The organism is Paraburkholderia sp., assembly GCF_047605525.1.
GTDB lineage: Bacteria > Pseudomonadota > Gammaproteobacteria > Burkholderiales > Burkholderiaceae > Paraburkholderia.
Window position 1 is genome coordinate 114,770 of record NZ_JASGFN010000003.1, and the last position, 57,671, is coordinate 172,440.

At 60.9% G+C, this 57,671-nt stretch carries 45 protein-coding genes, 2 tRNA genes and 1 pseudogene (2 of these 48 running past the window's edge); 13 read left to right on the top strand and 35 right to left on the bottom strand.

The genetic code is table 11. The features are described from left to right. The 4 genes in view from QM685_RS04930 to QM685_RS04945 are tightly spaced (at most 57 nt apart) and all read right to left on the bottom strand, a layout consistent with a single transcriptional unit that may run on beyond the window. Nucleotides 1-912 carry the 5' portion of an ABC transporter ATP-binding protein gene (locus QM685_RS04930; RefSeq protein WP_415113319.1) on the bottom strand. Its footprint begins 150 nt before the window's first position, so 912 of the gene's 1,062 nt are visible here — the first part of the coding sequence; it begins with the start codon at nt 910-912; its stop codon lies beyond the left edge, outside the window. A 57-nt stretch (nt 913-969) separates the two neighbouring features. Next, complete coding sequence (locus QM685_RS04935) at nt 970-1,863, bottom strand: carbohydrate ABC transporter permease (RefSeq protein ID WP_415113321.1); 894 nt, start codon at nt 1,861-1,863, stop codon at nt 970-972. Between the two features lie 10 nt (nt 1,864-1,873). Further along, nucleotides 1,874-2,770: a carbohydrate ABC transporter permease gene (locus tag QM685_RS04940; RefSeq protein WP_415113323.1), complete on the bottom strand. Its 897-nt coding sequence runs from the start codon at nt 2,768-2,770 to the stop codon at nt 1,874-1,876. A gap of 23 nt (nt 2,771-2,793) precedes the next feature. Beyond that, nucleotides 2,794-4,098: an ABC transporter substrate-binding protein gene (locus QM685_RS04945; RefSeq protein WP_415113325.1), complete on the bottom strand. Its 1,305-nt coding sequence runs from the start codon at nt 4,096-4,098 to the stop codon at nt 2,794-2,796. 255 nt (nt 4,099-4,353) lie between these two features. On the opposite strand from QM685_RS04945, the gene QM685_RS04950 reads away from it, so the two are divergent. From QM685_RS04950 to QM685_RS04970, 5 genes are all read left to right on the top strand, one after another. Further along, nucleotides 4,354-5,268, top strand: a complete 915-nt coding sequence (locus tag QM685_RS04950; RefSeq protein ID WP_415113327.1) for a LysR substrate-binding domain-containing protein — start codon at nt 4,354-4,356, stop codon at nt 5,266-5,268. Between the two features lie 147 nt (nt 5,269-5,415). After that, complete coding sequence (locus QM685_RS04955; RefSeq protein WP_415113329.1) at nt 5,416-6,612, top strand: hypothetical protein; 1,197 nt, start codon at nt 5,416-5,418, stop codon at nt 6,610-6,612. An 81-nt stretch (nt 6,613-6,693) separates the two neighbouring features. Beyond that, a complete protein-coding gene (locus QM685_RS04960; protein ID WP_415113331.1) occupies nt 6,694-7,770 on the top strand; it encodes a LacI family DNA-binding transcriptional regulator in 1,077 nt (358 codons plus the stop codon). 415 nt (nt 7,771-8,185) lie between these two features. Then, on the top strand, nt 8,186-9,280 hold the full coding sequence (locus tag QM685_RS04965) for a PAS domain S-box protein (protein WP_415113333.1): 1,095 nt from the start codon (nt 8,186-8,188) through the stop codon (nt 9,278-9,280). A gap of 168 nt (nt 9,281-9,448) precedes the next feature. After that, nucleotides 9,449-10,756 carry an NRAMP family divalent metal transporter gene (locus QM685_RS04970; protein WP_415113335.1) on the top strand — a complete coding sequence of 436 codons (1,308 nt, stop codon included), beginning with the start codon at nt 9,449-9,451 and terminating at the stop codon, nt 10,754-10,756. 71 nt (nt 10,757-10,827) lie between these two features. On the opposite strand, the gene QM685_RS04975 is transcribed toward QM685_RS04970, so the two are convergent. The 6 genes from QM685_RS04975 to QM685_RS05000 are packed head-to-tail and all read right to left on the bottom strand — an operon-like array spanning nt 10,828 to nt 18,744. Further along, nucleotides 10,828-11,556: a Crp/Fnr family transcriptional regulator gene (locus tag QM685_RS04975; protein ID WP_415113337.1), complete on the bottom strand. Its 729-nt coding sequence runs from the start codon at nt 11,554-11,556 to the stop codon at nt 10,828-10,830. Beyond that, the gene (gene arcC / locus QM685_RS04980; protein WP_415113339.1) at nt 11,553-12,569 is read right to left on the bottom strand and encodes a carbamate kinase; all 1,017 of its coding nucleotides are present in this window, start codon (nt 12,567-12,569) and stop codon (nt 11,553-11,555) included. Before arcC ends, QM685_RS04975 begins: the two co-directional genes overlap by 4 nt. An 11-nt stretch (nt 12,570-12,580) precedes the next feature. Beyond that, nucleotides 12,581-13,585, bottom strand: a complete 1,005-nt coding sequence (locus tag QM685_RS04985) for an ornithine carbamoyltransferase (protein WP_415113982.1) — start codon at nt 13,583-13,585, stop codon at nt 12,581-12,583. A 32-nt stretch (nt 13,586-13,617) separates the two neighbouring features. Beyond that, nucleotides 13,618-14,841, bottom strand: coding sequence for an arginine deiminase (locus QM685_RS04990; RefSeq protein WP_415113341.1), 1,224 nt, complete (start codon nt 14,839-14,841; stop codon nt 13,618-13,620). Nucleotides 14,842-14,861: 20 nt separating this feature from the next. Beyond that, the gene (gene speC / locus QM685_RS04995) at nt 14,862-17,198 is read right to left on the bottom strand and encodes an ornithine decarboxylase (RefSeq protein WP_415113343.1); all 2,337 of its coding nucleotides are present in this window, start codon (nt 17,196-17,198) and stop codon (nt 14,862-14,864) included. A gap of 58 nt (nt 17,199-17,256) precedes the next feature. Continuing rightward, nucleotides 17,257-18,744: a basic amino acid/polyamine antiporter gene (locus QM685_RS05000; protein WP_415113346.1), complete on the bottom strand. Its 1,488-nt coding sequence runs from the start codon at nt 18,742-18,744 to the stop codon at nt 17,257-17,259. Nucleotides 18,745-19,316: 572 nt separating this feature from the next. On the opposite strand from QM685_RS05000, the gene QM685_RS05005 reads away from it, so the two are divergent. After that, nucleotides 19,317-22,469, top strand: coding sequence for an autotransporter domain-containing protein (locus tag QM685_RS05005; RefSeq protein ID WP_415113348.1), 3,153 nt, complete (start codon nt 19,317-19,319; stop codon nt 22,467-22,469). A gap of 316 nt (nt 22,470-22,785) precedes the next feature. Here QM685_RS05005 and ggt read toward each other — a convergent pair whose 3' ends face one another. After that, a complete protein-coding gene (gene ggt / locus QM685_RS05010) occupies nt 22,786-24,366 on the bottom strand; it encodes a gamma-glutamyltransferase (RefSeq protein ID WP_415113350.1) in 1,581 nt (526 codons plus the stop codon). Nucleotides 24,367-24,494: 128 nt separating this feature from the next. Then, nucleotides 24,495-26,096 (bottom strand): gamma-glutamyltransferase, encoded by a 1,602-nt coding sequence (locus tag QM685_RS05015; RefSeq protein WP_415113352.1) that lies wholly within the window; start codon nt 26,094-26,096, stop codon nt 24,495-24,497. A gap of 283 nt (nt 26,097-26,379) precedes the next feature. Between QM685_RS05015 and QM685_RS05020 the strand changes: the two genes are divergently transcribed. Further along, complete coding sequence (locus tag QM685_RS05020; protein WP_415113354.1) at nt 26,380-27,711, top strand: DUF3100 domain-containing protein; 1,332 nt, start codon at nt 26,380-26,382, stop codon at nt 27,709-27,711. A 182-nt stretch (nt 27,712-27,893) separates the two neighbouring features. Here the strand turns inward: QM685_RS05020 and QM685_RS05025 are convergent, their stop codons facing one another. Further along, a complete protein-coding gene (locus tag QM685_RS05025) occupies nt 27,894-29,210 on the bottom strand; it encodes an MFS transporter (RefSeq protein WP_415113356.1) in 1,317 nt (438 codons plus the stop codon). A 120-nt stretch (nt 29,211-29,330) separates the two neighbouring features. Here QM685_RS05025 and QM685_RS05030 point away from each other — a divergent pair, with 120 nt between their 5' ends. Then, nucleotides 29,331-30,563: an acetylornithine/succinyldiaminopimelate transaminase gene (locus QM685_RS05030; protein WP_415113358.1), complete on the top strand. Its 1,233-nt coding sequence runs from the start codon at nt 29,331-29,333 to the stop codon at nt 30,561-30,563. A gap of 6 nt (nt 30,564-30,569) precedes the next feature. On the opposite strand, the gene QM685_RS05035 is transcribed toward QM685_RS05030, so the two are convergent. From QM685_RS05035 to QM685_RS05050, 4 genes are all read right to left on the bottom strand, one after another. Continuing rightward, the gene (locus tag QM685_RS05035) at nt 30,570-31,763 is read right to left on the bottom strand and encodes a M20 aminoacylase family protein (protein ID WP_415113360.1); all 1,194 of its coding nucleotides are present in this window, start codon (nt 31,761-31,763) and stop codon (nt 30,570-30,572) included. 77 nt (nt 31,764-31,840) lie between these two features. After that, complete coding sequence (locus QM685_RS05040; protein WP_415113362.1) at nt 31,841-33,214, bottom strand: L-serine ammonia-lyase; 1,374 nt, start codon at nt 33,212-33,214, stop codon at nt 31,841-31,843. Between the two features lie 251 nt (nt 33,215-33,465). Then, a complete protein-coding gene (locus QM685_RS05045; protein WP_415113364.1) occupies nt 33,466-34,977 on the bottom strand; it encodes an aldehyde dehydrogenase family protein in 1,512 nt (503 codons plus the stop codon). Nucleotides 34,978-35,001: 24 nt separating this feature from the next. Further along, entirely contained in the window at nt 35,002-35,871 is an 870-nt protein-coding gene (locus QM685_RS05050) for an NAD(P)-dependent oxidoreductase (protein WP_415113366.1), read from the bottom strand. 151 nt (nt 35,872-36,022) lie between these two features. On the opposite strand from QM685_RS05050, the gene QM685_RS05055 reads away from it, so the two are divergent. The 3 genes from QM685_RS05055 (at nt 36,023) to QM685_RS05065 (ending at nt 38,713) form a co-directional block, all read left to right on the top strand. Then, nucleotides 36,023-36,934 carry a LysR family transcriptional regulator gene (locus QM685_RS05055; protein WP_415113368.1) on the top strand — a complete coding sequence of 304 codons (912 nt, stop codon included), beginning with the start codon at nt 36,023-36,025 and terminating at the stop codon, nt 36,932-36,934. Nucleotides 36,935-37,029: 95 nt separating this feature from the next. Next, entirely contained in the window at nt 37,030-37,809 is a 780-nt protein-coding gene (gene epsC, locus QM685_RS05060) for a serine O-acetyltransferase EpsC (protein ID WP_415113370.1), read from the top strand. Between the two features lie 10 nt (nt 37,810-37,819). Further along, nucleotides 37,820-38,713: a VOC family protein gene (locus QM685_RS05065; RefSeq protein ID WP_415113372.1), complete on the top strand. Its 894-nt coding sequence runs from the start codon at nt 37,820-37,822 to the stop codon at nt 38,711-38,713. A 220-nt stretch (nt 38,714-38,933) separates the two neighbouring features. On the opposite strand, the gene QM685_RS05070 is transcribed toward QM685_RS05065, so the two are convergent. From QM685_RS05070 to QM685_RS05145, 16 genes are all read right to left on the bottom strand, one after another. Next, complete coding sequence (locus tag QM685_RS05070; protein ID WP_415113374.1) at nt 38,934-40,079, bottom strand: branched-chain amino acid ABC transporter substrate-binding protein; 1,146 nt, start codon at nt 40,077-40,079, stop codon at nt 38,934-38,936. Between the two features lie 1,085 nt (nt 40,080-41,164). Continuing rightward, a tRNA-Pro gene (locus QM685_RS05075) sits at nt 41,165-41,241 on the bottom strand. 65 nt (nt 41,242-41,306) lie between these two features. Further along, on the bottom strand, nt 41,307-41,735 hold the full coding sequence (locus QM685_RS05080; RefSeq protein WP_415113376.1) for a MerR family transcriptional regulator: 429 nt from the start codon (nt 41,733-41,735) through the stop codon (nt 41,307-41,309). Nucleotides 41,736-41,778: 43 nt separating this feature from the next. Beyond that, nucleotides 41,779-42,189 (bottom strand): integration host factor subunit alpha, encoded by a 411-nt coding sequence (locus QM685_RS05085; RefSeq protein WP_415113378.1) that lies wholly within the window; start codon nt 42,187-42,189, stop codon nt 41,779-41,781. A gap of 69 nt (nt 42,190-42,258) precedes the next feature. Next, a complete protein-coding gene (gene pheT / locus QM685_RS05090) occupies nt 42,259-44,694 on the bottom strand; it encodes a phenylalanine--tRNA ligase subunit beta (RefSeq protein WP_415113381.1) in 2,436 nt (811 codons plus the stop codon). Nucleotides 44,695-44,850: 156 nt separating this feature from the next. Next, a complete protein-coding gene (gene pheS / locus QM685_RS05095) occupies nt 44,851-45,864 on the bottom strand; it encodes a phenylalanine--tRNA ligase subunit alpha (protein WP_415113383.1) in 1,014 nt (337 codons plus the stop codon). Between the two features lie 157 nt (nt 45,865-46,021). Continuing rightward, nucleotides 46,022-46,381 carry a 50S ribosomal protein L20 gene (gene rplT, locus QM685_RS05100; protein ID WP_006052502.1) on the bottom strand — a complete coding sequence of 120 codons (360 nt, stop codon included), beginning with the start codon at nt 46,379-46,381 and terminating at the stop codon, nt 46,022-46,024. A gap of 29 nt (nt 46,382-46,410) precedes the next feature. Next, the gene (gene rpmI, locus QM685_RS05105; RefSeq protein ID WP_085480755.1) at nt 46,411-46,608 is read right to left on the bottom strand and encodes a 50S ribosomal protein L35; all 198 of its coding nucleotides are present in this window, start codon (nt 46,606-46,608) and stop codon (nt 46,411-46,413) included. A 258-nt stretch (nt 46,609-46,866) separates the two neighbouring features. After that, the gene (infC, locus tag QM685_RS05110) at nt 46,867-47,391 is read right to left on the bottom strand and encodes a translation initiation factor IF-3 (RefSeq protein ID WP_073430551.1); all 525 of its coding nucleotides are present in this window, start codon (nt 47,389-47,391) and stop codon (nt 46,867-46,869) included. Between the two features lie 50 nt (nt 47,392-47,441). Further along, nucleotides 47,442-49,349, bottom strand: coding sequence for a threonine--tRNA ligase (gene thrS / locus QM685_RS05115; protein WP_415113387.1), 1,908 nt, complete (start codon nt 49,347-49,349; stop codon nt 47,442-47,444). 253 nt (nt 49,350-49,602) lie between these two features. After that, nucleotides 49,603-49,679: transfer RNA gene (locus QM685_RS05120), tRNA-Val, on the bottom strand. A gap of 154 nt (nt 49,680-49,833) precedes the next feature. Continuing rightward, complete coding sequence (locus tag QM685_RS05125; protein WP_415113389.1) at nt 49,834-52,077, bottom strand: RelA/SpoT family protein; 2,244 nt, start codon at nt 52,075-52,077, stop codon at nt 49,834-49,836. Between the two features lie 69 nt (nt 52,078-52,146). After that, nucleotides 52,147-52,500 (bottom strand): RidA family protein, encoded by a 354-nt coding sequence (locus tag QM685_RS05130; RefSeq protein ID WP_415113391.1) that lies wholly within the window; start codon nt 52,498-52,500, stop codon nt 52,147-52,149. An 88-nt stretch (nt 52,501-52,588) separates the two neighbouring features. Further along, complete coding sequence (locus QM685_RS05135; protein WP_415113393.1) at nt 52,589-53,503, bottom strand: alpha/beta fold hydrolase; 915 nt, start codon at nt 53,501-53,503, stop codon at nt 52,589-52,591. 297 nt (nt 53,504-53,800) lie between these two features. Beyond that, a complete protein-coding gene (locus QM685_RS05140; protein ID WP_415113395.1) occupies nt 53,801-54,442 on the bottom strand; it encodes a CoA transferase subunit B in 642 nt (213 codons plus the stop codon). Nucleotides 54,443-54,444: 2 nt separating this feature from the next. Continuing rightward, nucleotides 54,445-55,149 carry a CoA transferase subunit A gene (locus QM685_RS05145; protein ID WP_415113397.1) on the bottom strand — a complete coding sequence of 235 codons (705 nt, stop codon included), beginning with the start codon at nt 55,147-55,149 and terminating at the stop codon, nt 54,445-54,447. A 258-nt stretch (nt 55,150-55,407) separates the two neighbouring features. Here QM685_RS05145 and QM685_RS05150 point away from each other — a divergent pair, with 258 nt between their 5' ends. After that, the gene (locus QM685_RS05150) at nt 55,408-55,953 is read left to right on the top strand and encodes a LuxR C-terminal-related transcriptional regulator (protein ID WP_415113399.1); all 546 of its coding nucleotides are present in this window, start codon (nt 55,408-55,410) and stop codon (nt 55,951-55,953) included. 79 nt (nt 55,954-56,032) lie between these two features. Here the strand turns inward: QM685_RS05150 and QM685_RS05155 are convergent. Both QM685_RS05155 and QM685_RS05160 read right to left on the bottom strand, forming a co-directional pair. Continuing rightward, nucleotides 56,033-56,362, bottom strand: a pseudogene (locus tag QM685_RS05155) (acyl-CoA thioesterase); the annotation flags it as partial. A gap of 73 nt (nt 56,363-56,435) precedes the next feature. Continuing rightward, nucleotides 56,436-57,212 carry an SDR family oxidoreductase gene (locus QM685_RS05160; protein ID WP_415113401.1) on the bottom strand — a complete coding sequence of 259 codons (777 nt, stop codon included), beginning with the start codon at nt 57,210-57,212 and terminating at the stop codon, nt 56,436-56,438. A gap of 188 nt (nt 57,213-57,400) precedes the next feature. On the opposite strand from QM685_RS05160, the gene QM685_RS05165 reads away from it, so the two are divergent. Beyond that, nucleotides 57,401-57,671, top strand: the 5' end (the start) of a protein-coding gene (locus QM685_RS05165; protein ID WP_415113403.1) for an electron transfer flavoprotein-ubiquinone oxidoreductase. Its footprint extends 1,403 nt past the window's final position; the window shows 271 of its 1,674 coding nt (coding positions 1-271); its start codon is at nt 57,401-57,403; the stop codon falls past the right edge of the window.

Consider the following 57,671-nt stretch of genomic DNA (forward strand, 5'->3'; position numbering starts at 1 on the left):
CAACGTGTTGTCGCCCAGCAGCTCGAACGCGAAGATGTCCGCCGCGAAGGCGCCCGGCGCCGTATCCGGGCCGATCGCGATGTCTTCCGGGCGCACGCCGAGGGTGAGCGGTCCGTTGCGCGGCGGCACGACCGGCAGGACGAAGCCGTCGGGCAGAACGAACTGCTGGCCCCGGCCTTCGCCGTGCAGCAGGTTCATCGCCGGCGCGCCGATAAAGGCCGCCACGAAGGCATTCGCGGGTTCGTTGTAGATGTGATCGGGGGTATCGATCTGCTGCAACACCCCTTCTTTCATGATCGCGACGCGCGACGCCAGCGTCATCGCTTCAACCTGGTCGTGCGTCACATACACCGTGGTCACCGCAAGCTCGCGCGCCAGGTGCTTCAGCTCGGCACGCATCGTGCCGCGCAGCTTCGCGTCGAGGTTCGACAGCGGCTCGTCCATCAGGAATACACGCGGGCGCCGCACGATCGAGCGCGCCAGCGCCACGCGCTGACGCTGTCCACCCGAGAGCGCGGCGGGGCGGCGGGCGAGCAGATGCCCGAGTTCGACCCGGTCCGCGGCACGTTTGACTTCACGATCGCGTTGCTCGCGCGGAACGCCGCGCAGCTTCAGCGGATACGCGATGTTGTCGTACACGCTCATATGCGGATAGAGGCCGTAGTTCTGGAACACCATCGACACGTCGCGCTGGCGAGGCGGCACGCCGTTCATCCGTTCGGCGTCGAACATCAGGTCGCCGCCGGTCGGATCCTCCAGTCCGGCAATCATCCGCATCGTGGTCGTCTTGCCGCATCCCGACGGCCCGAGCAACACCAGAAACTCACCCTCGCCGACCGTCAGGTCGAGATTTTTCACGGCCTGGAAGCCACCCCAGGTCTTGCTGATTCGGTTCAATGTGACGGTAGTCATGAACGTCGCCTTGATAAAAGTTGAGCGTCGGAAGTCGGAGGCAGTGTCGGGCGCGCGTCATCTCACTGCGCCTGCCGTCGTACCGCGGATCAGATAGCGCTGCATGTACGATGCAAACAGGAACATTGGCGCCATGATCAGGATCCCGGTCGCGGAGAGCAGTTGCCACAGATCGCCCTCTTCGCGGTTGAACATGCCCATTGATACCGGCAGCGTCACGGCGTCTTCGGACGTGAGGATCACCGCGATGATGAAGTCGTTCCAGGACAGGATGAAACAGAAGATGCCGGCGGTGACGATGCCCGGAAAGGCGATCGGCATGATCATCTGATACAGCACCTGCAGACGCGTCGCGCCGTCGATGCGCGCCGATTCCTCGATATCGACCGGAATCTGGTCGATGAAGCCCTTGATCATCCAGATCGCGAAGGGCATCACCATCGCGGTCTGCACGACGATCAGCGCGGTGCGAGTATCGTAGAGCCCGAGATTGCGAAACATCAGAAAGAACGGCAGCACGATGACGATGGGCGGCAGGAACTGCGTAGCCAGCACCGCCACCATCAGCGACTTGTGCGCAAATAGCCGGAAGCGCGAGAACGAATAGGCCGCGGCAACGGCGATCGGCAGGGTAATGGCCACGGTCGACAGCGACACGATCAGCGAATTGACGAGCTTGGCCTGCACGCGAAACGGCTCGCGCATGATCTCGACGAAGTTGCCGAGCGTCGGTTTGAACGACACGCGCAACTGGTAGATATCAACGTAATGCTTGAACGCGGCCGACAGGATCCACGCCAGCGGCAGCAGGATGATGAGCGCGACGAGCGCAAGCGCCACACCGCGAGCCAGCATCGCGAGCCGGGCGTGGATCGCGGCGGGTGCCCGATAGGCCGACGCCGGGCGCGAGTGAGTGGACGAGAGCCCGTCCTGCAGGGGTTTGGCGGTCATGGACGGCTCCTTATTTGCCACGCTGGGTAAGTCGTACGTACAGCACTGTCAGCAGCATCATCGGGATCACGAGCAACCAGCCGAGCGCGGACGCGTACCCCATGTTCAGGTACTTGAAGCCCTGAAAATAGATGAAGTGGGTCAGCGTTTGCGTGGCCTGTCCCGGACCGCCGTTGGTGATCATCACGATCTGGTCGAATACCTTGAGTGCGAAAATCGCTTTGAGCACCATCGCGACCGCCAGTACCGGCACCAGTTGCGGCAGGGTAATCGTGAAGAACACCCGCAGCGGGCCCGCACCGTCGATCTCCGCGGCCTCCTGGGTTTCCTTTGGCACGGACGCGAGCGCACCGATGAAGATCAGCGCGAAGTACGGCGTCCAATGCCACACGTCGCTCGACAGCACCAGCCAGAACGCCGCGGTCGGACTGCCGAGCATGTCGAAGTCGTGCAGATGGAGCGCGCGGCTGATCGCTCCGGCGAGTCCGAAATCGGCATTGGCCATGAACCGCCACAATGCGCCGATCAGCGCTGGGCTCATCGCGAACGGCAGGATCAGTATCGAGCGCAGCGCGGCCCGTACGATACCGCCGCGAAACAGCAACACCGCAATCGCGAGCGCAAAGCCGATCGTCAGCAGCGTGGAGGCGACCGTGAACCTGAGCGTCACCCACGCCGAATTCCACATCGACGGATCGGTCAGCGCGCGTGTGTAGTTTTCGAACAGATAGCCGATCTGGGACCAGCCGTCCGAGGGCGCCCAAAGCGATCTGGATTCGTTCGCGCGTCCCAGATTCCAGTTGCGGAAGCTCAGATAAAAAGTGGTGACGAGTGGGTAAAGGGCTGTGCCCAGGACAATCACGATCCCCGGCGCCACCATTCCATACTTGGCAAGTCGTTCAGACATGAACCATTCTCCCGAAAAGATGCCTAGCGCAATTCACGCTGGACCACGCGGTGCGCACGTTCACTAGCGTCTTTCATCAGCGTGTCGACGTCGCCGCCCGACACGGCCAGGTTGATCGCCACCGAAGCCAGATCAGCCACCTCGGGCCAATAGACGACCTCCGGCATGGGCGCCGCCTTGCCTCGCAATGCGTCGAACTCGGCGAGCTGAACCTGCGAATTGGCTGCATTGACTTGCGGGTCCTTCAGACTCGACCAGCGGTTCACCACGTTGTTGCGCACCGCATAGCCGTTCACGTTGCGCTCGATCGCATTGCGTTTGTCGAGGTCGGGATTAGCCAGCCACTTCAGGTATTCCCACGACGCTTCCTTATGCTTCGAGTACATCGAGATCGACATCGGCATCGTGTTGACCACGGTGGTCGGCGGGTCGCCCGCCCGGTAGGCGGGCATCGGCGCGAAATTCACCTGTTCGGGCTTGAGCGTCGAATCTTTCGGATTGGTCACCGCGGCGTACGCCCACTGCCAGATCGGCAGCATGGCGGCACGGCCCTGCTGGAATGCAATACGTGCGTCCTGCTCCACGTTCGACGTGGCCCCCGGGCCGCACAGGTTGTGCTTCGAGTAGAGCTCGATATATTCGCGCGTCGCCTTCATCGCCTCGGGCGACGTCCAGGCCGGATAGCCCTTGTCGTCGAGAATGTGGCCGCCGGCGCCGCGCACGAAGTCAGCCCACATGAAAAGATTCTGGCGATTGCCGTCCGCACCGTAGTAGCAGGCAAGCGGTGCAACGCCCGGATAGGCGGCGCGGATCTTCGGACCCGCATCGATCACGTCCTGCCAGGTGCGCGGCGTCTTCAGATGCAGGGCATCGAAAATATCCTTGCGATACAGGAACATCTGCACGTTGCTGCGTACCGGCATGCCGTAGAGCTTGCCGTTCGCGCTCACGGAGCGCAGAAACGCGGGCGGATAGTCGTCCAGATCGAAGCGGTCGCGCCTGATGAGAGGATCCAGTGGCTCCAGCCAGTGCGCGTAGGATGCGCCCCACTGATCGAGATAGTTGACGATGTCGACGTTGCCGTTCGCCGCGACGCCCACGCTCGTGACCTTTTCCTGCAACGCCTTGAATGGCACGAACAGCCATTTGACGGTGATGCCCGTCTCGTCGGTGAATTGCTGGGTGCGCATTTGCAGCGCGACGAACTGCGGTGTGTTGACGGCCATCACCTTGATCGTCTGACCGTCGTACGGCTTGCCGGCTTTCAGTCCATAAGGCAGTGTCGCGCCCGCAGCGACGCTTGCTGAAGCAGGGGGTTCTGCGGCCATCGTCAGATGGCATGCGGGAATGAGAAACGCGCAAACCGCAGCGCGTGCGATACGGCCATACATGGTTGTCTACCTCCGGTGATCGCAGCGGAAAAAACGCTTCGATGGACCTGTCTATGCGCCTGCGGCGTCGTTTGTTCTATGACATCGCGCTCTCGCCGGATGCCGCGTTTGATATGGGGCAAATTTGCCGCAAACAATTTGTTCTGTCTAATATATTATTTGTTTCAGTTTCATATGTTTAAGGAATGAAACATGATCGACTTGCGCCAGATGCGCTACTTCGTCGCCCTCGCCGAGGAACTGAATTTCGGACGTGCCGCGACGCGCCTGCATATCACCCAGCCACCGCTCAGCCAGCAGATCATGCAACTCGAAGCGGACCTCGATACGCCGCTCTTCATCCGTGGCAAGCGGCCGCTGCAGCTCACCCGCGCCGGCGTCGAACTGCTGGCGGGCGCGCGGCGGCTGCTCGCCCAAGCCGACGTAGTAGTCGAGCATGCGAAGCTCGCCGGCCGGGGCGAGCGCGGGCGCCTCGGAATTGCATTCATCTCGGGCTCCCTGCCGAAAGTCCTGCCTGAATGCATCGGTGCATTCCGCCAGCGCCATCCCGACGTGCGGCTCGATCTGCGCGAAGGCGTAAGCGCGATGCAGCGCGAAGCCATTCTTGCCGGCGAAATGGACGTGGGTTTCGTGCGGCCCATCGGCAACGACACGGACGAATTGACGAGCCGCATGCTGCTCAGCGAGCCCATGATGCTTGCCGTGCCGGAACATCACGCGCTCGCTCGCGTCGAGCGCGTGCCAGTCGGCGCGCTTGCAGCCGAGCCGATGATCCTGTTCAGCCGGCAGCACGCGTATTATTTCCATCAGATCGTCTCCGACATCCTGCAACGAGCCGGCGTGACGCCGAAGATTGCCCAGGATGCGACTCAGCTCTATACGGTGGTCGCGCTGGTGTCGAGCCGGATCGGCGTGGCGATCGTGCCGGCGTCCGCGCGGCACATGCGTTTTCCCGGCGTGGTGTTCCGTCACCTCGAACTCCGCAAACCCGTAAGCGCCGTGCTCGACCTCACATGGCGAACCGGCGACACCAATCCCGCGCTGATGAATTTCATCGACATCGCTGTCGCGAAAGCCCGCGACTACGCACATTCGAGCGCACTCTAGCCGGCTAGCTAATCCGATTTTTTTAATTCGCGCTGTCTTTTGACGACGGGATCCACTATCCTATGCATTCGAATGCATAAACTGGGCGAAAGTGACGATCACAGCACGCTGCCCGGCGACTGCACGCTTTTTTTCATGGAGATGAAAGTGACGACCCGCACCGCCCCCACGAGCCAGCATTCCGAGACCATCCTGACGAGCGAAGAGGCACATCGCCGGCTGATCAGGAGATCGGAGATGATTCCGTGCAAGATTGCGTTCATCGACTGCAAGATGAAGGGCTCCGACCTCAAAGAGAACTATTCGCTAATCGGGCCGGGCGTCACGCAAAGCGCCGATCAGGTGGTGAATCTGCGTGAGCCGCACGGCTTCAGTCTCGGCGTGGCGGCCATGCCGCCGGGCGTCGTGAACAATCTGCATGTTCATTACACGGCTGAGGTCTTCATGATCTTCAAGGGCAAGTGGCTTTTTCGCTGGGGCGCAAACGGTGACGAAGGCACCGTGATCGGAGAACCGGGTGACGTACTGAGCGTGCCAACATGGATCTTCCGGGGTTTCAGCAACGTCGGCGACGACGACGGCTGGATCTTTTCGGCGCTCGGCGGCGACGAAACCGGCGGCCTGATCTGGCATCCATCGATCCTCGAACAGGCGGCGCAACACGGTCTGTATCTGACGAAGGAGTCCGTTCTGGTGGACACCGCCGCCGGCGCGCCGAAGCCGGACGCCGACGCACTGCTGGAGCCCATCGATACCGCGACTGCCGAAAGCCTGCGTCACTACTCGCCCGACGAAATGCGCAAGCGGCTGGTGAAGGTCGACGATCGCAGATGGTCATCGCGCGCGCTGCTGGACAGCGTGCTGCCGGGCCATCACAGCGAGATGGCGCCGGTGATCGGTTTTGGCATGACGCAGGATCGCGACCAGGAACCCGCGGTCGCCAATCCTCATGGATTTTCGATCGAGTGGTTGCGCATAGCAGCTGGCGAACAGGTAGGCCGGTACATGCTCGACGTCAAGCAGGTGCTGATCGTGTTCGAAGGGACTGCCGAGATCGCCTTGAACGACGAAGACAAGGAAGTCACGATCAAGGTCGAACGGCAGGAGCTCTTTTCGGCGCCCGCGAATACGTGGCGTTCGATCCGCGCGACTGGCGAAGCGTCATTGCTGATTGCCGTCATGAGTGCAGGCGACCAGAAGAAAGCCATCACCTGGGCACCGGAAATCGTCGCAGCGGCTGCGAAGGCCGGCTTCGGCATCGACCACAACGGCTATGTCGCGCCGCTGCGGCTGCTGCCGTTCGAGACACGCCAGGCCGCCGCGGCGCTCATCGATGCGCGGTAGAGAGCCGCCGGTCCGCCGCCGGCAACGGCGGATCGTTTAGAATTACGGCTCTCCCGCTGATTCTCCACCCCCCTGCCCCGCATGGCTGTGCCGACCTCCACGGCGAAACGCCGCCCCAATCGATCGAGCGAACCGTCAGAGTCAAAACCGGTTGCACAGCGCGCGACTTCCTATGATGTCGCGATTGCGGCCGGCGTCTCGCAGTCGACGGTTTCGCGGTGTTTCCAACCGGACAGTCCGATTTCGCCCGATACGCGCGCGCACGTGCTGGCCATTGCCGCGAAGCTCGGCTATCGGCCAAATGCGCTGGCGCGCTCGCTCATTCTCGGGCGCTCGAATGTGGTCGGCGTCATCGTCACGCGCTATACGCTGCGTTACAACCCGGAACTCGTCTATGCACTCGGCGAGGCGCTCTCGATGCAGGGCGTGAAGCTGCTGCTGATTGCCGTCGACGGCGACGACGCGGTCCATGCGGCGTTGCATGATGCGCTGGAGTTTCCGCTCGATGGCCTGATCGCTTGCGCGACGATGAGTCAGGAGGACATCGCGAATTTCCGGCAGCATGGCGTCCCCGTCGTGTTCATGAACCGGTGTATGACGCTGGACGGCGTGGATTGCGTCGCCACCGACAATCTCGCCGCAACGCGACAGATCGCGGATGCGCTCCATCGCGCGAGACACCGGCGCTTCGTCTGCATCGGCGGGCCTCACGGCGCGCCGGTGAGTGAGGAACGGGTGAGCGGCTTCGTCGGTCGGTTGCGCGAACTGGGCGTAACGGACATCGTCACGATCGTCTCCGACTTTTCTTATAACGGAGGGCGCGCGGCCATCCTCGACCATGTCGCGAAGTCGAAAGATGAAATCGAGGCGGTCTTTTGCGCGAATGACCAGCTCGCGCTCGGCGCTCTCGACGCATGCCGGTTCGATCTCGAACTCGCGGTGCCCGACGACATTTCAATTGTCGGCTTTGACGACGTTGCAGAAGCATCGCGACCGGCCTATCAGTTGACTACCGTCCACCAGCAGGTTGAAGAACTCGCGGCTCAGGCCGTTCGTCTACTGAGCGAGCGGCTCGCCCGGCCCAACATCAAGTCCCGCACGATTCTCGTGCCGGGCGTGTTGATCAGGCGAACGTCGGCACGTTTGAAGGCGGCCTGATAAAAGTCCCTGCCGGCGATGGTCGCCTTGCCGAGCGCTCTTCAGCGGCAAGCCCCGCCTGACGCACCAGGCGAGCGACCGCAAACTGCCGTCGGCCGTTGACGCAGACGGTCCGACACACGGGATTGACTCGTTTTCCAACACCGATGCGTTGCGTGCGGGAACACCCGTCCCTCTTCCAGACTCATCAATAGCCCTCGTTTTCAAAGGGTTGATTTTGATTCGGATCAGTGTTGCTTCAGGTTGCATCCAACGATAATCGGCCCGAAGAAACCGCCGGTTTGCAGCTGTGCGCCTTTCGCCATCGCCACCCGCGCGCAAGTCTCGACGAAACTGGCATTCACTCCCACGCCAATCCCGCTTCTCATCATCCCGAGAAGAAGATGAAGGACAAGGCCACTGTTGTGCACGCTCTATGACGCCGCCCGCATCCTTGCCGACAGATGAAAGCTTCCGGCTGCTCGTCGATGCGGTCGACGACTATGCGATCTTCATGCTCGACCCATCGGGCCGCGTCGTGACCTGGAATGCCGGTGCACAGAAGATGAAAGGTTACGATGCTGACGAAATCATCGGTCAGCCTGTTTCTATCTTTCACACGCAGGCGGACCTCGCTGTGAGCGAGCCCGAAACCATGCTCATGCATGCAGCGGCCAACGGCCGGGCCGAAAGTGAAGGCTGGCGCCGCCGCAAGGACGGTTCGACGTTCTGGGCCAACGTCGTCATCACCGCGATCCGCGACGAATCCGGCACCCTGCGCGGCTTCGCCAAGGTCACCCAGGATCTGACCGAGCGCAAGCGCCTCGCTGAACTCGAGAACATCAGCCGGTTGACCGCGAATATCCAGGTCGCGCGCGAAGAGGAGCAGGCCCGTATCGCGCGTGAACTTCATGACGATCTCGGGCAGCAGCTCACCGCGCTCAAGATGGCCCTCGCCGAACTGGAAAACGACCTCCACGGCGGCCAGAAGATCACGCGCATTCCGTCACACATCGAAGACATGAACCGCCTGATCGACGGCACCGTGGCGTCATTGCGGCGGATCGCAACGGGACTGCGGCCGATCGCACTGGAGACGCTGGGTTTTGCCTCCGCACTCGAATGGCTCATCGACGATTTCGCACGGCGCTATGCGATCGTCGTTGACGCCAGCATCCGGACGGCACACGTGACATTGGACGAGGCAGCCGAAGCGGCCGTCTTCCATATGATCCAGGAAGCGCTGACCAACGTGGCCCGCCACGCACACGCGGACAAGGTGACCATCGAGCTCGGCAGGCAAGGCGAAGCCTGTGTATTGCACATCACCGATAACGGCCGGGGCGCGGCGCAAGGCGCCTTGTCGGAACACATGTCGTTCGGCTTGCTGGGAATGGCCGAGCGCGTGCATCGCCTGAACGGCACGCTGTCAATCGACACGACGCCCGGCAGCGGCTTTCGTATTGCGATCAGCATTCCACTCGACGCCGCCGGCCCTCACGACGCTCAGAAGTCCATTCGCCACGATTGATTCAGATCAGTCGTAGACCGTTATCCGACAGCTACAGTCGTTCGGTGCAATGTGTGCTGCCCAGCACCATGGGACCCCGGAAACCGGCCCACGCGGTGCGATTCGCATGTGGCGGACAGCTTCTCGTGATGACACCACCGGCCCGTTTGCGCACCCGCCGAGAGCCACATGAACAACCTGCCGCAAGCGCCTGATCCCATTGGACCTGATCCCGTCGTCGGCCCATCCAAGCCGCGACTGCTCGGCGTGCTCGGCCCAGGGCTCATCACCGGCGCCTCGGACGACGACCCGAGCGGCATCGCCACCTACAGCCAGGTCGGCGCGGCATTCGGCTACGGCCTGTCGTGGACTCTCCTGTTCAGCTATCCGCTGATGGTCGCGATCCAGATGATCAGCGCCCGGGTCGGCCGCACCACCGGCCACGGGATTGCCGGCGTGTTGCGGCGGTACTATCCGAACTGGCTGCTGCAATGGGTCGTCGTGCTGCTGCTGATCGCCAACATCATCAATCTGGGAGCCGACCTCGGCGCAATGGCCGATGCGATGGCGCTTTTGCTGCCCGGTCCGAAATGGCTGTATGTGCTGTTCTTTTCGACGGTGTGCATCTGCATGCAGCTGTTGTTGCAGTACACGCGCTATGTCGCCGTGCTGAAGTGGTTCACGCTGTCGCTGTTCGCGTATTTCGCCGTACTGGCCGTGACGCATGTGAACTGGGCCCAGCTCGCCGGTTGCCTCTTTTTTCCACGGATCAACTGGACGTCGAACTATCTGACCGCCGTGGTCGCCGTGTTCGGCACCACAATCAGCCCTTATCTGTTCTTCTGGCAGTCCGAGGAAGAGGTCGAAGACATGCGGGCGCATCCGCGCCGTGTGGATCTGCTCGATGCACCCGAGCAAGGGGGCGCTGCATTGCACCGTATCGAGATCGATACGGTGATCGGCATGGGACTCTCGAACCTCGTCGCATTGGCCATCCTGGCGACGACCGCCGCCACCCTCAACGCCCATGGCACACTCGACATTCAGACCTCGTCGCAAGCCGCTCAGGCGTTGCGGCCCATCGCCGGCTCATTTGCCGCGCTTTTCTTCACAACCGGGATCGTCGGCACCGGACTGCTGTCTGTCCCGGTGCTCGCGGGGTCTGCCGCGTATGCGATCGGCGAAGCGCGCGACTGGCCTGTCGGCTTTACCCGCAAGGTGCAGGAAGCCAAAGCCTTTTATGCAACGATTGCTATCGCCACGCTGATCGGCATGATCGTCAATTTCACCTCGATCAATCCGATCAAGGCCCTGTACTGGAGCGCCGTACTCAACGGCATCGTCGCCGTACCGGTGATGTTCGTGATGATGCTGATCGTTTCCAGAGCCGACATCATGGGGCGGTTCATCGTCCGGGGATGGCTGCGCGGGCTGGGCTGGCTCGCGACGATTGTCATGCTGGTGATTGCACTGGCCATGCTGGCCATGTCGTTCTGAGCGTTCTGAGCGGATAACTCGCCTGCGCCTGCCGCCGAGCGGTGGCCGCGCGACGGGAGCCCCCCATATCACTACGCGTGGCCCGCCAGCCTGCGCAGCTTCGCGGCATCGAGCACGGCGATGAAGCGTGGTCCCTTGCGGCGAATCATGCCTTGCGCTTCGAGCACCTGCAGCGCGCGGCTGACGGATTCGACCGACAGTCCCACGTAGTCGGCAATATCATGCCGGGCCATCGGTAACGTCAGTTCTCCGACGATTCGCCCAGGCGGCGCGTAGGCGTGTTCGATCCATAGCAGGAAACTGGCGAGACGCGCCGGTGCATCATTCTTGCTGACTGTGATCGCGTGATGCTGCGAGCGCCGCAGTTCATGACACAGCTTGCAGAGCAGACCGATATCAAGGCTGGGATCGCGCTCGAGAATAGCCTCGAGGGCATCGACTGGAATCCGGAACGCCGTCACCGGCGTCAACGACTGCGCGGTGGCGACGTAAGCACCATTTTCGCTGAGCCCCATCAGGTCGCGCGGAAACAGGAATGCGGTGATCCGCTTCTCGCCGTTCGCCAGCAATTGATAGGTTTCCGCCACGCCGCTCACAACGTTGTACACGAAACGCGCCTCTCCGCCTTCCGGATAGAGCACGGTGTGCCGCCGGACACTCACGAGCTGCGACACGGCGATCAGCGCATCCTGTTCGGATTTCGACAACAGTTCCACCTCGGTGCCGTCGCCGTCCTTGCGAAATGGCGCGGCATAAATCGACGGCCGGAAGCGCGGCGTCTCGGATAGCTCTTCTTTCATAGCGAATTTTTTGCAGACAACCGTGTACCCGACTCATCATGTTGGCCTTGTTGGCCTTGTTGGCGCGCTCCCACGCCGGCAGGCTCACCCGCCTCGATCGCCGCCTGGTCACGCGTGATCGACGTGCCCGCCGTCCCGGCAACCAGTTGCCCGATATCGGCTAACGCGCCGATCACGGCACGGCGTCCGGTGCGCCTCGCAAACTCGCAGGCGGCTTCCACCTTCGGCCCCATCGACCCGGCGGCAAAACCCATCGATTCGAGTGCCTCGGGACTGGCGCGGCGTATCGGCCTCGCAGCCGGCGTGCCCCAGTCGAGATAAACGCCGCTCACGTCGGTTGCGATCACGAACAGATCGGCCTCGATTTCGCGCGCCAGCAAGGCGGCGCTGCGGTCCTTGTCGACTACCGTTTCGACGCCGCGATAACCGCCGCCCGGCTCGACGACGACGGGAATGCCGCCGCCGCCCGCGCAAATCACGATCACGTTTTCCGCGAGCAACGTACGCACCGGCTGGATCTCGAGAAAACGCAACGGCTTCGGACTGGGCACGACGCGCCGCCACCCGGCGCCATCCGGTGCGACCGTCCAGCCGGTCTCGCGGGCAGCCGTCGCCGCGGCGCTTTGCGTGAGTATCGAGCCGATCGGCTTGTCCGGGTGGTCGAAGGCCGGATCGGTCGCGTCCACTTCCACCATGGTCAGCAATGTCGCACAAGCGCGCTCCGCGGGCAGCCGGTTACGCAACTCCAGTTCGATCATATAGCCGATCATCCCTTCGGTTTCCGCGTCCAGGACATCGAGCGGAAAGCGCGCGGCACGCGGCGTATTCTCGCTTTGCACTGCCAGCAGGCCCACCTGCGGGCCGTTGCCATGCACGATCACGAGGTCGTTCGAGCCGGCCAGCGCCGCCAGTTGTGCCGCCGCGGTTTGTACGTTGCGCTGCTGCGCGTCGGCACTGACCGCTTCACCGCGTTTGAGCAATGCGTTCCCGCCGAGAGCAACGACGATGCGCATGAGTCTCCCCTTTATCCGGTCAACGTGGCGACCAGGATCGCCTTGATGGTATGCAGCCGGTTTTCGGCCTGATCGAAGACGATCGACGCCTCGGATTCGAACACTTCGTCCGTTACCTCGACGCCGTTGGTCAGTCCGTACTGCTCCGCGATCTGCTTGCCGACCTCGGTATGCGCATCATGAAACGCCGGCAGGCAGTGCATGAATTTCACACGAGGATTGCCAGTCGCGGCCAGCAGCGCCGCATTGACCTGGTACGGCAACAGCTCGTTGATCCGCTCGCCCCATTTCTCGAACGGCTCGCCCATCGACACCCATACATCCGTATAGATGAAATCCGCGCCCTTCACCGCTTCGCCGGGTTTTTCGGTGAGCGTGAGACGTGCGCCGGTGGTGGCCGCGATGGCGCGGCACTGTTCGATCAGTTCGTCGCGCGGCCACAGACGGCGCGGCGCGCACAAGCGCACATCCATGCCGAGCTTCGTGCCCACGACCATCAGCGAATTGCCGGTGTTGTTGTGTGCGTCGCCGATATAGCAATAACTGATCTGATGCAAAGGCTTGTCGCTGTGTTCGTGCATCGTCAGCACGTCGGCCAGCATCTGCGTCGGATGGAATTCGTCGGTCAGACCGTTGTAGACCGGCACGCCTGCATACTTCGCGAGTTCCCCGACGATCTCCTGCCCGTATCCCCGGTATTCGATCGCGTCGTACATGCGGCCCAGCACGCGGGCCGTATCCTTCATGGATTCCTTATGTCCGATCTGCGAACCTGTCGGATCGATATAGGTGACGTGGGCGCCCTGATCGTGCGCGGCGACTTCAAATGCGCAACGGGTGCGCGTCGACGTCTTTTCGAAAATCAGCGCGATATTCTTGCCGTTCAGGCGAGGCGTTTCCGTGCCGGCATATTTCGCCCGTTTCAGATCTCTCGACAGATCGAGCAGGTAGCGGATCTGGCGCGGTGTGTATTCGATCAGCGTGAGGTAGCTGCGGTTATGTACGTTGAACATGATGATTTCCGTTGGTCGGTCTTTTCGGGGGCGCGTCAGACAGGTATGGCATCCCGCTCGATCGGGCAGCTCAGACAGTGGGTGCCACCCCTGCCTCGTCCAAGTTCGCCACCGGGAATCTCGATGACTTCGACCCCGGCCTGGCGCATCTTCCGGTTGGTGTAGGTATTGCGGTCATAGGCGAGCACCACCCGGCGATCGAGCACCAGCACGTTGTTGCCGTCGTCCCATTGCTCGCGTTCGGTTTCATAGGTATCGCCCCCGGTGGTCAATACCCGCAGCGAACCCACACCCAATGCCTTCGCCACGACGGCAAGGAATTTCTCTTCGTGACGTTCGTAGCGGATTTCGCCGAGCTCGTCTCCCGGATAGAGGCTGGTGCACCGGATGGCATCGGCGACGTCCGGATAAATGCTGACAAAGTCGACGTCGATAAACGAGAACACGGTGTCGAGATGCATGGACGAGCGCGCTTTCGGCAACTGGCAGGCGATCACTCTTTTGGCGCCGTTACCGGCAAACAGGGCGCGCGCAACCTGCGTGACCGCCTGCGGACTCGAACGCTCCCCCATCCCGATCAGCACGACGCCGCCACCAATCGGCATCACGTCGCCGCCTTCGAGCGTCTCGACGCCATAGCTCTGGTCGGCGCCGCCCCACCATGTCTTGACCTTGCCGGCAAAGCGCGGGTGAAAGGCATACACGGCGGCGAGGAGCAAGGTTTCTTTCCGGCGCGCGGGCCAGAACATTGGATGCAGCGTGACGCCGCCATACACCCACGCGCTCGGATCACGCTGGAATATCAGATTGACGAGCGGCTGGATCACAAAGTCCGAGCGCTCGAGATAGCCACCGAACAGCCCGCGGGCGTCGAATGGCAGTTCGGCCTTCGCCACGCCGCCGATCAGCACGTCAGCCAGTTGCTGCGCGGGCATTTCTTCGAGCCACAGCCGCAATTCGCGCAGCATCCCCGTCCCGACTTCTTCCTCGACGATGCGCCGGTCCAGAATCCAGTCGCGTGCGGCCGGGTTCAGACACGTCTCAGCTAGCAGATGATGGAATTCCAGCACCTCGACGTCCCGTTCGCGCAGCACACTGGTGAATACCTTGTGATCCTCGATTGCCCTGTCGACCCAGATCACATCGTCGAACAGCAACGCTTCGCGGTTCGCGGGCGTCAAGCGCCGGTGCGCGAGGCCGGGACTGCAAACCATGACCGTGCGCAACCGGCCGGCCTCCGAATGAACGCCTGAAATCATCACTACCTCTTGAAAGTGGATTACTCGATTACGACGTAGGTATAAAGCCGCGTGCTTCCATCGCTTTCCGTGTTGCGATAGATGCCCTGAATCTCGTTTTCGAAGCCGGGAAAGCGGTTGCCGCCGTCCTCGAACATCCGGAAGTAGTCGAGCATCGGCGACGCCTTTTCGTCGTACCGTTCGCCCGGCACGATCACACCGATGCCGGGCGGATAGACCAGTGCGAGCGTAGCCGCGATCCGGCCGCCGATCTGCCCGATCGGTAATAGCTCGACGTTATTGCGCACGAGTTCGTGCATGGCGTCCCGCGGCAGCATGGCAGCCCGCGGGAAATGCGCCACGCGAAACTGCTCCCGCTGCAAACGGCTGACGTCATGCTCGCGATAGAAGCCGTGCATCTGCGCGCAGAGGTCACGCAGCCGGACACCCGCGTAACGCCTGCGATGTGCTGCGACAAAGGATGGGATGACGTCGTCGAGCAGCGCGTTGTCATCGTGCAGTTGCTTGAAACGCACCAGCGCGGAAAGCAGCGTGCCCGCTTTCGACGATTCCAGCCCGGGCGTCAATAGAAACAGAATGCTGTTCAGATCGTTCTTCTCGGGCACGATCCGCACTTCCCGCAGAAATTCGGCGAGCACCGCCGCCGGAATGCCGTGCTCCGCGTATTCGCCTGTGCTGCGATCAAAACCGGGCGTGAGCAGCGTCAGCTTGTTCGGGTCGGTCATCGCATAACCCGCCGCAAGCGAGCCGAAACCGTGCCATTTCTGCCCTGGGAGCAGTTCCCAGCAATCCGCGCTCGCGGCCAGCCGGTCGGTCGGCACATCTTCCCAGCGCTCGGTCCGGTTCTCGACCTGGATCACGTCCGGCACGAACGGATCGAAGAACCATTGCCGCGCCGGATCGGTTTCCGTGGTTTCGTACTCGCGGCGCAGCGCGCGAATCTTCTTGCGCATCTCGATGCCGAGCCGAATGGTGTCGTCCCACAGCACTTCACCGGAACGGCCCCGCATCATCTGCGCACCAACGTCGAGCGATGCGAACAGCGGGTAGAACGGCGAAGTCGACGCGTGCTGCATGAACATTTCATTGAAGCGCCGGTGGCTCACCTGTCTGCGCTGCCCATCCAGATGCGCATCCTTGACGTGAATCTGCGATGCCTGCGAAAAACCCGCCAGCTGCTTGTGCGTCGATTGCGTGGCGATAATGCCGGGTGCGGACGCATCCAGTCCTTCGAGACCCATCGCGAAGTGACCTTTGAATAGCGGGTGGAACTTCATGAATCCGGCCCACGCTTCGTCGAACAGGATGTATTCGCACAACGGTCCGATCTTCTCGATAAGCATTTGCGCGTCGTAGATCGTGCCGTCGTAGGTGCATTGTTCGATAACCGCGACACGGAACGGCCGTTCGCGCTGCCAGGCGTGCGAATCCTCGATCAACGGGTTATGCCGGATGCTGTCGCGAATGCTCCCTTCGTCGAGCGCGTCGAAATCGATCGGCCCGATCATCCCGTATGCGTTGCGCGTGGTGGGGAGGTAGATGGGAATACCGCCGCCCAGCAGCAGCGCGCCGTGATGGGCGGCCTTGTGGTTATTGCGGTCGAACAGCACGAGGTCGCCCGGCGCCACCAGGGCGGTCAACGCGATCTTGTTTGACGTCGACGTGCCGTTGAGTACGAAATAGGTCCGCTCCGCGCCGAAGATGCGCGCGGCGGCCTTTTGCGCCGCCAGTGCCGGGCCTTCATGCACGAGCAGATCGCCGAGCTCGACAACCGAGTTATCCAGGTCGTTGCGGAATACCGCTTCGCCCAGATGCTTGACGAACGCGCGGCCAATCGGGCTCTTCTGATAAAACACACCGCCGTTGTGGCCCGGACAGGTCCACATCTGGTTGGCCTGCTCCGCGTAGTCCACCATCGCGCCGAAGAAAGGCGTCTTGAGCGAATCGGCATAGCTGTGCAAATGACTCACCAGATTGCGCGCAACGAATTCCGGCGTGTCTTCTTCGATGAAGATGTAGCCCGTCACCTGACCGAGCACCGCCACCGGAATTTCCTCCAGCAGATGGCGCTCCACCAGAATGAAGACCGGCACATCCAGGCCGCGCTCGCGCACGAACCGGACAAACGACTCGACGTCGCTTTCCGGTTCGGTCAGCGACCATTCGACAACGATGCATCCCACCGACGCGTCGCTGCGGATCGCGGAAGAGGCCTCGGCGGGTTCGGTGGTGATCGTCGTGCCGTAGCCGAGGCGGCCGAGTTCGTCGACGACGCGCTGCAGCCGCGAAGACGGCAGTGTCGGCGGCAGCGGCATTGCACAACAAAACAGGAAACCAAACATCTGGTCGTATAGCATAGTGATTCCTGACGAAAATACCGGAATGGAACAGGGTTCGGCGCTCGCGCCGAACGGTTCAGCTCAGCTTGACCGTGCCGCGGACGAACAGCACCAGCGCGGCAATCGCGACCGCGGCCAGAATCACGGCGACGACGGTTTCCCGGCGAGTAAAAACCGGCTCGGTGGGTGCGTGCTCGCGCCGGGCCCACCAGAACACGGGGAATCCGATCGCAAAGAGAATGGTCGACATCAGAATGAACTGCGGGCCGGCCGCGTAAAGCAGCCAGACCGCATAGACCGTCCCCAGCACGCCAGTCCAGATCGACTCGCGAACGGTTTCGCCCGAGCTCGCCTCGTACTTTGATTGCGACGCATAGCGCCACAGGAACGCCGTACTGGCGAGGTAAGGCGGCAGGATCATGACGCCGGTGATCGAGATCAGCCAGTTCCATGCGTCATGAGCAAAGAGCACGACGAACACCGCGAGCTGCATCGTTGCGCTGGAGATCCACAGCGACGGCGCGGCGGCGTGGTGGCGGTTTTCGCGCGCCAGAAACCTGGGAAATACGCCATCCTTCGCGCCTTCGTACGGCAACTCGGCGACCAGAATCGTCCATGCAAGCCAGCAGCTCAGCAGCGACAACATCAGCGCCACCGAAATGAAGACCGCGCCCCAATCGCCGACCGCCGCTTTCAGCACATAAGCGGCCGACGGCGAAGCGAGCCCCGCGAGCTGCGCCTGGTGCATCACGCCGAAAGGCAACGCGGACAACAGGAAGTACAGCACCGTGCAGACGAGCAGACCGAGAAAGGTTGCGACACCCACTTGCGATGTCCTGCTCGCGCGGTCCGAAACGACGACCGCACCCTCGATACCGATGAAAACCCATAGCGTGACGAGCATCGTGCTCTTGACCTGGCCGAGCAGGCTGCCCAGATGTTGCTGCTGCCCCCAGAAGTCGTACGAGAACATGCCGCCTTTGATCGCCACCGCCATCGCGCAGAGGGCAACCGCAATGGTGCCGATATTCAGCACGCTCGAAATCACGTTCAGGATCGCGGCCCGCTTCACGCCGGACAGCACGACGAAATTCATCACCCAGATCAGCAGCGACGCACCGACGATCGACGGCCAGTTATTGCCGCTCTTGAAGATCGGGAAAAAATAGCCAACGGTCTGCATGAACAGCACTGCGAACGCGACGTTGCCGAACGCGGCCGACAGCCAGTATCCCCATGCCATTTCGAAACCGGCCAGCGAACCGAAGCCTTCCTTCGCATACGAGTAGATGCCGGCCTTCAGGTCCGGCCGTTTGTCGGCCAGCGTGCGAAACGTATTCGACAGAAAGAACATGCCGATCAGCGTGATGACCCACGCGATGACGACTGCGGCAAGCCCCGCGCCTTGCGCCATGTTCTGCGGCAGGTTGAATGCGCCCCCGCCGATCATCGAAGCAATGACGACCCCCGTGAGCAGCGGCAGGCCCAACTTCCGGCTGCTGGCCTGCGAAGCGCCAGAAGGCTGCGCTTGAGCACCGCTCATAACGCCGTGCGGCTGATCCATTGTTTCTCTCCTGTTGCCGGGCGGGTGCGCGACCGCGCGACACGGTGAATTTCTGATTGGAATGGTGACTGCCGGCCTTGAAGCCCCGCACCTGACCGGTTATCGCAATTGAGAATAGAAGACTTCGACTCGACCCGATTGATCTGCATCAAGCCGCGTGCGGACCGCCCGCAATCCGATGCGTCTCCACCGACACCGACCAATTGACGTCGATAGCGTTTGTGGAAAGCGTCATGAATCCCGGCGAGCTGTAATGGGATGGTCACCCCCACCTCACGTTTTCATCAGGCTGCCCGTGTCGCGGAGGCTGACACCGTAGCGACTACAACACGAAAACGTTTGCGCGGTTGAGGGTTCAGAGCGTGCCGGACCTCCAAGGCGAATCTGGTATAGCTCAGATCGCTTGAAAGTGGCCAGTTAGCCTTAAGAATTCCTTGAATCTGGTCGATATTGCCTGTGATGAGCGGCGCGACAAAGCGCGCTACGGATGAAAACAGGCACTATCAGAAGATAAAATGATCGGTCAGGATTGCAAGGTATGCGCAGCGAATAAACGCGCGCGGCACGTGGGTATGCGGTGGCGTCTGCAAGTTCTTTTCGCAACCGTGCTGCTCGCCTTGCAGGGCATTCTGGGCAGCACGGTCGCATTCGCGCTTTCGACGGGTTGTACCCAGGTGAACGCATTGAGTACGACGTCCACCCATTCGACATTTCCCGCAGCGGATTTTGACGCCGGCGATACGCTGACCGTGAGTTTCTACAACGACGGCCTGGATACCAGTGGCTTCGAACCGACTTCAGACCACGTACTTGTCGAGACCGCGGCGTACTCCCCGTACCTCGTGTTTTACGCTTCGGATCACACGACGGCCGGCAGCCAGTCGGTCACGGTTCCCGCGGGCAACCTTTCGTCGAGCGGTTTGAACCTGTTCGTTTCGACTACGAACGGCAATATCGGCAACGTTGTTTACTCGTGTACGAATACCGCGGCGGCGGCACCTGTCGCCGGCAATGCGACCGCGACGGTGGCCGCAAACAGTTCGTCTAACGCGATCACCCTGAATATCACCGGCGGCACAGCGACCTCGGTTGCCGTCGCTTCGGCCGCGTCGCACGGCACGGCGACGGCAAGCGGTACGTCGATCACTTACACCCCCGCCTCGGGATATTCGGGCACCGACAGCTTCACCTACACCGCAACGAACTCCACTGGTACTTCATCGGCCGCGACCGTGACGATTACGGTCACAGCGCCCACACTGGCGTTCTCGCCCGCGGCAGGCGCGTTGCCCGCCGGCACCGTTGGCACCGCGTACAGCCGGACCATCACGGTATCGAACGGTCTGGCGCCCTATACCATGTCGCTCAGCACGACGGGCAACGCAGCCGGTTCGGTAACGACCAACTCGGCGACGGTCGCCTGGACGCCGACATCGGCGGGCACCTACAACATCACGGTGAATGCGACGGACGCAGACGGCGTGACGGGTACAGCCGCGTACACGATCACCGTCACCGAACCGGCACCGGTGGCGGGCGCGGTATCGGCGACAGTCGCGGCGAACAGCAGCGCGAACGCGATCACGCTCAACCTGTCGGGCGGCACGGCCACGTCGGTGGCGGTGGCTTCGGCGGCGTCGCACGGGACCGCGACGGCGTCCGGCACGTCGATCACCTATACGCCGATTTCCGGCTACTCGGGCAGCGACTCGTTCACGTACACGGCAACCAACGGTACGGGCACCTCCGCGGCCGCGACCGTGACGATCACGGTAAGCTCGCCGACTCTCGTGTTCACGCCTTCGGCCGGCGCGCTGGCGAGCGGCGCTGTCAATGCCGCGTACAGTCAGTCCGTGGCGGTCACGGGCGGAACCTCGCCCTATACGTATGCGGCGACAGGCCTGCCGGCAGGCCTGTCGATCTCCTCGTCCAGCGGGACGATTTCCGGCACGCCGACGGCTTCGGGGAATTTCACCGTCGCCGTGACCGCGACGGATGCGAACCACGTCACCGGAGCCGTGAACTACACGCTTTACGTTGCGCCGCTGACACCGGTTGCTTCGAACGTGAGCGCGACCGTCGCCGAAAACAGCACGAACAACGCGATCACGCTGAACGTCGCGGGCGGCGCGGCGACGTCGGTTGCGATCGTTTCGGCCGCCCGGCATGGCGTCGCGGCGGTGTCGGGCACGTCGATTACCTATACGCCGAGTACCGGCTACACCGGCGCGGACAGTTTTACGTACAGCGCGACAAACGCGTCGGGGAGTTCGAGCGCGACGGTCAACATCACGGTATCCGGCAGCGTACCGGTCGCCGAGGATCACACCGCCGCGCTCTATGCGGGTCAGACGGTTTCGGTGAACCTGAGCGAGGGCGCGACCGGCGGCCCGTTTTCCGGCTCCTCGCTCGTGAGCGAGCCGGCTGCGTCCCAGGGGACCGCGAAAATCAGTACCAACGGCAGCGGCTATACGCTGACTTTCACCGCTGCCACGCAGGCGAGCGGCGCAGTGCTGATCCGCTATACGCTGACCAATAGCTGGGGCACGTCCACGCCCGCCACGGTGACGCTGCAGGTCACGACGCGCCCGGATCCGAGCAAGGACGCCGAGGTGATTGGCCTGCTCAACGCGCAGGCGCAGAGCGCCGAGCAATTCGCCAATGCACAGATCGGCAATTTCAATGAGCGCCTCGAGCAGTTGCACAGCGAGCGCACCCGTCACGACAGCCTTTTCGACGTCCATGTCGGATTGCCGCAGACACGTGCCGCCCAGTCTGGCACGCAGGCATCCGCGATGCCGTCCGGCATCTCGACAGGCGATTCGACCGCCGCGCACGAGGCCACCCAGCAGGCCAGAACAGCCAATGACGGACCAACGCAGCCGCAGTGGCTCGCAAGCGGTGATCTCGCCGTCTGGACCGGCGGCTTCGTGAATTTCGGCACTTCGGATCAGGATGCCATTCACCTTAGCCACACGCTCGTCGGACTGAGCGCGGGCGCCGACTACCGTTTCCTGCCGTCGTTCGTTGCGGGTTTTGGGGTTGGCTATGGGCGCGACGTCAGCGACGTTGGAAGCTCCGGGACGCAAAGCAAGGGCGAGGCTTTCAGCGCGGCTTTCTACGGAAGCTTCCATCCGGGCCCTGTCTATGTGGACGGCCTGCTGGGCTACAGCCACCTCAACTTCGACAGCCGGCGTTACGTGACCGAAACCGGCGCGTTCGCCAACGGCAGCCGTGCGGGGGATCAGGTCTTTGGCGCGCTGACTTCGGGCTATGAACTGCGCTCGGGCGCCGCGCTGGTCGCACCGTATGCGCGCGTGCAATTCTCGTCGACGCTGCTCCGGCATTACGCGGAAACTGATGCGGGGGCGTTCAACCTCGCGTATGCCGATCAGCGCCTCAACAATGTTTCCGGCGTGGCCGGTCTTCGAGGCGAGTACGGCATTCCCACGTCATGGGCGGCGATCAGATTGCGCGGCCGGATCGAATACAGCCACGCCCTGACCGGAACGAGCACCGCGCGGCTGGGCTACGCGGATACGGACGACAACTCTTACGCCGTCACCGTGCTCGGACTGAGTGAGAACCAGTTGACGACTGCCGTGGGAGTCGACCTCCAGTTGCCGTCAGGATTGACCACGGGGCTGACGTATCAGGGAACGTTCGGCATGAGCGATCACACCCGCAATCACGAATTTCTGGTTCGGGTATCGCTGCGGTTTTGAGCTCCAGGAAGCTTCGGTTTTCTTATCTCTCGACACGATCGCTCTGCCGGCGTATCGCGTGATTCATGTGCACGGTGAGCGTTGCTGGATATCGAACCAAAAGGAGAGGTCTCTTTAAGCAAGGACCTGGCCATCTCACACGGTAAGGCGGCAGCGAAGAAGAACCGCAACCTGTTTCGCTCTCGCCTAGTCGACTGGGCCGCGCCCTTCGGCCCGTTTAACCAGCCGACTTCTCTCGCCGCAATCAGGTCATCGTGATATACATATCTAGCACCAAATCCGAAGAACTTGTCATCGTCCTCTGACCGATTGACTGTTAATAGGCCGCCGCCCAGCCATCACGACGGGGGTCCGATGCTGCAACTCGGGCCCCGTTGTCCAGCACCCGTATACACGCGACGCTGCATGGTCCTTCCAGATACGGCACTTCGACCAGCTGATGGCCACGACGCGCCAATTCAGCACGTGCCTCTTCGGGGAAAGTACCCTCGACCGTAAGGGCATGGTCGCCTCCATGTGGCCAGTTGGCCGCCTGGCCTTTCTGAGAACTGCTCCAGCGTGGCGCTTCGACGAGACTCTGCGGGTCCATGTCAAAATCAATGAGGCCTACTGCAACCTGCAAATTGGTCTGTACCTGGTCATCGGCGCCAGGCGTGCCAAACACTGCCCATACCTGCCCATCCTTCAACACCATCGGGGCATTCATGGTGTGCCGGACACGTTTGCCCTCAACCAGGTTGTTCGGATGCGCGGAATCGAGATGCCAGCAACTCATCCGGTTATTCAACAGGATCCCCGTACGCTCGAGTGTCACGCCAGACCCGAACGAACTATTGAGGCTCTGGATGGCGGACACAGCGTTACCCCAGCAATCGACGATACAGAAGTACGTAGTATTCCCGTCGCCAGCCGACGGCCGAACAGGAAGCGTCGCGCTTTTATTCGCGTCGATTTTCTCAGCAAGACCTTGCAGACGCCGAGGGTCGAACATGACGTCCAGAGGAACAGGCTGCTGCCTTGGGTCGCCGCCGAACTGCTCCCGCTCCACGAAGGCGAGCTTTTTGGCTTCGATCAGCGTGTGCGCCACATCCGCCGACAGGAAAGCGCTATTGGATGGCATTCTCGCTTCCACAAGCTTGAGGGCCTGCAGCAGCACAAAGCCTGTCGAATTGGGTGGCGTTTGTCGAACCTCATAGCCGCGGTAGTTCACGGCGATGGGTCTTTGTACCTCCGCCTCGAATCGTGCCAACTCGCCGCTTGTTATGCCGACACCGGCATCACACATGTCCGCGAAAATCCGCTCGGCCAGTGCGCCACGATAGTAGGACTCCGCGCCATCTTCGGCCAGCATCTCCAGCGACACGGCTAGTTGCGGCTGAACGATAAACTCGCCAATGGCAGGCGCTTCACCCAGACGCAGGAAGAGTTCAGCTGATAGCGGACAAAAGCGGATATCGCTCGCGTATTTTGAAGCAAACCGCTGATAAACATGAGTGACGCCGAATCCTTCTTTCGCCGCTTCGATGGCGGGAGCAGCCAACTCCGCCCACGGCATGGTGCCGTGTTGCGCATGCATCAGCCCCAACGCACCAACTGCCCCGGGCACGGAGACGCTGTCTCGCCCTCGAAGAGCAAGCGAAGTGATGCCGCCAGTTACGAGACCTGCCGGGGCGAACCCCGAACCGTTATAGACCACGCCGTCGGAGTCGCCGGCGAGAAAACAATGGTAAAAACCGTCGCCGCCCAACCCGGACATATGTGGTTCGACGACGCCTATCGTGAGAGATACCGCCACCGCCGCGTCAATGGCGGTCCCGCCAGCCCGCAGGACATCGAGCCCTGCCTGCGTTGCCACTGGGTGATTACTGGCCACCGCCCCAGACTTGCCGATACGCATCGGCCGATGTGCTCGTCCAACGTTCATTTCCGGGTCACCACTATCTTTGTGTCGCAATACATCTCCGATGCCGGCGCATCATGCCGTTTTTTGGCGTTGACTCTCCGGGACCGCCGGGACCCGGACATTTACGCTCGTGAGCCGCTCATCGATGGCGCCAGCGCGGCAGACCACGGAGAACGAACGTCACTGATACCTACGGCGCGCCCAGGCTCCCGGCCGTCGATAATGCTGGGTCTTGCAAAGTTGATTGGCAGCACATCGTGGTCGACCTTTTCCGTGGCTCCGAGTGCCGACAACGTCTCCACCACGGCAGCAGGCAAGCGTCTGTCCACGCTAACGAGGTCCGGCCCGGATACATCGATCCTCGGCCAGTGCCCCGCCTGTTCTACGTCCATTCCGAGGTCGTGAACAAAGAGAAGGAGTTGAGCCACGGAAGCCATGATTCTTCGACCGCCGGCCGCGCCACCGACGATGATTGGCTTGCCGTCCCTCGCCACGATTGCGGGACACATGTTGGTCAGCGGTCGCTTCCTGGGGCCGACTGAATTTGCGTTGCCCGGACGCGGGTCAAACCAAAGCACGCCGTTGTTCATCACGAAGCCGGTGGTCGGCAGGGTTACGCGACTCCCCATCGACGACAGAAGCGTACTCGTCATCGAGACCATGTTTCCGCTCGCGTCCGTAACGCTGATATGAGTCGTGCAACCCAGGCCTTTGGGTTCGTCGTCGCCAGCGGAATCCAAACGTTTCGCGTACGCCGCCTTCATTGCGTTGGCGAGCCCCTTGTACCACTCACCCGATGGGGCCCCTCGCTCGTCGGGCAATCCCCCGGCTTTCAATCTCCCGAATACATCAGCCAGGGTAGGACCGGCAGTCAAACCACTCGAGAGCTGGATTTGGCTACCTTTCCAGTCAACGCTCAAACAAGGGCGTACCTCGGGCTCGTAACTGGCCATCTCCGCGCCTGAGATGACACCGCCAAGCGACTCGATGTCTCCAGCGATGTCCGCGGCAAGCCCTCCGCTGTAAAAGTCCCGCCAGCCTTCCCGAGCAATGCGTTCGAGCGTAGCCTGCAGATTGCCCAGCTTCATGAACCCGGGAACACCCTGATATGGAGGAACGGGTGGCAACCCGTCCCGCAAAAATATCGCAGAACTCGTATCGTATTTCCGGAGCAGAGGTGTAGCCTGCGCGAGCATCAGGGTGGTGAACCAGTCGAGTGCGAGGCCTCGCTTCGCAAGCTCGATTGCCGGTTGCATCACGTCCTTCAACTGCATGGTGCCGAAGCGCTCCAGCATGATTCCGTAGCCCGCGACTGCCGTGGGCAAACAGAACGACAGCGGCCCGTGAGCGTTGGCATCGTTCTCGACTTGCGGCCACGGAAAGATGTCATTCCCCGGCCTCCCTGTAAGACGGAACAGTTCCGGCGAGACCGCCATTGGCGCGACTGGGCCAAAGTGCACCGATGACGCACGAAGTTCGCCAACGGGGTGAACAAGGGCAAATCCGATTCCACCCAGCCCCGAATTCCATGGCTCGACGACAGCCAGAGCGAAGGCTGTTGCAACTGCCGCATCGACCGCATTGCCGCCTGCCTCCAGAATTGCGACTCCAGCCGCCGAGGCATCATAGGCCTGACTTGCCACGATGCCTCTCGACGAGACGACAGACGGCTTGTGCACCGAACTGTAGTTGACCGGGAAGCTTGATGGCACGAATGAAGTCATGATGCTGGTCTCCCGCTTGCTGACAGGGTTCCGGTAGCGCTCGCCGGCGTAGGCTTAACAGGCAACAGGATGCCACCTCCAGAATCTGGTGGCGTCTATTGCAAACGCGCAAGCGTTCTAAAAAACTGCAGTCTGCCGAAATCGGCCCGAATTCTAAAATTTAGAACAACATTCTCAGCCGGGCGCATGCCAAAGCTTTTTTGACCGATTGATGATTGCAGCCGGACACCGACAAAAGCCCGAGTCGTTGCTCCACACGACCGAGACCCTACCCGAGACGAACATGAGCACTGAGACACAAACCACTGTTCCAACGCGGACTGCCACCTCCGGCTACGCGAAGCTATACCTCTACGCCCTTGTTATCATCGTCATTGCCGGTTTCGTCGGACCGGTCTCATTCAATGTCGGCCCCGGCAAAGTTGTGCTGCTACCCATGGTCTGGGCAATCCTGATGGGAGCCGCTATCGGTCTGGCCCGGCCTTACATGCCAGGCGCGTTGCAACTGGACATCGGGCTTCAATTCAAGTCGGCAGCGGTATTGCAGGCAGGCCTGATGCTTTTTATCGCCAAACTCGGCCTGCTGGTCGGGAACTCGCTGCCGGAAATTGCTCGCGCCGGTTGGTCGCTTGCTTTCCAGGAACTGGGGCACTTTGTCGGCACCATCCTCCTCGGACTGCCCATCGCGCTTCTTCTCGGTATCAAACGGGAAGCCATCGGCGCGACCTTCTCGGTCGGTCGTGAGCCAAGCCTCGCCATCATTGGTGAGAAATACGGCATGAACTCTCCCGAAGGCCGCGGCGTGCTCGCGGAGTACCTTACCGGGACTGTTTTCGGTGCAGTCTTCATCGCAATCTTCGCCGGGTTCATTACCAGCCTTCATATTCTTGACCCGATTGCTCTCGCCATGGGCGCGGGAGTCGGCTCGGGTAGCATGATGGCCGCTGCCGCGGGCGCGATAGCAGCGCAGCAAACTCCGGAGGTTGCAAAGACTGTCGCAACCTTTGCCGCGGCGAGTAACCTCATCACCTCGGTGGTTGGCACGTACTTCACCCTCTTCATATCGCTTCCGATGGCGGTGTGGGCGTACAAGGTTCTCGAGCCGATTCTCGGAAAGAAGACGAAGGCATCTGTTGCCGAGTCAGGCCCCGCCGGCGAAGCGGTCAGCGAAGGTCACAACGAACTCTCCGGCAAGGAACGCTGGGGCGCCTGGTTCGTTGTCGCCGCACTCTCACTCGTGAGCGACCTGCTTCTCTACAAGACGAGCCCACTCGTGGCACTCCCCGGTATGGTCATCATCGTGGCGTGCGTGGCCGTTGGCCAGTTCCTGACCGATATGACCGGCCGCAAAGTGCCTGCCGTATGCTGGATTTCGCTTATCGCAATGTTCCTGACCTCTCCCGCCTGTCCGTGGGCTGCACAGATGGTTGCGATTACAGGGAAGGTCAACTTCCTCGCCTCGACGCCCCCCATGCTCACGTTCGCCGGCTTGTCGATTGCAAAGGATGTTCCGGCCTTCCGCCGACTCGGCTGGCGGATTGTCCTCGTTTCGCTTATCGCAAACGCGGGGACGTTCCTCGGAGCGGCTTTTATCGCTCAAATTTTTCATCACTGAGTTGCATGGCTGCTACACCGCTCGTCGTTGTCGGCGAGCGGTTCGCATAAGCGCACACGAACATATCCACGCACTGCCCTACTTCACCGCACCTTCACTGCGTAACCTCGCAAGGCGAACTCCCGGCTGATGGTTTGTGATGGTTTCGGCTGACTTGAGGCACTTGCCGCGGGGTTCCCCGGTTAGGTGGACACGTGCGATGCACGCTTCCGCAAGACCACTCCACCCAGAAGCACCGCGCCCAGCAGTCCATTGGCTAATGCCATCATGAGCCAGGGCATCGCAAATCCCCCGCTCACGCTCACTAGCACGCCGAATACTGCCGGAAAGGTCATAACGCCGCCGAAACTGAAGAAAAGACATCCAGCGATCGCAGACGCGACCTTCTCCGGCGGTGCCGCGTCTGCAGCTTCTGAAAGCAACACCCCGTTCCAGCCAATGACGGCTGCCCCAAGTACAAGGCAAATAGCAATGGCCGACATATAACTGGTCATCAGCCGCGTCGAGGAAATGGCAACCTCCGCAAAACATGCAGCCAGGCTCAGCGCTGCCAGCAATAGGCGCGGGCTCGCCCCACGGTCTGCAACGATGCCCCAGACCAGGCGAAATATGGCTCCCGATACGTTCGCGACCGTCACCATTGCTCCCGCCCTAAGCGGTGAGTAACCAACCTTGTCGTAAAAGTAGGACACGACGAATGTACTTGCACACATCTGGGCACCACCGAGCACGAACGCCGACAAGGAAAGCAGTCGCAGATATGGATGCGCCATCGCGACTCCGATTGAACGCCACCAGACCTGACGTTGCCCCCCGTTAACCGTGTGCTCCTGGGAACTGCCCGAGGCCAGCGGGTGAATCGCGGCGGCTATCGCGACACATACGACTGCCACAACCGACAAGGCCGCTTCCCAACCGAAACGAACAGTCATCACTGGGACCAGTGCTCCTGCCAATGCCGTGCCGACAGGAACTCCGATCTGCTTAAGCGAGAATATCAGTCGTCGATTTCCGGCACTTGTCGTGGCGCTCAGCAGTTGCGAACTTGCCGGCGTAATCGGGCCATAACCGAAGCCGAGCGCTATGGCGGCGGCAATCAAGCTGACAGCGCTCCCATGCAGGGCGAACAACAACCCGGTTGCGCAGCACAAGACGGCTACCTGACACGTTTTCATCGCACCCAGCGATTGCACGGCGAGACCCGAAAGAATCGTTGCCATCGCGGCAGCAGCATACAGAATTGAGATGAATGTCCCTGGATTTATGGCGTGAAATCCACTCTGCCTTTGCACTACTGCTGTCAAACCCGGAATCGTCAGCGCTGCAAACGCCGTTGTAATTTGCACCGTCGTTGTCGAGACTACCGCGGTTGTCGCCTTCATCGGGGACCTCTGCATCAAAGTCCAAATCGTATCTGGCAGATCGTCCGAGGAGCACGCTGCGACCATGACTTTTGTGTTGCCTTTTTTCGCACGCGCGCTGCAATCGTTGATAGCCACGAGCGTTATGTTTCGGAGGACACTGACCTGATCGTCCTGGGCCAATGACACGCACGCACGCTCGAGAATTGTGTCCAGCGTTCAACGACCATTAACGAAGTCGACAGTGGAGTGCATCCCATGGCCACCTTCAATTCAGTGACGGCGCCTGATTACGCCCCAGCGCAAATGATTCCAGTTCGAGCTCGAGGTTCTCGTGTGTGGGACGAGCAAGGCCGTGAATACATCGATTTGACGAGTGGCATTGCCGTAACCGCCCTTGGCCACGCTCATCCTCAGTTAATCGCCACGCTCACGAGGCAGGCAGAACAACTGTGGCACGCGAGCAATGTCTACACGAACCTGCCTGTTTTGAAGCTGGCAACCCGTCTCACAGAGGCTACTTTCGCTGATAGCGTCTTCTTCGCAAACTCCGGCGCAGAAGCAAACGAGGCGGCGCTAAAGCTTGCCCGACGCGTCGCTTACGACCGTTTCGGACTTGACTCGAAGAAAACCAGGATTGTTTCTTTCGGACGATCGTTTCACGGGCATACCCTGTTCACCGTCAGTGTCGGCGGACAGCCAAAATATTCAGAAGGGTTCGGCCCATTGCCACCAGATATCTCACACGTCCCCTTCAACGACATTGACGCCGCCTTACGCGAGATAGACGCGCAAACCTGCGCCGTGATTGTTGAGCCTGTTCAGGGAGAAGGCGGCATCATTCCTGCTACCCGCGAGTTTCTGGAGCATCTACGCAGCGCATGCTCGAAGCACGAAGCCCTTCTCATCTTCGACGAAGTGCAGACGGGCATCGGCCGAACCGGCACGCTTTTCGCCTACATGGGACATGATGTGACGCCTGATGTCCTTACTACCGCAAAGGCACTCGGCAATGGATTTCCGATTGGTGCGCTGCTAACTACGTCCGAGATTGGCAAACATCTCTCCGCGGGCACTCATGGTTCAACATACGGCGGAAATCCACTCGCAGCCGCCGTCGCCGACCGTGTTGTCGAATTGGTGAATACGCCGCATATTCTTGAGGGCGTGCGCGACAGGAGTAACTCAGTTTTCGCGAGCCTTCGTTCCATCAACTCGCGAACAGGAATGTTCCGCGAGTTACGGGGTATGGGATTGCTAATTGGCGCCGAGCTGAGCGATTCCTACCGCGGACGGTCCAGGGAAATCATGTCCACCGCTCTCGATGAGGGTGTGATGCTCCTGAATGCAGGTCCCGATGTGCTGCGGTTCGCACCTGCACTGAATATTCCCTACGAGTGCCTCGATGAAGCATTCATCAGGTTCGAGGCAGCCCTGAACAAGCTGAACCGCGACAAAGCCACCTCCTCCGCGACAGTCGCGGCCCAATAGTCGCGTCTAGCCGCGCTTCAAAAAACGTTCCACGAGACGAACAAAGTACGTCGATCCGATGGGAAGCAAATGGTCATTGAAGTCATAGCTTGCGTTGTGCAACAGGCAGGGGCCAACCCCATGCCCTACGTCGCGGTGATCTCCGCCACCATTGCCGATGAACGCGTAACACCCCGGTTTGGCGCGCAGCATGAATGAAAAGTCCTCCGCGGCCATGGTCGGCTGAATCGATGCATTAACAGCCTGGTCGCCGACCACCTCGCGCATCACTTCGACTGCCAAAGCCGTTTGCCCGGGGTCGTTGATAGTCGGCGGGTAGTTTCTGCTGAACTCGACCTCGCTTCGACAACCGAGCCCAAACGCTGTAGACGAGACGATTGCACGCATACGATTCTCGATGAGATCGAGTGTTTCGTCCGAGAACGTCCGGACCGTCCCACCAAGCCACGCGTGGGTGGGCACGACGTTTTGCGCCTCTCCACCGTGAATCTGTGTGACCGACAATGCTGCCGCATCGACGGGATTCTTGTTGCGAGTCAGAATGCTCTGCAACGAACTGACGATTTGCGCGGCGGCGAACACCGGGTCTTCGCCAAGGTGCGGCATCGCGCCATAGCAACCTGCACCAGTCAGGGTGATTTTGAAGAGACTGGTCGAAGCCATGATGGGACCCGGCTTGACGCCGAAATGTCCCTCCGGAATCCCGGGCCAGTTGTGCACGCCGAAAACGGCGTCGACAGGAAACCTCTCAAACAGGCCGTCGTCAATCATCGCCTGCGCGCCCGCGCCTTCTTCCTCCGCGGGCTGGAAAATGAAATGCACCGTTCCGTCGAAGTCGCCTGAAGTCGCAAGGTATCGCGCCGCGCCGAGCAGCATCGTCGTGTGACCATCGTGACCGCATGCGTGCATGGCGCCTTGTATCGTCGAACGATGCTCGAAGTCGTTCGCCTCCTGCATGGGCAGCGCATCCATATCGGCACGCAGACCAATGGCCCGATTACTGCTGCCGCGCTTCAACGTGGCGACCATTCCGGTCTTGCCGACGCCGCGAACCACCGGCAAACCCCAGGATTCCAGCTTGCCGGCAACCACATCCGCGGTTCTATGTACGTTGTAACCCACCTCCGGATGGGCATGTATGTCGCGACGGATAGCCGACATCTCTTGCGCAAATGCCTGGATTTCAGCGATAGCGTTCATTTTCTCTCTGTACGGTTTCTACTCTGCGTTGACCTGGTTCGACTGGTTCAACTCACTCGACACGGAGTCGACAATCTTCAGCACTCGATGATGTTGACGGCAAGACCGCCGCGCGACGTTTCCTTGTACTTCGTCTTCATGTCCGCGCCGGTTTGCATCATCGTTTTGATGACCGAGTCGAGCGACACGTAGTGAGTGCCATCTCCGTGCAATGCCATGCGGACGGCATTTACCGCCTTTACCGCCCCCATGGCATTGCGCTCGATACAGGGAATCTGCACCATTCCGCCAACCGGGTCACAGGTCAGACCCAGGTTGTGTTCCATGCCGATTTCCGCGGCATGCTCAACCTGAGCGGGCGTACCGCCTAGCGCGGCACAGAGTCCCCCCGCGGCCATGGAGCACGCGACACCGACCTCTCCCTGGCAACCGACCTCGGCGCCTGAAATCGATGCATTCAGCTTGTACAGCGTTCCTATAGCGGCGGCGGACAGCAGGAAGTCGTAGATACCCTGTTGACTGGCGCCGGGGGAGAACTGCGCATAGTAATGAAGGACGGCCGGAATAATGCCTGCGGCGCCATTTGTTGGAGCGGTGACAACGCGGCCACCACTGGCATTCTCTTCATTGACCGCCAGCGCGAAGAGATTCAGCCAGTCCATGTCGGCAAGTGCCCGGTCACCCTCATTGTTCTTCCGGGCAGTGAGCTTCTGATGCAACGCTGCAGCGCGCCGCTTCACCTTCAGCGGGCCGGGCAGATGGCCTTCGGTCCGGCAACCACGGTTGACGCACGCCTGCATGACCGCCCAGATCTGCTCGAGTCCCGCCATGACTTCCGTTTCTGAACGCCACGTCAACTCGTTTTGAAACATGAGTTGCGCGACGGACATGCGATGTTCTTCGCACAGCGCGAGGAGCTCCTTGCCGCTGCTGAAGTGATATGGAACCTTCGTGAGCGCCGCGACGACCTGGCCGTTCTCCGCGCCAGCGGTGACAACAAATCCACCACCGACAGACAGATAAGTCGAGCGCCGAATCTCGCTCTCCGAACTATCGAACGCGATGAGCTTCAGGCCGTTCGGATGCTCCGGCAGCGCTTGCCTGTAGAAAACAATGTCGCGCTTGCCCCAAAAGGGGACGTTATGCGCTCCAGCGAGTGGAAGCTGAGACGTTTCCGCGACGGTGCCAAGCTTGCTGTCAATGCTGTCCGCGTCAATCGTGTCGGGTGCTTCGCCCATCAGCCCCAGCATGACGCCTTTATCCGTGCCATGGCCCTTACCGGTGGCGCCGAGCGAACCATAGAGCTCCGCCCGGACGCGGACGACGCGCGTAAGCGCACCAGACTCTTCCAGCGCACGCACGAACATCTGCGCTGCCCGCATCGGTCCCACGGTGTGTGAGCTCGACGGACCAATTCCAATTTTGAAAAGGTCAAAAACACTTACTGCCATGAGACACGGCCTCGTTGGAGAGCGCCAGCCCGCACGCGCCAGCGCTTCTGATAGTCAGATCTGGAAGAACTGCGCGACGATGAGCTCCGCGACAATCAATATCGCTGTGGCAAATACGAAAAGCCTGGCGAACCGTATGCGTTCATCGTATGACGGTCTCATCGTCAAGATACCCATATCGTCGCCGCCTCATATCTGTAGTGAAACTCCCTGGCACGGCCGGGGAGGGTTCAACTCAAACTCAACTCAAACTAGAAGTAGCCGAAAGGCGTTGCCGGTTCCTTTGCTGTCTCAACCCACACGCTCTTGGTCTGCGTGTATTCGTACAGCGCCTCGACACCACTCGAACGGCCGTAACCGCTGCGGCCGTACCCACCGAACGGGGACGCGACGTTAATCGACTTGTAGCCGTTGATCCAGAACGTACCGGCGTTGACCTGGGCCGCCACGCGATGAGCACGTGCAACGTCCTTTGTCCAGACGGCACCCGCAAGACCAAACTCGCTATCGTTCGCAATTGCGATGGCTTCGTCTTCCGTCTCGAACGGGATGGCCACCACGACCGGACCAAAGATTTCCGTGCGTGCGACGTCCATGTCGTTCGTCACGTTCGAAAGGACCGTCGGACGAACGAAGTAACCGCCGTCCGAACGCTCAGCCGAGCCAGCGGCCAGCTTCGCTCCTGCCTGGACCCCGCTATCAATCATCTTCATGACGTGGTCGTACTGCGTCTTGTTGTTGATGGGACCGACTTCGGTCGCATCATCGAGCGGTGCACCAACCTTGATCCGGTTCGCGCCGTTGGCAACGAGCTGTACGAATTCGTCATAGATGGACTTCTGGACAAGCAGACGCGAGCCCGCGACACAGCTCTGTCCACAAGCCGCGAAAATAGCAGCCTGCGCACCCAGCGCCGCCAGGCGCCTGTCTGCATCTTCGAAAACGATGTTGGCCGACTTGCCGCCGAGTTCGAGCAAGCACGGCAGAACACGCCTGGCAGCCGCTTCAGCGATACGAACACCCGTCGCCGGCGAACCGACGAACACCACCTTCCTGATGGCTTTATTGGCGATGGCAGCTTGAGCAACGGTGTGGCCGTAACCGCTGAGGACGCTCACGAGACCCCTCGGCGCACCCGCACGTTCAACCAGAAGGCCGACCACCAGCGACGTAAACGGAGTGAGTTCCGAGGGCTTCAGCAGCACAGCGTTACCCATGGCGATCGCAGGCGCCACCTGCCAGCCACAGGTATTCATCGGCGCGTTCCAGGGCGTAATCTGCAAAACGGTGCCCATCGGCTCCCGGCGCGTGTAGTTGAGGTGCGTGGTCGGCACTGGAATCACATCGCCGTAGAACTTGTCCGTCCATCCGCCGTAGTATTCGAACTGCTCGGCAACCTTCGCGACTTCCCCACGACAATCCCGGATGGGTTTGCCTGCCGCAATCGACTCGAGGCGTGCAAGCGGCTCGATTTCCTTGCGGATTTCGTTCGCAATGGCGAACATCACGCGGCCGCGTGCCGCGTGCGTCAACGACCACCACTCTTTCTGCGCGCGCAGAGCTGCGACAGACGCTTGTGCCACAACTTCGGCGCCGCCGTCGGGATAGGAGATGCTCTTCTCACCCGTGGCCGGGTCGAACAGCTGGATGACATCGCCCGTGCCGACGACCAGTTCGCCGTTGATGTACGAGCCCACTTCCTTGAGATTCGGGAAGAAGTATGCAAATGCGGACAGCAGATTCCCGGTACCGTTGGATTTCACTTTTCAGCTCCTGTGTTCAATGAGTTACTGCTTGTCGATGAACTGGACGATGCGATTGAAATCTTCCGCATCGCCGATTGAGTCGGCGCTCTTTGCCCACAGACGGCCCGTTTCGTTCGCAATAGGGGCAACTGCGTCGACGCTACGCAACAGGTCCATCGCGAGGCGAATGTCTTTGCGCATGAGCTTCATCGTGAAGCCGGAATCGAACTTGTCGTTGAAAATCCAGGTCGGATAGTTCGTGAGCGTCGAGCTGTTGCGCCCCGAACCGCCATTGAGTGCTTCGACGAGCTTCTCCGGATTCACACCGACGGCTTCCGCGGCGCGGATGGCTTCGCTCGTAGCAAGCAGATGGACGCCGGTCAGAAGGTTGTTGATGATTTTGGTTACGTGACCAGCGCCGACCGGGCCGACATGAACGCGCTTGGCGCTCATCACGGCGAGGATGGGCTCAACGGCCGCGACGTCCTCATCCGAGCCCCCCAGCACCATCGTCATCGTTGCGGCTGCCGCGCCCTTCGGACCACCGCTAACTGGACCATCGACGAGACCCACTTTCACTTCACCCAGCGCGGCCGCAACCTTGCGCGTGCTGTTCGGGTCGGCCGTCGTGGTGTCGACCACGATGAGCCCCGGCTTTGCGTTGGCCGCGACGCCACCTTCACCTAGCACGACTTTTTCGACGATGTCCGACGTCGGTAATGAAAGAATCAGCACATCGGAATCGCGAGTGATGTCAGCGATGGAAGCACGCGCCTGGACACCCCCTTCCCGCAGCTTCTCCGCGACGCCGGGAGCGGTATCGAAGCCCAGCACGTTATAGCCACCACGCTTGAGCGAGAGCGCCATGCCGCGCCCCATGTTGCCCAGACCAATCACACCAACCGTCTTCATATCTTCGACTCCAAGTCTCTTGATTTCGCAGTCTGCGGCGTGGCCGTTCCACGTTCCTGACTGTTCGAGTTGCCATACTGGACTTTTGGAACCCTATAATCAATAAACGCCAATACTCAGATTGTTCTAATAATTCGCACGGTGACATCTTATGGCTGAGGGTCTGACAGAAAGCAGAATCGTCTATTTCTTCGAGGCGGTTCGATTTGGAACCATCCGCGCGGCCGCGGACTGGCTCAATGTGGCGCCTTCCGCGGTGAGCCGCCAGATTGGCCTGCTCGAGGGCGAGCTGGATGCGGCGCTGGTCGAACGCCATGCGCGTGGGGTCAAGCCCACGGAGGCGGGACAGTTCGTCATCGAGTATTTCCGGGAGCAGTTGGCGCACCGGGACGACTTGCTGTCGCGTCTTCAGGAGCTTCGCGGTCTGCGTACGGGCCACGTCAATGTCGTTCTGGGTGAGGGCTTCGTCTCCGACGTGCTGTCTGGCCCCATGCAGCATTTCTGCAAGCAATATCCCGGCATCAAGGTCAACCTCGACCTCGCCGGGACGAACGAAGTGATGCGGAAAATCACCGAGGACGAAGGCGAGATTGGACTTGTGTACAACCCGCCTCCTGAGCCGAAGATTGTGTCGCGCGCATCGCGCATGCAGCCTTTGATGGCCATAGTGGGGCCGAGCTTTCCTCGCGCCGCACGCGAGAAACCCATGACAGTGCAGGAATTGGCATCGTTCCCTCTCGCTGCAACTCATGCGTCGTACGGCACGAGGCAGATGCTCCAGGCGGTGGAGTTCGCCGAAAAAATCCGGCTGGACCCAGTCGTCACGACGAATTCAATCGCCATTCTCAAGCAGTTTGTGAAGTCTGGACTGGGCATCGCTTGTCTACCCGCCTTCTCCGTGTCGACCGAGCTCGACGCGGGTGAACTTGTCGCCATCCCGATCGACCATCCGTTGCTCGCCAACGCCGAAGCGCACCTGGTCACGCGAGTGGGGAGAAAGCTGTCCGTCGCGTCGAACAAGCTCCTCCAGTTGATGCACTCGCAGATGCGCGCTTTCCGTTGACCCGTTGGCATCTGATATTTAGAACAAAATTCTGTGTTCACGACATTGGACGTTCTTATTGCCGAGCGCAGACTTACGGAAAACGAGGAGGCACCTTGAATAGCACCCATCAGGCAGATGTCTGGCAGACGATTCGCAAAGAAGCAGAAAGCGAAGCACGCGCGCGTCCCGCCATGCGCGCGTATTACGAGCATCGTGTGCTTGCTCACGACACGCTCGGCCAAGCCTTTGCAGTTCTGCTTGCTGACGAGTTGGCAAGCATGGACAAGACGCTGCCGGATTTCGGCGCTGAGTTCGCCACCACCATCAAGAAACGCGCGGTCGACGAAAGTGCGGCCGCGGATATCCATAAAATTGCCAGCGCCAATCCAGCATGTCCGAATGCGCTTTCCGCCTTTCTGTCGTTCCGTGGAATCCAGGCAATTCAACTGCACCGAATCGCACACGCGTATTGGATTGCCGGCGAGAAGACATTCGCCGTTCTTCTTCAGAACTGGTGCGCGAAACAGTTCAATGTCGACATCCATCCGGCGGCGCGCATTGGCAAAGGGTTGTTCGTTGACCACGCGATGGGCATTGTCATCGGCGAGACCGCGGTAGTCGAAGATGAAGTGAGCATCTGGCACGGCGTCACCCTTGGCAGCACTTTTTCCGAATCGGGTGACCGTCATCCCAAGGTACGGCGCGGCGCCACCCTCGCCGCTCACGCAACCATCCTCGGCAATATCGAAATTGGTGAGAACGCCGTTATCGCAGCCGGCAGTGTGGTGAGGCAGTCGATACCCGCGAACATGGTTGCTGCCGGTGTTCCAGCGAAAGTCATCAAGTCGGTCGCAGCCAACTATGCGGCCATCACTGCGCCTTCAAATAACTAAGGGTATTCGGATGATTCCCCCAAATCAGCATCGTCTGGGCATCGACCATCCTGTCGTATCGGTGAGAAATCACCCGGCAGCCGTAGAAAAGTACAAGCGCCTCGGTTTCTCACCGAGTCCAATCTCTTATCATCCCTGGGGTTCCGTGCTGACCTTGATGATGTTCGAGAACAACTTCATCGAACTTATCGGCATCGACGACCCGTCCAGGTTCGGCACTGGAGAAGTCGACGGATTCTGCTATGGCCGTACACTCGGCGAGTTTCTGGCGCGCTCGGAAGGCCTCGGGTTGGTTTCGCTTCATAGCAAAGACATCGAGAGTGATTTTGCCGCAGTCAAGGCTAGCGGGTTGCCCACTCAGCAACGAGTCGATTTCCGGCGAAAGATTACGGCACCGGACGGCTCACCGGACGAAGCAGTCGTTTCGCTCGGTATGGTCATGGACACGGAGCTTGGCGACGCGTCCAACTTTCTCTGCCAACAGCATCGTCCCGAGTTCATCTGGCGAAAGGACTGGCAGAACCACCCGAATGGCGCCAATGCAGTTCTTGAAGTCGTCTACGTCACCCCCGACCTGAGTCTTCTCGAAGACAGGTGGACGAAGCTCTTCGGCGCAGAACAAACAAAGCGCGTGAACGGGCATGTCGAGGCGGATACCGGCTATGGCAAGGTGGTCGCACTCACGCAGGAACAGGCAGAAGAACGGTTCGCAGCAGTAGGCCTGCCCGTCGCCTACACCGAAAAGCCTCATGGAATCGCTTTGCAGGTCCGTGTGCGCGATATTGCGGTGACGGAGCGCATACTTGCCGGGAATGGTGTCAGTCATGCTCGAACAGCGAAAGGTGTTGCGGTGACACCGGATTCCGCCGGCAATGCAATTATCGAATTCGTTCAGACGGCCTGATTCGCTTATTGATACCCATCGTAGTGTCTTTTTTTATGTCCCCCGTCGTTCCATTCCATTTGCCCGGCAAGTGCTGAGACCAAAGTTTTAAGTGCACGAAAAAAGGCGTCTTTGCCTGTGTGCGATTGCACGGGCAAAGACGCCAGCGCGCTGGTACTTACAGGGGAAGTGGTGAGCGCGTCACACCCTGACGCAGTCGAATCCGCGGCGCAAACCAGAATCAGTGTTGCACGCCAAGGCTTTCACGCTTGCCACCGTTAAACGTGTATAGCGTAAGCGTTGCGTTCTGGAGGTCGCCCTTCGAGTCGAAGCGTGTCTCGCCGATAACGCCCTTGTAGTCCGTCTTCTGCAGATAGGGCAAATACCTGGCGGGGTCCGAAGAACCAGCGCGCTTCATCGCGTCTACCAGAATCATGACGGCGTCGTACGCATACGGTGCGTAAATCACGACGTCCTCACCATACTTTGCCTTGAAGCGCTTCTTGAAATCCTCCATGCCCGCTGTGTATTCCGGCGTAATACCTCCGGCTTCCGCACAGATAACCTGGCGGCCTTGCAAAGCTGAACCCGCGAGGCTCGGTAATTCACCGGTGCAGATGCCATCGCCACCCATGAACCTGGATTGCATGCCGAGCTGCTGCATCTGCTTCAGCATCGGCCCACCTTGAGCGTCCATTCCACCATAGAACACGACGTCGGGGTTCTCCCCCTTCACTGCGGTCAGTACACCCCGGAAGTCCGTCGCCTTGTCGGTGGTGTATTGACGATTGACGAGCTTCGCACCGGATGCCTCGGCGGACTTCAGGAATTCATCCGCAATACCTTGGCCATAGGCGGTACGATCATCAATGACCGCGAACGTCCTGGCGTTCAACTTCTGCACGGCGTATTTGCCGAGCACCGAACCGAGCTGGCCATCATTGGCGACCAGCCGGAAGGCTGTGTCGAAACCTTGTTGCGTGTACTTCGGATTAGTTGACGACTGGGAGATTTCGGGAATGTGGTTGTCGAAATAAATCTTCGACGCAGGTATCGTAGCACCCGAATTGAAGTGACCGACGACACCCTTTACGCCGGCATCTACCAGCCGCTGCGCGACCTGGGTCGCCTGACGCGGATCGCCGCCATCATCTTCTACCTGCAGCACGATTTTGACCTTCTTCCCGCCGATGACCGGCGGGTTTGCATTGAGATCATCGACTGCCAGTCGCGCTCCACGTTCAACGTCTTTCCCAAGGTTTGCATTTTGGCCGGTCAAAGGTCCAGCGAATCCGATTTTCACGGTGCTTTCCTGAGCATGTGCAATCATCGGCGTAGTGGCGACGAGTGCACTGCTGGCAGCGATAATGAACTTCAGGTTCCTCATTGATATTCTCCAACCACTGGATGATTTAACTATTATTCAGGGATCCGCAATCGGACCAAGCGACCGCTCAATTTTCGGGTGTCACCCCGAGGTGGTTAATCCGCGCCTGGAAGCATTGCTCCTGGGGTGCGTGAAATTAGTGTCCGCGCGTCAATTTCCCACGCCAATAGCAACCGGCATTCGATCTTGTTCTAATTTTGAGAACGCGGGTGGCTTGATGCTCCAGACCCTTGTGCTGCAAGGAGGAACATGAGACTGCGTGCTGAATCGTTACGCCTTCTTCGGGTAAACGATGTTCGATGAAGGTGATCTGCAAAGTGAAAGAGGCGGCATGAAGCCGCCTCTTTACGACAAAACATAAAACTCTTTATTGCGGCGCAGTTCGCATGCCGCTCTTTCCTATTCTTGTCGTCATGGCATTCAATCCCGAGACGCGTGTGGCGCCCGTTGTCGGCCCTGCCTGGATAGGCTTACTCGTCGTCTTCTACTACGCGAGTATCGTGCGTCGCGCTCCTTCCCCACAGACAGTGAGCTGACGGCAGAAACATCGCCATATTCGATAGCGGAGCATCCTTTTTGTCGCCCGGGAAAAGATAGCCATACTTGGGTCTGCAGAGCCTTCTTGACCAGATCGCAGGCGGTATCGCTCAACGACACACGATGGGGAAGACCCATCTTCATGCACCCCGACTTGATGGGTTGATTCTGTCGGTACGAGGCGGAAGCGGCAACGAGAAAAACATCCCCAAAACCTTGCTGTTCTATGGCCTTGGGGGTGTCCGATGGAACCAAGCGGATTTGCCCGGAACACCTACTGGCGGAGACGGAGGGATTCGAAGGACCACAGGTTGCGAAATCAACCTGTGCGCTGTTGCGCGCTGCACAGCGAGAGATGATTTCTAGCTCGCGACCAACGCCGAGCAATGAGGTCGACTCGCGCATGGTCGGTAGCGTCCTCGCTACCACGCCCGTTGCCCCATCCGTTATGCAAAAGTGAGGGCGAAAGCGGTGGGGCAAAAAGTGGGGTAAAAAATCCCAAAACGACAAAGGGTTACGGACTTTCATCCGTAACCCTTTGATTTTTCTGGTCGGGGCGAGAGGATTTGAACCTCCGACCACCTGCACCCCATGCAGGTACGCTACCAGGCTGCGCTACGCCCCGAAGAGCGTGAAATTATAACAGACACTTCATTCGATTAGAACCGCCCGATACGAACAAAGCGCGAGCTAATGACCCAGCAGATCGATCACGTTCTGCAGTTCCTTGCGCAACTGCTCGACATCTACCGCGGCCGTCGCAGGCGATGGATGCGCCTGCATCGCCTGTCCACCCCCGACCTCGCCCTCCCCGGCTACCGTTGCCGGCACGTCCGGTTCACCGCCGCCACCGGACGAATCGAGCCGGTTGCGCGCACCGTTGATCGTAAAACCCTGCTCATACAGCAACTCGCGAATCCGACGGATCAGCAGGACCTCGTGATGCTGGTAATACCGACGGTTGCCGCGCCGCTTGACCGGCCTCAACTGGGTGAACTCCTGTTCCCAGTAACGCAGCACATGAGGTTTCACGCCGCATAGTTCGCTAACCTCACCAATCGTGAAGTAACGCTTTGCCGGAATCGGAGGCAAGACGACTTTTTCGATCGTCGCTGTCATCGTCAGTTAGCCGTGATGGGTTGCGCGAAAGCGCGCCAGTCGATCAGCGCGCGAAGTTCGCCTCGGCACCGTTCTCGACGAGCGCCTTCAGCTTTTGACTTGCATGAAACGTCACAACGCGGCGCGCGGCGATAGGAATCGCCTCGCCCGTCTTGGGGTTCCTGCCCGGACGCTGCGGCTTGTCGCGCAACTGGAAGTTGCCGAAGCCCGACAGCTTCACGCTGTCGCCGCTCTCCAGTGCATCGCGGATCACCTCGAAGAAGGCCTCGACCATGTCCTTCGCTTCCCGCTTGTTGAGCCCGACGTTGTCGAACAGCAACTCGGCAAGTTCCGCTTTGGTGAGCGTCGGCGTCTCAGTGGAAACGGCGGCGGGTGATGTCGGAATTTCGCGAATCATGGCGCTGCGTTGCGCCGTAAGAAGGGCTTCGAAATCACTCGAGTTCATTTCGTTCATATCTATCAAATGGCGCGCCAAGCGTAAAACAATGGATGCGGAAACAGCCGTGCAATTGTTAAATGCGGGTTATCCGCGCAACCGTGCGCCATATACTCGAGCCAGACGTTCCACCAGAGTTTGAATGGCCAGATCGACCGTTTCATCCTGAAGGGTTCCGCCAGTATCTTGCAAGGTCACACGGAACGCAAGGCTTTTCTCATGCGCGGCCAGACCACCGGAAGTGTTTGATTTTGGACGAAATTCGTCAAAAAGCGCAACCCTCTGGACATTCTTGCAGGCCGGCTCGGACTGGGCCTTCCGGAGCTCGTCGAGCAACGCCTGAACCTCGATTTTCTGATCGACGACCACCGCGATATCGCGTCGCACCGGCGGAAATTTCGATACTTCCGACGGAACCGGTAATATTCGCTGCATTAATGCTTCCGCTTCGATTTCAAACAGAATCGGCGCATGCGGTAAATCATATTTCTGCATCCAGCGCGGATGCAATTCGCCAATCCAGCCTGTGACGCGGCCATTGAGCTCGATACGCGCGCTGCGTCCCGGATGCAGCGCCGGATGCTCGGCCTTCACAAAACGCGCAACCGCCGGTGCGACCAGCGCTTCCAGATCGCCCTTCACGTCGAAGAAGTCGACCGTGCGCGTCGGCGCCCCCCACTGCTCTTCGAGCGCGGGGCCGTAGGCGAGCGCGCCGATCATTTTGGGCTGCGCGAAACCTTCGACGGTCAGCTCGCCGGCCTTGATCGACGGATCGTGCAGGAACACGCGGCCGGCTTCGAACACGCGCACGCGGTCCGCCGCGCGCCGGTTCAGGTTCGTACGCAGCACGTGGATCAGGCTGCCGAACAGCGTCGTGCGCATCACTGACAACTGGCTTGCAATCGGATTGATGAGACGCACCGGGTTGCTGTTACCCGCGAAATCCTGCTCCCACTCGGCGTCGACGAAGCTGAAGTTCACCGTTTCCGCGTAGTCGCGTGCGGCGAGCGCGTGACGGATCGTGTGAATCGAGCGCTGGGTCTCGCTGGTCGCGCGCATTTCGCTGGTCGCGACCGGCGGATGCGCCGGGATATTCTCGAAGCCGTAGATACGCGCGACTTCTTCGATCAGGTCTTCCTCGATCTCGATATCGAAGCGATACGACGGCGGCATTACCGAGAACGTGTCGCCGTCGCGTTCGAACGGGAGGCCCAGGCGCGTAAAGATCCGCGCGATCTCATCGGCGCCGATCTCGACACCGATGATGCGGTTCGCGCGCGCGACGCGCATCTTCACGGGTTCGCGCTTCGGCACGTTGACGATCTGATCGTCGACCGGACCGGCTTCGCCGCCGCAGATGTCGAGAATCAACTGCGTGATGCGCTCGATATGCTCGACGGTCGTCGCGTAGTCGACGCCGCGCTCGAAGCGATGACCGGCATCAGTCGAGAAGTTGTACTTGCGCGAGCGGCCGCGAATGCTATCGGGCCACCAGAACGCGGCTTCGAGATAGATGTTGGTGGTGTCGAGCGTGACCGCGGTGCTGTCGCCGCCCATGATGCCCGCGAGGCTTTCGATGTGCCGCTCGTCGGCGATCACGCCGACCGTCCCGTCGAGTTCGACCGTATTGCCGTTCAGGAGCTTCAGCGTTTCGCCGTTGCGGCCCCAGCGCACGTCCATGCCGCCGTGGATCTTGTCGAGATCGAACACATGCGACGGGCGGCCCAGCTCGAGCATCACGTAGTTCGAAATGTCGACGAGTGCCGAGATGCTGCGCTGACCCGAGCGCTCGAGACGCTCGACCATCCACTGCGGCGACTTCGCGCGCGCGTTGACGCCGCGGATCACACGACCCGAAAAACGGCCGCACAGATCGGGCGCCGAGATCTTGACGGGCAGCGTTTCGTTTAGCTTTACTGCAACGGGCTTGATCTCGAGCGGGCGCAGCGGCGCGCCGGTGATCGCCGACGTCTCGCGCGCGACACCGAACACCGACAGGCAGTCCGCCTTGTTCGGCGTCAGCTTGATTTCGAAAATCGTATCGTCGAGATTGAGTGCTTCGCGAATATCCTGGCCGATCGGCGTATCTTCCGGCAGGATCAGCAGGCCGCTATGATCTTCCGAGAGCTTCAGTTCGCGCGCTGAGCACAGCATCCCCTGGCTTTCCACGCCGCGCAGTTTCGAGAGCTTGATCGCGAACGGCGTGCCGCCCTCTTCGGCCGGCGGCAATTGCGCGCCCACCAGCGCGACCGGCACCTTGATGCCCGGCGTGACGTTCGGCGCGCCGCACACGATGTTCAGCGTCGCGCCGGTGCCGGCATTGACCTGACACACGTTGAGCTTGTCCGCATCCGGGTGCTTGACGACTTCCAGCACCTGGCCGACGACGATCTTCGAAGTCGGCGGCGCGGCCGGCCGCAGGTCCTCGACCTCGAGACCCGACATCGTCAACGCGTGCGCCAACTCGTCGGTCGTCAGTTGCGGATCGACAAAAGTTCTGAGCCAGGATTCCGGAAATTGCATGGTTCTGTATACGTTCTGATCAGGTTAGGTCCACGTCCGGCAGTTGCTTCGCCTATTCCGGTATCGGACCGGACGACTCGGCTCTGCCGGGGACGCTCGCGGCACGCACCGGGTACGATGCCGCGTTCTATGCTTGTCGCGCTCGCGCGCGCCGGTTCACGCGAATTGACGCAGGAAACGCAGGTCGTTTTCGAAGAACAGGCGCAGATCCTGCACGCCGTAACGCAGCATCGTGAGACGCTCGAGGCCGCTACCGAATGCAAAGCCGATATAGCGCTCCGGGTCGAGACCCATGTTGCGGATCACGGTCGGATGCACCTGGCCCGAGCCCGAAATTTCGAGCCACTTGCCCGCGTTCTTGCCCGTTTCGAACTGCATGTCGATCTCGGCCGACGGTTCGGTGAACGGGAAGTACGACGGACGGAAGCGCACGAGAATGTCGTCGCGCTCGAAGAATTTCTTCAGGAAATCGGTGTAGACGCCCTTCAGATCCGCGAAGCTGATGTTCTCGTCGATCCACAGGCCTTCGACCTGGTTGAACATCGGCGAATGCGTCGCGTCGCTGTCCACGCGATAGGTGCGGCCCGGCACGATCACCTTGATCGGCGGCGTATTGGTACGCGCGTAGCGCACCTGCATCGGACTCGTATGCGTGCGCAGCAGCAACGGGCGGCCATCGGCGTCGTTGCCGTCGACGTAGAAGGTGTCCTGCATCGAACGCGCCGGATGGTTTTCCGGGCTGTTTAGCGAGGTGAAGTTGTACCAGTCGGTTTCGATCTCGGGACCATCGGCCACGTCGAATCCGATCGTACGGAAAATCTGTTCGACGCGCTCCCAGGTGCGCATTACAGGGTGCAGGCTGCCCGTGCTGGCGCCACGGCCCGGCAGCGTGACGTCGATCGCTTCAGCCGCGAGGCGCTGATTCAGCAGCGCGTCGGCGAGCGCCTGACGACGGGCCGTCAGCGCGGCTTCCACCTGTTGCTTGACGAGGTTGATCCGTGCGCCTTCGGTCTTGCGCGTTTCGGGATCGAGTTTGCCAAGGCCCTTCAACAGCTCGGTCAGCGCACCCGATTTACCGAGAAAGCGTGCTTTCTCGTTCTCGAGGGTGGTGACGTCGGAGGCTTCTGCGAAGGCTTTTTGCGCGTCGGCGACAATCTGGTCCAGATCCATTGATCCCATCATTTCAACGTCAGTGTTCTATCGAAACAAACCGGTTCTACCAACAAAAACGGGGCTCGGTGAGGAGCCCCGTTTTTGTTGCAGCGTCACCGGGACTACCGGATGTTCGCTGCAACGAACCACGCAGTTTTAATTGCCAGAAGCGCAATCAGGCTGCAACGGCGGCTTTCACCTGCTGAACGATCGCAGCAAAAGCAGCCTTGTCGAACACAGCCATGTCGGCCAGCACCTTGCGGTCGAGTTCGATCGACGCCTTCTTCAGGCCGTTGATGAACACGCTGTACGTCATGTCGTGCTGACGCACCGCCGCGTTGATACGCGTGATCCACAGTGCGCGGAACACACGCTTCTTGTTGCGGCGGTCGCGGTAGGCGTACTGGCCTGCGCGCATGACCGCCTGCTTGGCGATGCGATAGACGTTATTGCGACGGCCGCGGTAACCCTTGGCCAGCTTGATGATCTTCTTGTGACGGGCCCGTGCGGTAACCCCACGTTTTACTCGAGGCATGTTTCGCTCCTATGAGTGTCGGTTAAGGGTTAAGCGAACGGCAGCATTGCGCGAACGGAGTTCAGATCGGAATCATGAACTGCCGTGGCACCGCGCAGATGGCGTTTGTTCTTGGTGGACTTCTTGGTAAGAATGTGACGCTTGAAGGCCTGACCGCGCTTGACGGTACCGCCCGGACGCACCACGAAGCGCTTTGCAGCGCTCTTCTTGGTCTTCATCTTCGGCATGACAACTCCATTATTAGATGGACATGGGTGTGCGGTCGGCCAGTTGGCCATTTCCCGCCCTTCGAAACCCATTCCACTTGGTATGCAGACCGCCGATACCGCCAGCGGCCGCTTTTCGGGAACCGCCACGCATTTGCATGCGCGCCGTTCCGAAACCTTCCGACACCACGCCGGACACCCGGCACAGCATCATTCAAACTTCTGCCACCGGAACGCGCGCCACATGACGCGCCACCACTCCGGTCAACTGCTTTGCGCTTACTTCTTTTTCTTTGGAGCGAGCACCATGATCATCTGACGCCCTTCCATTTTCGGCATCTGCTCGACCTGACCCACTTCGTCGAGGTCGGTGCGCAGGCGTTCAAGCATGCGCATGCCGATTTCCTGGTGAGCCATTTCACGACCACGGAAACGCAACGTGATTTTCGTCTTGTCGCCGTCTTCGAGGAAGCGGATGAGGTTGCGCAGCTTGACGTTGTAATCACCGTCGTCGGTACCCGGGCGGAATTTGACTTCCTTGACCTGGATGACCTTCTGCTTGAGCTTGGCCTCGTGCTGCTTCTTCGCTTCCTGGTACTTGAACTTGCCGTAGTCCATCAAACGGCAAACCGGCGGAACCGCTTGTGGAGCGATTTCGACCAGATCCACGTCCTGCTGTTCCGACATGCGGAACGCATCAGCGAGTTTCACGATGCCGAGCGGTTCGTTCTCGACCCCGACCAGTCGCACCTCGGGTGCTGTAATTTCACCGTTGATGCGGTGCGCAGACTTATCAGTAGCGATGTTACGTTTCCTCTAAAAATTAAAAAAAACGAGCCGGGCTGCCAAGTGGCTCAGTTGAACGACTGCACGTTCTGGCGCAGACGCTCAATGAAAGCATCGACGGGCATCACGCCCAGATCGACACCACCACGGGCACGCACGGCTACCGTTTGGGCTTCACGCTCTTTGTCGCCGACTACCAGCAGGTACGGGACCTTCTCCAGCGTGTGCTCGCGTATTTTATAGCTAATCTTCTCGTTGCGCAAATCGGCCTCGACTCTAACCCCTTGTTTTTGCAACGATTGAGCCAGAGACTGCGCGTATTCGGCCTGACTTTCCGCGATATTCATGACCACGACCTGCATCGGCGCGAGCCATGCAGGCATTGCACCAGCATGGTGCTCGATCAAAATGCCGAGGAAACGCTCCATTGATCCGACGATTGCCCGATGCAGCATGATCGGACGGCGGCGGCTGTTGTCCTCGGCGACGTATTCGGCGCCAAGACGCTCCGGCAGCACCATGTCGAGTTGCAGCGTGCCGCACTGCCACGAGCGGCCGAGCGCGTCCTTGATGTGATATTCGACCTTCGGACCATAGAACGCGCCTTCGCCCGGCAGTTCTTCCCACGTCACGCCGCAGGCCGTCAGCGCTTCTCGTAGACCCTGCTCCGCGCGATCCCACGTCTCATCCGTGCCGGCGCGCGCATCCGGGCGCAGCGACAGCTTGATCTCGACATTGTCGAAGCCGAAGTCACGGTAGACGCTCATTGCGAGCGTATTGAACGCGATCGATTCGCTGATGAACTGGTCTTCGGTACAGAAAATATGCGCGTCGTCCTGCACGAAGCCGCGCACGCGCATCAGGCCATGCAGCGCACCCGACGACTCGTTGCGGTGGCACGAACCAAACTCCGCGTAGCGCAGCGGCAGATCGCGATACGAGCGCAGACCGTGGTTGAACACCTGCACGTGACCGGGGCAGTTCATCGGCTTGATCGCATAATCGCGCTTCTCCGATTCCGTCGTGAACATGTTTTCACGATAGTTCTGCCAGTGGCCGGACGCTTCCCACAGCGAGCGGTCCATGATCATCGGCGTCTTGATTTCGAGGTAACCCGCTTCGTTCACGCGGCGGCGCATGTACTGCTCGACCTGCTGCCACAGCGTCCAGCCGCGCGGATGCCAGAACACCATGCCCGGTGACTCGTCCTGCATGTGAAACAGGTCGAGTTGCTTGCCAAGCTTGCGGTGGTCGCGCTTCTCCGCCTCTTCGAGCATGTGCAGATACGCTTCCTGGTCTTCTTTTCTGGTCCAGGCCGTGCCGTAAATACGCTGCAATTGCTCGTTCTTCGAATCGCCGCGCCAGTAGGCGCCCGCGACCTTCATCAGCTTGAAGACTTTCAGCTTGCCGGTGGACGGCACGTGCGGGCCCCGGCACAGATCCGTGAAGCCGCCGTGCGAGTACAGCTTGATTTCGTCGCTAGCGGGGATCGACTCGATGATCTCGGCCTTGTACTTTTCGCCGATGCTTTTGAAGTACTCGACCGCTTCGTCGCGCGACACCACGCGGCGCGACACCGGCTCGTCTTTCTTCACGAGCTCCTGCATGCGCTTTTCGATCTTTTCGAGATCTTCCGGCGTGAAGGGACGGTTGTAGGAGAAGTCGTAATAGAAGCCATTGTCGATGACCGGCCCGATCGTGACCTGCGCCTCCGGATACAGATCCTTTACCGCATACGCAAGCAGGTGCGCCGTGGAGTGACGAATGATATCGAGGCCGTCTGCGTCTTTCTCGGTGACGATGGCCAATGCCACATCGCGATCGATCAGCGTGGACGTATCGACCAGTTCGCCGTCGATCTTGCCGCCGAGCGCGGCTTTCGCGAGGCCGGGGCCGATCGAGGCGGCCACTTCGGCGACGGTCACCGGATGCTCGTACTGTCGAACAGAACCGTCAGGCAGGCGTATCGAAACCATTGCGTTCTCCGTGGTGCCGGCCGGCGGCGGCACATACAACCATCAAACAAGCCAAAAAAAAATGCGGCCCCGCTTTCGAGGGGCCGCACTCACATTTCATGCAAACTTCATTGGCAAAAGTGGTCCTCGACTAGCGTCGCTCCGAAGTAGTTTCGATCAACGTTCGCGGTGTCATAACCGTATTCGCCTTTTTGCGCTCAAGGCGCTCACTGCAAGTTTGCGAAACCCCGGCGAAGCCGGAATTTCATTTCGTTGGTAGGCTCGATTGGACTCGAACCAACGACCCCCACCATGTCAAGGTGGTGCTCTAACCAGCTGAGCTACGAGCCTAGAGAAACGAGATTATATGGAGCCCCACGCAACTTGGCAAGTACTTTTATGCAGAGACTTTAAATTTGCCGCGACGCGTTCGAACACTGCTCCGAGCGAGCACGTCCGCAAAGTTCTTCGCCGGCGTGCGCCTCTGTAAACCGAATCGCGTGCCTCAATTCTTGCGCGACGCGCGCATCACACCCGTGACCTCGCCAAGCAACGTGCACGCGCGCTGAATCTGCGCGGCGCTCGAGACCTCGACGGTAAATTGCATGAACGCTGCATTACGCCGGGTCTGTGTCTTTACGCCGATTACGTTCATCTTTTCCCGCGCGAACACTTCAGAGATATCGCGCAACAGACCCTGCCGGTCGGTTGCCTCGATGCTGAGATCGACCGGATAGACCGACTGGCCGCGCCCACTCATCACGTCCGCCGACCACGCCGTCTGCAGCACGCGCTCCGGCGCGCGTTCGGCCATCCGGCGGAACGTCGCACAGTCGCTGCGGTGAATCGACATGCCCTTGCCGCGCGTGACGAAACCGCAGATGTCGTCCGGCGGCGCGGGACGGCAGCAACGCGCGAGCTGAGTCAGCAACGCGTCGACGCCCACTACCAGCACGCCGGTGGACGCGCCGCGCGCAACGCTCGCGCCGCTGCTGCGCTTCTCGAATTTCTCCGGCGCGTCGACCTCGGGCTCGGGCGGCGGCGCATCGTGCAGCGCCTGCTCGACGAGCCGCAGACTGAACTCCTCCTTGCCGACCACGGAGAAGAGATCGTCTGTGGTCTTGAAGCCGAGCCGGGCAGCCAGCTGATCGAGATTGACCGACGTCTTGCCCTCGCGCTGCAAGGTCTTTTCGACCATCGCGCGCCCGTTCGCGATGTGCTCCTGCAACTCGACCGCGTTGAACCACGCACGCACTTTCTGGCGCGCGCGCGCGCTTTGCAGATAACCGAGCTGCGGGTTGAGCCAGTCGCGCGACGGGCCGCCCTCCTTCACCGCGACGATCTCGACGGTCTGGCCGTTCTGCAGTGGCGTGTTGAGAGGCACCATCGCGCCGTCGACGCGCGCGCCGCGGCAACGATGTCCAAGCTCGCTATGCAGGTGATACGCGAAATCGATCGGCGTCGCGCCGTGCGGCAGCGGGATCACACGCGCCTGCGGCGTCAGCACGTAAATGTGATCGTCGTCGAGCGTGGCCTGGCGCAGTTGCTCCCACGGCTGCGCCGCGCGCTCGTCGCCGTGCTCGCCCTCGGACACCTCGTCTTTCCACGCGAGCAACTGACGCAGCCACGCGATCTTCTCGTCGTACTTCTCGTTCGCGGCAAACGTGCCGCCGTAACCGCGCGCGCCCGCTTCCTTGTAGCGCCAGTGCGCGGCGACGCCGTATTCGGCGAAGCGATGCATTTCCTGTGTGCGGATCTGCACTTCGAACGCGCGGCCGTCGTCGCCGATCACGACCGTATGCAGCGACTTGTAGCCGTTCGGCTTCGGCCGCGAAATGTAGTCGTCGAACTCTTTCGGCACCGGCTGCCACAGGTTGTGCACGATGCCGAGCACGGTATAGCAATCCTTGATGTCCGGCACGATCACGCGAAACGCGCGCACGTCGTACAACTCGGCGAAATCGAGCTCCTTGCCGCGCATCTTGCGCCAGATGCTGTAGATATGCTTCGGCCGGCCGCTCACTTCCGCGCGGATATGCGCGGCGGCCAGTTCCTGCTGCAGCCGCTCGATCGCCTGCGCGACATAGCTCTCGCGCTCGACGCGCTTTTCGTCGAGCAGCTTCGCGATGCGCTTGTAAGTGACCGGCTCCTCGAAGCGGAACGCGAGGTCTTCGAGCTCCCACTTCAGTTGCCAGATGCCCAGACGGTTCGCGAGCGGCGCGTAGATATCGAGCGTCTCGCGCGCGACATCGGGCGACGGCGTGACTTTCGCCGCCGCGTAATAGCGCAGCGATTGCAGCCGCGACGCAAGGCGGATCAGCACCACGCGAATGTCCTGCGCGAACGCGAGCAGCATCTTGCGCAGCGCCTCCACCTGGGCGCGGCGCGCGGCCTGCGCATCGCGCCCGGCTTCGGGCATCGCATTCTGCGCCGCGCGCAGGCTGACCGTGCCGAGGCGCAGCAGCTTGCGCACGTCGCCGACCAGTTGCGCGACTTCCTCGCCGAAGTTGTCGGCGATCACCCGCTCCGGATCGCGCAGATGCGGCGTCAGCGCAAACAGCGCCGCCGCCAGCACCGCCGGTGGATCGACGTTGAGCTTGCGCATGATCGACGCGGTGCCCGCCGCGTGATCCGCGAGCAGTTCGCCCGACGACAGCCGCACCTCGCCCGCGTGCTCGCGCACGAACGCCATCGCTTCGTCGAAGGAAGGATGGGGATGAGGCGCGTTCGTAACGGTTTCGGTATTCATGGTGCGACGGCCCGCCGGGCCAGACGAATCAACGCGATTTCAACAGCGGTGGTACGTAACGGCCGTGGCTTAGCCGCGCTGCGCCGCGACCACGACGATTTCGACGAAGCACTTCGGGTTCGCGAGCTTCGCTTCGACGGTCGCGCGCGGCGGCGTGTCGCCCTGAGCGACCCACTCGTCCCACACCGCGTTCATACCGGCGAAATGCACCATGTCCGAAATGTAGATCTGCACCGACAGCAGAAGCGACTTATCGCTGTTCGCTTCACCCAGCAGACGGTCGATGTGGCCGAGCACTTCGCGCGTCTGACCCGTAATGTCCTGATCCGTGTCTTCGGCGATCTGACCCGCGAGGTACACGGTGCCGTTGTGCACGGCCATTTCCGAGAGACGCTTGCCGACGTGATGACGAATGACTGCCATGAAAAATCCTGAGCTGGTTGGTTGATGGGAAGCCATTGCGCATGACGCTTCCCGCGGAACTCGCGGAGACGTCACACGAAACCTAATATTATGACGCGTTCGCCGACGGCCCGATGAAGAACTGACGCGCCGTCGCGATCTGATCCTGCGCCAGAAACGCCGGTGCATGTCCGACACCGGCAATCTCGACGCCCGCTACGAGGCGCCCGGTCGCGATCATCTTTTCGACCGTTTCACGCGACAGCAGATCCGAGCGCTCGCCGCGTACCACGAGCACCGGTCCCTGGAACGAAGCGAGCGAATGCCAGAGCGCCGCCTCGCCGAGCTTCGCGGCTTCCTCGGTGACCGCGGCAAACGGCTGCGCGATGCGCGGATCGTAGCGCAGCACCCACCCGCCGTCCTGCTCGCGTAGCAGCGGCGTATTGATTTCGCGCCATTCTTCCGGCGTGAGCGGGCCGAAGCTTTGCGCGAGCTGCGCGGCGTAATCGACACCCTGCTGCAGCGTGTCGAAACGCACGGGCTTGCCGAGGTAGTCGCCGATGCGCTTCACCGCAACCGGCTCGAGATGCGGCCCGACATCGTTGAGCAGCAGCTTGCGGATCGGCGTGTCGGGCAGACCGGCGAGCGCCATGCCGATCAGGCCGCCCATCGAGGTGCCGAACCAGTCGACCGTCTCGACGTCGAGCCGCGCGATCAGCGTGACCATGTCGGCGACGTACTGCGGCACGCCATACAGGTTGGGGTTCGCGAGCCACGCCGACAAGCCCCGGCCGACCACGTCCGGACAGACCACGCGGTAGGTATCGGCGAATGTGGCGGCGACGCGGTCGAAATCGCGCCCCGAGCGCGTCAGGCCATGCACGCACAGCAGCACGCGCGGATTATCAGGGTCGCCCCATTCAGTGTAGGCGACGCGATGCAGACCGGCGGCGCTCGCGCACTGCACATAACGTTGGCGCGGCGGGGGCTGCGTGGCGGTGGAAGCGGAGATCGTTGCGGTCATCTGGGTTCTCGCAAAAGCGCTGCGGATTGGGTTCGGTCAGGTACGCCGAAGCAGAGTCTAGGAAGCAAAGGCGCCGAAACAGGCAGGAATATCGTCACGCGTTCAATCTGCGAACGATTGTAAACCGCTTCGTCGCGTTGCAAGGATCGGCCAGAAGGCATAGGAAGCCTCCGCCGACCCTCGGTGAACCTGCTCGCCGCGCCAAAAACAGAACGGGCGAGACTCGCGTCTCGCCCGCCCGAAAAACTGCGTTGCCACCACCCCGTCATATCGGCCAGGACGGTGGCGTCACCGCCCTCAACTCACCGCGCTCACATCGAGCGGCGCGCCGGTCTTCGCCTTGATTTCGTCGACGCTCACGCCCGGCGCCAGCTCGGTCACCTTCAGGCCGTCTTCCGTCACCTCGATCACGCCCAGGTCGGTAATGATCTCGTCGACCACGCCCACACCCGTCAGCGGCAGCGTGCATTCCTCGAGGATCTTGTGCTGGTCGCCCTTCGCGACGTGTTCCATCAGCACGACCACGCGCTTGACGCCCGCGACCAGATCCATCGCGCCGCCCATGCCCTTGATCATCTTGCCCGGAATCATCCAGTTGGCGAGATCGCCCTTCTTGCTGATCTGCATCGCGCCGAGAATCGCGAGATTGATGTGGCCGCCGCGAATCATCGCGAACGAGTCGGCCGACGAGAAGATCGACGAGCCCGGCAGCGTCGTCACCGTCTGCTTGCCGGCGTTGATGAGGTCGGCGTCCACTTCCTCTTCGGTCGGCGACGGGCCGATGCCGAGCAGACCGTTTTCCGATTGCAGCCACACCTCGACGCCCGGCGGCACGTGATTCGCCACCAGCGTCGGCAGGCCGATGCCGAGATTCACGTAAAAACCGTCCTGCAATTCCTTCGCCGCGCGCGCGGCCATTTCGTCACGAGTCCATGCCATGATCAGTCTCCTTTCGCGCGGACGATACGTTGTTCGATGCGTTTTTCCGGGTGCGCATTCAGCACGAGGCGCTGCACGAAGATGCCGGGCGTATGGATCGCGTCCGGATCGAGTTCGCCCACCTCGACGATCTCTTCGACTTCCGCGACGGTGATGCGGCCCGCCATCGCGCACATCGGGTTGAAGTTGCGCGCGGTGCGGCGGTAGATCAGGTTGCCCGACTTGTCGGCCTTCCACGCCTTGACGAGCGCGATGTCGGCGGTCAGCGAATGTTCGAGCACGTAGTGGTTCTCGCCGAACTGGCGGGTTTCCTTACCCTCGGCGATCAGCGTGCCGTAGCCGGTATTCGTGAAGAACGCGGGGATGCCCGAGCCGCCCGCGCGCAGCTTCTCGGCGAGCGTGCCTTGCGGCGTGAATTCGAGCTCGAGTTCGCCGGCCAGGTACTGGCGCTCGAACTCTTTGTTCTCGCCGACATACGACGAGATCATCTTCCTGATCTGGCGCGTTTCCAGCAGCAGACCGAGGCCGAAACCGTCGACGCCCGCATTGTTGCTGATGCAGGTCAGGCCCTGCACCTTCGAATCGCGCAGCGCCGCGATCAGCGCCTCGGGAATGCCGCACAGCCCGAAGCCGCCGACGGCGAACGTCTGCCCGTCCTTGACGATGTCCTTCAGCGCCTCGGCGGCGCCCGGATAGACCTTGTTCATCAGTTTGTCCCTTCCTTTATGGAAACCCGAAACCGGATTATTGCGGCTGGCATCGCATAGGGCGACGCTTCGTCGCCGCCATGTGATGCCGCCATGTCATTCTAGTCATCCGCGGCGCGCGGCGCGTCGGGCGTTGCCGGCCACGTGCTTTTTTGCCTGCCACGGCATGCGCCGCCGCGTTGTCATCTGCCCGAAAGAGTACGCTGGGCGCGCCATACGGCACAATACGCAAAAATACATAAGTAATTGCCGCCGCCCATGCCCGCTCTGGATTACCGCACCGCGTTTCACCTCGCTCCGATCGGACTCGTGCTGTCGCGAGAACGGATTATCGAAGACTGCAACGACCAGCTCGCATCGATTTTCGGCTACCCGCGCGAGGCGCTCATCGGCCAGTCGTTCCAGGTGCTGTACCCGTCGGAGGATGAATTCGAGCGGATCGGCGCGCGCATTCCGCCGATCATGACCGCGCACGGCAGCTACGCGGACGACCGCATCATGAAGCGCGCGAACGGCGAACTGTTCTGGTGTCACGTGACGGGCCGCGCGCAGCAGCGCTCCGACCCGCACGCAGCGGGCGTCTGGACCTTCGAGGATCTGAGCGCGACACGGCGCGTCGCGGTGGAACTGACGCCGCGCGAACGCGAGATCGCCGCGCAGCTGGTGACCGGCAAGACCAGCAAGCAGATCGGCCGCGTACTCGATATCAGCCCGCGCACGGTCGACGTGTATCGCGCGCGGCTGATGCGTAAATACGATACGGGGAACGCGACCGAGTTGTTGCAGCGGCTGCTCGGGAGTTGAGAGAGGGATGAGGGGCCCGGATCGCCCGGGCCTCCGGACCGTCCGGAATGCCCTGCAGGGTTGTCAGGCCGCCTTGACGAGCGCCGCGCGCATAGAGCGTGTCCGGATCGTCGGCGCGCGCGAGTTCGAAGGCCGTATCGAAGCTGCTGCGCCCCGGCGTCGCCACCGACATCCGGCCGATCACGTCGCCCGGATAGTGAAGCTGCTTCAGAAACTCCATCGACGCATTGACGATCACCGGCCCCTGCCCGTCCACGTTGCCGCCGAGAAATCCCACCTGCTCGAACCACGAAATCCGCACCTGCTCCATGTAGCGGAAATAGACCGTGTTGTTCACATGGCCGAATGCGTCCATGTCGCCCCAGCGGATCGGCATCGTCATTTCGAAAACTGCGTGAAAATCGCTCATTCTGTACTTCCGTTCTTCCCTGCTTTGAAATGTTGAAACCTTGAAACGTCGAGGTGGCGCGCGGCCGGCGTGCTCAGGCGAGCCCGAAGCCGTCGTCGGCGGCAATCACCGCGCCGTTGATGAACTGCGATTCGTCCGCCGCGAGCAGGAGCAGGAGCCCGTCGAGATCTTCCGGCTTGCCGACGCGATGACGCGGCAACATCGACACGAGCTTCTGCCCCTGCTCGGTCGACCAGTGGTGATGGTTGATCTCGGTATCGATATAGCCGGGGCAGATCGCATTCACGTTGATGCCGTGACGCCCCCATTCGAGTGCCATCGCCTTCGTCATATGGACGACCGCGGCTTTGCTCATCGAATAGAGGCCGATCTGCGGCAGCACCCGCAGGCCCGCCATCGACGCGATATTGATGATCCGGTACGACGGCTTCTGCGCATTGTTGCCGCGCATGATCATGCGCTTGGCGACTTCCTGCGCGACGAAAAACGCGCCGCGCGTATTCGTGTCGAACACGTATTCGAAGTCGGCGGGTGTGACTTCCGAGAGCTTCTGCGTGGTCGACACGCCCGAGTTGTTGACCAGAATATCGATCGTGCCGGCCTCGGTCTCCGCGTGCGCGACCGCCGACTTGATGCTCTGGTAATCGGTCACATCGAGCGACACCACGTGCGCCGCGCCGCCGGACGCCTCGATCTCCGCGCGCAGTTCCTTCAACCGCTCGGTGCGCCGGCTCGCCAGCACGACCTTCGCGCCCGCCTGCGACAGCACCTGTGCGAAGCGCTTGCCCAACCCGCTCGAGGCGCCGGTGATCAGCGCGACCTTGCCTTCCAGATTGATCGAACGGCCCATTGTCGTTCCTTGTTCGGTTGTAGTGACAACTGCGGTTGACGAAGTGCGGTAGGACCGACGTCGCGGGTCGATACCGTATCATGAAATAGAACGATCGTGCCAATCTGCGCTCGTCGGGTTGCAGTGCAGGAACCGATCGCCCACAATACGAACCCGAAAAAAGCATTCTAACGGTAAGAGGAGCATCAATGACCCCCGCAAGTCTCATTGAGCAATACGGCCCACGCGAGTCGATGGAGTACGACGTCGTGATCGTCGGCGGCGGCCCGGCTGGCCTGTCGGCGGCGATCCGCCTGAAGCAGCGCGCTGCTGAAAAGGGCGTCGAGCTTGGCGTGTGCGTACTGGAAAAAGGCTCGGAGATCGGGGCGCATATCCTCTCGGGCGCGGTGATGGATCCGCGCGCGCTCACCGAACTGATTCCCGACTGGAAGGAAAAAGGCGCGCCGCTCACCGTCGAGG

Coding starts and splice junctions, on each gene's coding strand:
- QM685_RS05005 (WP_415113348.1), top strand. CDS start 19,317: ATGCGGTGGCGTCTGCAAGTTCTTTTCGCAACCGTGCTGCTCGCCTTG.
- QM685_RS05125 (WP_415113389.1), bottom strand. CDS start 52,077: ATGAATACCGAAACCGTTACGAACGCGCCTCATCCCCATCCTTCCTTC.
- QM685_RS05145 (WP_415113397.1), bottom strand. CDS start 55,149: ATGAACAAGGTCTATCCGGGCGCCGCCGAGGCGCTGAAGGACATCGTC.
- rplT (WP_006052502.1), bottom strand. CDS start 46,381: ATGCCTCGAGTAAAACGTGGGGTTACCGCACGGGCCCGTCACAAGAAG.
- QM685_RS04940 (WP_415113323.1), bottom strand. CDS start 2,770: ATGTCTGAACGACTTGCCAAGTATGGAATGGTGGCGCCGGGGATCGTG.
- QM685_RS04975 (WP_415113337.1), bottom strand. CDS start 11,556: ATGAAAGAAGAGCTATCCGAGACGCCGCGCTTCCGGCCGTCGATTTAT.
- QM685_RS05050 (WP_415113366.1), bottom strand. CDS start 35,871: ATGAAGACGGTTGGTGTGATTGGTCTGGGCAACATGGGGCGCGGCATG.
- QM685_RS05000 (WP_415113346.1), bottom strand. CDS start 18,744: ATGGATCAGCCGCACGGCGTTATGAGCGGTGCTCAAGCGCAGCCTTCT.
- QM685_RS04970 (WP_415113335.1), top strand. CDS start 9,449: ATGAACAACCTGCCGCAAGCGCCTGATCCCATTGGACCTGATCCCGTC.
- QM685_RS05065 (WP_415113372.1), top strand. CDS start 37,820: ATGATTCCCCCAAATCAGCATCGTCTGGGCATCGACCATCCTGTCGTA.
- QM685_RS05080 (WP_415113376.1), bottom strand. CDS start 41,735: ATGACAGCGACGATCGAAAAAGTCGTCTTGCCTCCGATTCCGGCAAAG.
- ggt (WP_415113350.1), bottom strand. CDS start 24,366: ATGCGTATCGGCAAGTCTGGGGCGGTGGCCAGTAATCACCCAGTGGCA.
- pheT (WP_415113381.1), bottom strand. CDS start 44,694: ATGCAATTTCCGGAATCCTGGCTCAGAACTTTTGTCGATCCGCAACTG.
- QM685_RS05055 (WP_415113368.1), top strand. CDS start 36,023: ATGGCTGAGGGTCTGACAGAAAGCAGAATCGTCTATTTCTTCGAGGCG.
- QM685_RS05130 (WP_415113391.1), bottom strand. CDS start 52,500: ATGGCAGTCATTCGTCATCACGTCGGCAAGCGTCTCTCGGAAATGGCC.
- arcC (WP_415113339.1), bottom strand. CDS start 12,569: ATGCGCATCGTCGTTGCTCTCGGCGGGAACGCATTGCTCAAACGCGGT.
- pheS (WP_415113383.1), bottom strand. CDS start 45,864: ATGGATCTGGACCAGATTGTCGCCGACGCGCAAAAAGCCTTCGCAGAA.
- QM685_RS05015 (WP_415113352.1), bottom strand. CDS start 26,096: ATGACTTCATTCGTGCCATCAAGCTTCCCGGTCAACTACAGTTCGGTG.
- QM685_RS04960 (WP_415113331.1), top strand. CDS start 6,694: ATGGCTGTGCCGACCTCCACGGCGAAACGCCGCCCCAATCGATCGAGC.
- QM685_RS05020 (WP_415113354.1), top strand. CDS start 26,380: ATGAGCACTGAGACACAAACCACTGTTCCAACGCGGACTGCCACCTCC.
- QM685_RS04935 (WP_415113321.1), bottom strand. CDS start 1,863: ATGACCGCCAAACCCCTGCAGGACGGGCTCTCGTCCACTCACTCGCGC.
- QM685_RS05040 (WP_415113362.1), bottom strand. CDS start 33,214: ATGGCAGTAAGTGTTTTTGACCTTTTCAAAATTGGAATTGGTCCGTCG.
- QM685_RS05160 (WP_415113401.1), bottom strand. CDS start 57,212: ATGGGCCGTTCGATCAATCTGGAAGGCAAGGTCGCGCTGATCACCGGC.
- rpmI (WP_085480755.1), bottom strand. CDS start 46,608: ATGCCGAAGATGAAGACCAAGAAGAGCGCTGCAAAGCGCTTCGTGGTG.
- QM685_RS05070 (WP_415113374.1), bottom strand. CDS start 40,079: ATGAGGAACCTGAAGTTCATTATCGCTGCCAGCAGTGCACTCGTCGCC.
- QM685_RS05085 (WP_415113378.1), bottom strand. CDS start 42,189: ATGAACGAAATGAACTCGAGTGATTTCGAAGCCCTTCTTACGGCGCAA.
- thrS (WP_415113387.1), bottom strand. CDS start 49,349: ATGGTTTCGATACGCCTGCCTGACGGTTCTGTTCGACAGTACGAGCAT.
- QM685_RS05030 (WP_415113358.1), top strand. CDS start 29,331: ATGGCCACCTTCAATTCAGTGACGGCGCCTGATTACGCCCCAGCGCAA.
- QM685_RS05135 (WP_415113393.1), bottom strand. CDS start 53,503: ATGACCGCAACGATCTCCGCTTCCACCGCCACGCAGCCCCCGCCGCGC.
- speC (WP_415113343.1), bottom strand. CDS start 17,198: ATGCTATACGACCAGATGTTTGGTTTCCTGTTTTGTTGTGCAATGCCG.
- QM685_RS04950 (WP_415113327.1), top strand. CDS start 4,354: ATGATCGACTTGCGCCAGATGCGCTACTTCGTCGCCCTCGCCGAGGAA.
- QM685_RS04990 (WP_415113341.1), bottom strand. CDS start 14,841: ATGATTTCAGGCGTTCATTCGGAGGCCGGCCGGTTGCGCACGGTCATG.
- QM685_RS05035 (WP_415113360.1), bottom strand. CDS start 31,763: ATGAACGCTATCGCTGAAATCCAGGCATTTGCGCAAGAGATGTCGGCT.
- QM685_RS04945 (WP_415113325.1), bottom strand. CDS start 4,098: ATGGCCGCAGAACCCCCTGCTTCAGCAAGCGTCGCTGCGGGCGCGACA.
- QM685_RS05140 (WP_415113395.1), bottom strand. CDS start 54,442: ATGGCATGGACTCGTGACGAAATGGCCGCGCGCGCGGCGAAGGAATTG.
- QM685_RS04965 (WP_415113333.1), top strand. CDS start 8,186: ATGACGCCGCCCGCATCCTTGCCGACAGATGAAAGCTTCCGGCTGCTC.
- QM685_RS05150 (WP_415113399.1), top strand. CDS start 55,408: ATGCCCGCTCTGGATTACCGCACCGCGTTTCACCTCGCTCCGATCGGA.